Origin of the sequence: Pseudomonas mandelii (assembly GCF_006438925.1) — a bacterium.
GTDB classification, from domain to species: Bacteria; Pseudomonadota; Gammaproteobacteria; order Pseudomonadales; family Pseudomonadaceae; genus Aquipseudomonas; species Aquipseudomonas mandelii_C.
This window is the reverse complement of record NZ_RCZA01000002.1, coordinates 631913-689583: the sequence shown is the minus strand read 5'-3', so window position 1 is coordinate 689583 and position 57671 is coordinate 631913. Positions and strand designations below refer to the sequence as shown.

Annotated in this window: 46 protein-coding genes and 2 tRNA genes (2 of these 48 running past the window's edge); 16 read left to right on the top strand and 32 right to left on the bottom strand. The window is 59.9% G+C overall.

All coding sequences use genetic code 11. From position 1 onward, the window contains the following. Both amaA and amaB read right to left on the bottom strand, forming a co-directional pair. Positions 1–821, bottom strand: partial view of an L-pipecolate oxidase gene (gene amaA, locus EAH74_RS06900; RefSeq protein ID WP_140677233.1) — the 5' portion only. The gene continues 463 nt to the left of window position 1, outside the view; 821 of the gene's 1284 nt are visible here — the first part of the coding sequence; its start codon is at positions 819–821; its stop codon lies off the left edge, out of view. Between the two features lie 157 nt (positions 822–978). Further along, a complete protein-coding gene (gene amaB / locus EAH74_RS06895) occupies positions 979–2469 on the bottom strand; it encodes an L-piperidine-6-carboxylate dehydrogenase (RefSeq protein WP_008153370.1) in 1491 nt (496 codons plus the stop codon). Between the two features lie 174 nt (positions 2470–2643). On the opposite strand from amaB, the gene EAH74_RS06890 reads away from it, so the two are divergent. From EAH74_RS06890 to nadE, 3 genes are all read left to right on the top strand, one after another. Continuing rightward, complete coding sequence (locus EAH74_RS06890; RefSeq protein WP_140677231.1) at positions 2644–3555, top strand: LysR family transcriptional regulator; 912 nt, start codon at positions 2644–2646, stop codon at positions 3553–3555. 230 nt (positions 3556–3785) lie between these two features. Further along, on the top strand, positions 3786–5030 hold the full coding sequence (gene pncB / locus EAH74_RS06885) for a nicotinate phosphoribosyltransferase (RefSeq protein WP_140677229.1): 1245 nt from the start codon (positions 3786–3788) through the stop codon (positions 5028–5030). Positions 5031–5034: 4 nt separating this feature from the next. Next, positions 5035–5862, top strand: coding sequence for an ammonia-dependent NAD(+) synthetase (gene nadE, locus EAH74_RS06880; protein WP_123367629.1), 828 nt, complete (start codon positions 5035–5037; stop codon positions 5860–5862). Positions 5863–6079: 217 nt separating this feature from the next. On the opposite strand, the gene azu is transcribed toward nadE, so the two are convergent. Next, positions 6080–6526, bottom strand: a complete 447-nt coding sequence (gene azu, locus EAH74_RS06875) for an azurin (RefSeq protein WP_140677227.1) — start codon at positions 6524–6526, stop codon at positions 6080–6082. Positions 6527–6869: 343 nt separating this feature from the next. Between azu and EAH74_RS06870 the strand changes: the two genes are divergently transcribed. Both EAH74_RS06870 and EAH74_RS06865 read left to right on the top strand, forming a co-directional pair. After that, complete coding sequence (locus EAH74_RS06870) at positions 6870–7457, top strand: TIGR00730 family Rossman fold protein (RefSeq protein WP_140677225.1); 588 nt, start codon at positions 6870–6872, stop codon at positions 7455–7457. A gap of 68 nt (positions 7458–7525) precedes the next feature. Continuing rightward, positions 7526–7717, top strand: a complete 192-nt coding sequence (locus tag EAH74_RS06865) for a hypothetical protein (RefSeq protein WP_008157021.1) — start codon at positions 7526–7528, stop codon at positions 7715–7717. 135 nt (positions 7718–7852) lie between these two features. Here EAH74_RS06865 and EAH74_RS06860 read toward each other — a convergent pair whose 3' ends face one another. From EAH74_RS06860 to rnr, 11 genes are all read right to left on the bottom strand, one after another. After that, on the bottom strand, positions 7853–8743 hold the full coding sequence (locus tag EAH74_RS06860; RefSeq protein ID WP_140677223.1) for a transglutaminase family protein: 891 nt from the start codon (positions 8741–8743) through the stop codon (positions 7853–7855). After that, on the bottom strand, positions 8743–11229 hold the full coding sequence (locus EAH74_RS06855; RefSeq protein ID WP_140677221.1) for a circularly permuted type 2 ATP-grasp protein: 2487 nt from the start codon (positions 11227–11229) through the stop codon (positions 8743–8745). Before EAH74_RS06855 ends, EAH74_RS06860 begins: the two co-directional genes overlap by 1 nt. An 88-nt stretch (positions 11230–11317) precedes the next feature. Further along, positions 11318–14593 carry a DUF2126 domain-containing protein gene (locus EAH74_RS06850; RefSeq protein WP_140677219.1) on the bottom strand — a complete coding sequence of 1092 codons (3276 nt, stop codon included), beginning with the start codon at positions 14591–14593 and terminating at the stop codon, positions 11318–11320. A 401-nt stretch (positions 14594–14994) separates the two neighbouring features. Then, complete coding sequence (locus EAH74_RS06845; protein ID WP_140677217.1) at positions 14995–17310, bottom strand: YgiQ family radical SAM protein; 2316 nt, start codon at positions 17308–17310, stop codon at positions 14995–14997. A gap of 182 nt (positions 17311–17492) precedes the next feature. Beyond that, complete coding sequence (dnaB, locus tag EAH74_RS06840; protein WP_140677215.1) at positions 17493–18887, bottom strand: replicative DNA helicase; 1395 nt, start codon at positions 18885–18887, stop codon at positions 17493–17495. Positions 18888–19008: 121 nt separating this feature from the next. Next, positions 19009–19455 carry a 50S ribosomal protein L9 gene (gene rplI, locus EAH74_RS06835; RefSeq protein WP_003197251.1) on the bottom strand — a complete coding sequence of 149 codons (447 nt, stop codon included), beginning with the start codon at positions 19453–19455 and terminating at the stop codon, positions 19009–19011. Between the two features lie 19 nt (positions 19456–19474). Beyond that, entirely contained in the window at positions 19475–20368 is an 894-nt protein-coding gene (locus EAH74_RS06830; protein WP_056746335.1) for a hypothetical protein, read from the bottom strand. A 36-nt stretch (positions 20369–20404) separates the two neighbouring features. After that, positions 20405–20635: a 30S ribosomal protein S18 gene (rpsR, locus tag EAH74_RS06825; RefSeq protein WP_002551829.1), complete on the bottom strand. Its 231-nt coding sequence runs from the start codon at positions 20633–20635 to the stop codon at positions 20405–20407. 28 nt (positions 20636–20663) lie between these two features. Further along, positions 20664–21086: a 30S ribosomal protein S6 gene (gene rpsF / locus EAH74_RS06820; RefSeq protein WP_054595362.1), complete on the bottom strand. Its 423-nt coding sequence runs from the start codon at positions 21084–21086 to the stop codon at positions 20664–20666. A 305-nt stretch (positions 21087–21391) separates the two neighbouring features. Further along, a complete protein-coding gene (gene rlmB, locus EAH74_RS06815; protein WP_140677213.1) occupies positions 21392–22159 on the bottom strand; it encodes a 23S rRNA (guanosine(2251)-2'-O)-methyltransferase RlmB in 768 nt (255 codons plus the stop codon). Next, positions 22156–24786 (bottom strand): ribonuclease R, encoded by a 2631-nt coding sequence (gene rnr, locus EAH74_RS06810; RefSeq protein ID WP_140677211.1) that lies wholly within the window; start codon positions 24784–24786, stop codon positions 22156–22158. Before rnr ends, rlmB begins: the two co-directional genes overlap by 4 nt. Positions 24787–25012: 226 nt before the next feature. Between rnr and EAH74_RS06805 the strand changes: the two genes are divergently transcribed. The 4 genes from EAH74_RS06805 (at position 25013) to EAH74_RS06785 (ending at position 28191) form a co-directional block, all read left to right on the top strand. Beyond that, positions 25013–25099: transfer RNA gene (locus tag EAH74_RS06805), tRNA-Leu, on the top strand. A 166-nt stretch (positions 25100–25265) separates the two neighbouring features. After that, positions 25266–25352, top strand: a tRNA-Leu gene (locus EAH74_RS06800). A gap of 263 nt (positions 25353–25615) precedes the next feature. Continuing rightward, on the top strand, positions 25616–26626 hold the full coding sequence (locus EAH74_RS06790; RefSeq protein WP_140677207.1) for an iron ABC transporter substrate-binding protein: 1011 nt from the start codon (positions 25616–25618) through the stop codon (positions 26624–26626). After that, positions 26626–28191, top strand: coding sequence for an ABC transporter permease (locus tag EAH74_RS06785; protein WP_140677205.1), 1566 nt, complete (start codon positions 26626–26628; stop codon positions 28189–28191). Before EAH74_RS06790 ends, EAH74_RS06785 begins: the two co-directional genes overlap by 1 nt. A 92-nt stretch (positions 28192–28283) precedes the next feature. Here the strand turns inward: EAH74_RS06785 and EAH74_RS06780 are convergent, their stop codons facing one another. The 12 genes from EAH74_RS06780 to EAH74_RS06725 all read right to left on the bottom strand — a co-directional run bounded on the left by EAH74_RS06780 (position 28284) and on the right by EAH74_RS06725 (position 43285). After that, positions 28284–30218 (bottom strand): methyl-accepting chemotaxis protein, encoded by a 1935-nt coding sequence (locus tag EAH74_RS06780; RefSeq protein ID WP_140677203.1) that lies wholly within the window; start codon positions 30216–30218, stop codon positions 28284–28286. A 149-nt stretch (positions 30219–30367) separates the two neighbouring features. Next, the gene (locus EAH74_RS06775) at positions 30368–31660 is read right to left on the bottom strand and encodes an adenylosuccinate synthase (protein WP_010464193.1); all 1293 of its coding nucleotides are present in this window, start codon (positions 31658–31660) and stop codon (positions 30368–30370) included. 54 nt (positions 31661–31714) lie between these two features. Continuing rightward, on the bottom strand, positions 31715–32902 hold the full coding sequence (locus tag EAH74_RS06770) for an ATP phosphoribosyltransferase regulatory subunit (protein WP_123369067.1): 1188 nt from the start codon (positions 32900–32902) through the stop codon (positions 31715–31717). A 315-nt stretch (positions 32903–33217) separates the two neighbouring features. Beyond that, positions 33218–34087, bottom strand: a complete 870-nt coding sequence (hflC, locus tag EAH74_RS06765) for a protease modulator HflC (protein WP_008156983.1) — start codon at positions 34085–34087, stop codon at positions 33218–33220. Continuing rightward, a complete protein-coding gene (gene hflK / locus EAH74_RS06760) occupies positions 34087–35256 on the bottom strand; it encodes an FtsH protease activity modulator HflK (RefSeq protein WP_123369066.1) in 1170 nt (389 codons plus the stop codon). Before hflK ends, hflC begins: the two co-directional genes overlap by 1 nt. Before the next feature lie 96 nt (positions 35257–35352). After that, the gene (gene hflX / locus EAH74_RS06755; RefSeq protein ID WP_140677201.1) at positions 35353–36654 is read right to left on the bottom strand and encodes a ribosome rescue GTPase HflX; all 1302 of its coding nucleotides are present in this window, start codon (positions 36652–36654) and stop codon (positions 35353–35355) included. A gap of 12 nt (positions 36655–36666) precedes the next feature. Continuing rightward, positions 36667–36927 (bottom strand): RNA chaperone Hfq, encoded by a 261-nt coding sequence (gene hfq, locus EAH74_RS06750; protein WP_007902656.1) that lies wholly within the window; start codon positions 36925–36927, stop codon positions 36667–36669. A gap of 94 nt (positions 36928–37021) precedes the next feature. After that, a complete protein-coding gene (gene miaA / locus EAH74_RS06745) occupies positions 37022–37993 on the bottom strand; it encodes a tRNA (adenosine(37)-N6)-dimethylallyltransferase MiaA (RefSeq protein WP_140677199.1) in 972 nt (323 codons plus the stop codon). Then, positions 37993–39903: a DNA mismatch repair endonuclease MutL gene (gene mutL, locus EAH74_RS06740; protein WP_123369065.1), complete on the bottom strand. Its 1911-nt coding sequence runs from the start codon at positions 39901–39903 to the stop codon at positions 37993–37995. Before mutL ends, miaA begins: the two co-directional genes overlap by 1 nt. Next, positions 39900–41327 carry an N-acetylmuramoyl-L-alanine amidase gene (locus EAH74_RS06735; RefSeq protein WP_140677197.1) on the bottom strand — a complete coding sequence of 476 codons (1428 nt, stop codon included), beginning with the start codon at positions 41325–41327 and terminating at the stop codon, positions 39900–39902. The genes mutL and EAH74_RS06735 overlap by 4 nt, the downstream gene beginning before the upstream one ends. After that, entirely contained in the window at positions 41328–41798 is a 471-nt protein-coding gene (gene tsaE, locus EAH74_RS06730) for a tRNA (adenosine(37)-N6)-threonylcarbamoyltransferase complex ATPase subunit type 1 TsaE (RefSeq protein ID WP_123369063.1), read from the bottom strand. Next, positions 41786–43285 (bottom strand): NAD(P)H-hydrate dehydratase, encoded by a 1500-nt coding sequence (locus EAH74_RS06725; RefSeq protein WP_140677195.1) that lies wholly within the window; start codon positions 43283–43285, stop codon positions 41786–41788. Before EAH74_RS06725 ends, tsaE begins: the two co-directional genes overlap by 13 nt. Before the next feature lie 63 nt (positions 43286–43348). On the opposite strand from EAH74_RS06725, the gene queG reads away from it, so the two are divergent. Beyond that, positions 43349–44413: a tRNA epoxyqueuosine(34) reductase QueG gene (gene queG / locus EAH74_RS06720; protein ID WP_140677193.1), complete on the top strand. Its 1065-nt coding sequence runs from the start codon at positions 43349–43351 to the stop codon at positions 44411–44413. 103 nt (positions 44414–44516) lie between these two features. On the opposite strand, the gene EAH74_RS06715 is transcribed toward queG, so the two are convergent. Together EAH74_RS06715 and orn are read right to left on the bottom strand one after the other, a co-directional pair. Beyond that, positions 44517–45128 (bottom strand): trimeric intracellular cation channel family protein, encoded by a 612-nt coding sequence (locus EAH74_RS06715; RefSeq protein WP_008153267.1) that lies wholly within the window; start codon positions 45126–45128, stop codon positions 44517–44519. 179 nt (positions 45129–45307) lie between these two features. After that, a complete protein-coding gene (gene orn, locus EAH74_RS06710) occupies positions 45308–45850 on the bottom strand; it encodes an oligoribonuclease (protein ID WP_008035288.1) in 543 nt (180 codons plus the stop codon). 107 nt (positions 45851–45957) lie between these two features. Between orn and rsgA the strand changes: the two genes are divergently transcribed. Beyond that, positions 45958–46989: a small ribosomal subunit biogenesis GTPase RsgA gene (gene rsgA / locus EAH74_RS06705; protein WP_046056847.1), complete on the top strand. Its 1032-nt coding sequence runs from the start codon at positions 45958–45960 to the stop codon at positions 46987–46989. A gap of 53 nt (positions 46990–47042) precedes the next feature. Here rsgA and motB read toward each other — a convergent pair whose 3' ends face one another. Both motB and motA read right to left on the bottom strand, forming a co-directional pair. Further along, entirely contained in the window at positions 47043–48095 is a 1053-nt protein-coding gene (gene motB, locus EAH74_RS06700) for a flagellar motor protein MotB (protein WP_140677191.1), read from the bottom strand. A gap of 3 nt (positions 48096–48098) precedes the next feature. After that, positions 48099–48950 carry a flagellar motor stator protein MotA gene (gene motA, locus EAH74_RS06695; RefSeq protein ID WP_123369056.1) on the bottom strand — a complete coding sequence of 284 codons (852 nt, stop codon included), beginning with the start codon at positions 48948–48950 and terminating at the stop codon, positions 48099–48101. A gap of 166 nt (positions 48951–49116) precedes the next feature. Here motA and EAH74_RS06690 point away from each other — a divergent pair, with 166 nt between their 5' ends. The 3 genes from EAH74_RS06690 to asd are packed head-to-tail and all read left to right on the top strand — an operon-like array spanning position 49117 to position 52392. After that, the gene (locus tag EAH74_RS06690) at positions 49117–50655 is read left to right on the top strand and encodes an HDOD domain-containing protein (RefSeq protein WP_140677189.1); all 1539 of its coding nucleotides are present in this window, start codon (positions 49117–49119) and stop codon (positions 50653–50655) included. A gap of 42 nt (positions 50656–50697) precedes the next feature. Beyond that, entirely contained in the window at positions 50698–51513 is an 816-nt protein-coding gene (locus EAH74_RS06685; RefSeq protein ID WP_140677187.1) for a rhodanese-like domain-containing protein, read from the top strand. Positions 51514–51531: 18 nt separating this feature from the next. Next, complete coding sequence (gene asd, locus EAH74_RS06680) at positions 51532–52392, top strand: archaetidylserine decarboxylase (protein WP_140677185.1); 861 nt, start codon at positions 51532–51534, stop codon at positions 52390–52392. Positions 52393–52448: 56 nt separating this feature from the next. Here asd and EAH74_RS06675 read toward each other — a convergent pair whose 3' ends face one another. After that, entirely contained in the window at positions 52449–52850 is a 402-nt protein-coding gene (locus EAH74_RS06675) for a lectin OAA family protein (RefSeq protein WP_140677183.1), read from the bottom strand. Positions 52851–53048: 198 nt separating this feature from the next. On the opposite strand from EAH74_RS06675, the gene EAH74_RS06670 reads away from it, so the two are divergent. Further along, positions 53049–54827, top strand: a complete 1779-nt coding sequence (locus tag EAH74_RS06670; protein ID WP_140677181.1) for a molecular chaperone — start codon at positions 53049–53051, stop codon at positions 54825–54827. Between the two features lie 117 nt (positions 54828–54944). On the opposite strand, the gene serB is transcribed toward EAH74_RS06670, so the two are convergent. Then, the gene (gene serB, locus EAH74_RS06665; RefSeq protein ID WP_008153333.1) at positions 54945–56159 is read right to left on the bottom strand and encodes a phosphoserine phosphatase SerB; all 1215 of its coding nucleotides are present in this window, start codon (positions 56157–56159) and stop codon (positions 54945–54947) included. Between the two features lie 135 nt (positions 56160–56294). On the opposite strand from serB, the gene EAH74_RS06660 reads away from it, so the two are divergent. After that, positions 56295–57671, top strand: the 5' portion of a protein-coding gene (locus EAH74_RS06660) for an AhpA/YtjB family protein (RefSeq protein ID WP_140677179.1). It continues 156 nt past the right edge of the window; only the first 1377 of its 1533 coding nucleotides appear in the window; it begins with the start codon at positions 56295–56297; its stop codon lies off the right edge, out of view.

Below are 57671 nucleotides of genomic sequence, written 5' to 3'. Positions count from 1 at the left end.
CCCGGGAGAATTTGCTGCGCAGCCTCTTCGGTCAGCGGGACCGACGCCACTTGATAGTAATAACCGGGGAAGAAGTTGCGCCGCAATTCCGTCCAGTCACCTTCGGTGTAAGCGTTAGAGGCAATCACGACTTGTTCCGCAAGCACCGAACCCTGAGCGGTTTGTACCGACCAGCGCTGGCCCTGACGTTCGAGTCGGGTCACCGGGGAATGATCGAACAACTGACCGCCGAGGCCGATGGCCGCTTTGGCCAGCCCCGTCGTGTAAGCCATTGGGTTGATTGTGCCGGCACGTCGATCAAGCAGCGCAGCGGCAATCTTTTTGGTGCCCGTCGCTTGTTCGCAGGCTTGACCGGTCAGCAGCTCCACCGGCGCGCCGCGACGTTTCCATTGTTCTTCACGACTGCGCAAGTCCGCTTCGCCACGGGCGTTGTGCGCCATGTGCAGCGTGCCTTCACGGCGTAACTGGCAATCGATGTTGTACTTATCCACAAGGCTGAACACCAGGGACGGTGCCGCACCGAGCATGCGATTAAGCTGACTGCCGACCGCCTCGCCAAAACCGGCTTCGATCTCGTCCGGTGGAATCCACATCCCGGCATTGACCAGCCCGACGTTGCGCCCCGATCCGCCATGACCGGCGCGATGGGCTTCCAGTACACAGACGCTTTTGCCTTTTTCCAGCAGATGCACCGCCGCCGACAGACCGGTGAAACCGGCACCGATGACGCAGACATCGACCTTTACTTCGCCCTTGAGCGCCGCGTTGTCAGGCCTTTGCGGCGTCAGTTTTTCCCACAGACACTCTTCGCGTAACGGCATTGCCAGACTCCAACAGAAACCTAACCAACACACACATTCCAATGTGGGAGCGAGCCTGCTCGCGAAGACGGCGACACATCTAACATTGATGTGACTGCCAGACCGCATTCGCGAGCAGGCTCGCTCCCACAGAGGGAATCACTGCACTACTTGCGATTTAGTCGAACGTAATGCCCTGAGCCAACGGCAACTCCAGCGAATAGTTCACGGTATTCGTCTGACGGCGCATGTAGCCGCGCCATGCATCGGAACCGGATTCACGACCGCCGCCCGTTTCTTTCTCACCGCCAAACGCCCCGCCGATTTCCGCGCCGCTCGGGCCGATGTTGACGTTGGCGATGCCGCAGTCACTGCCCACCGCCGACATGAACTGCTCGGCTTCACGCACGTCAGTGGTGAAAATGCACGACGACAAGCCTTGTGGCACAGCGTTGTTCAGGCGCAGCGCCTCGTCAAAATCCTTGTAACCGACCACGTACAGAATCGGCGCGAAGGTTTCGTGGCAAACCACATCGCTCTGTTCCGGCATTTCAACGATGGCCGGCGAGACGTAATACGCGTTAGGGAATTTGTCTTCCAGTTGGCGCTTGCCGCCGAACACCCGGCCACCTTCGCTCAAGGCCTGCTCAAGCGCGTCCTGCATGTTTTCGAAACTGTGTTTGTCGATCAGTGGACCGATCAGGTTGCCTTCCAGCGGATTGCCGATGCGCACTTTGGAGTACGCGGCTTTCAGGCGGGTGACGATTTCTTCTTTCACCGATTCATGGGCAATCAAGCGACGCAATGTAGTGCAACGCTGACCGGCAGTGCCGACGGCGCTGAACAGGATGGCTCGTACGGCCATGTCCAGGTCGGCGCTTGGGCCGAGGATCATTGCGTTGTTACCGCCCAGTTCCAGAATGCTGCGAGCGAAACGTGCGGCGATTTTCGGTGCCACTTCGCGGCCCATGCGGGTGCTGCCGGTGGCGCTGATCAGCGCGACACGCGGGTCATCGACCAAGGCTTCGCCGGCATCGCGACCGCCGATGATGACTTGGCTCAGGTGCGGCGGCGCGTCGCTGAAGTTCTTCAGTACGCGGTCGAACAGCGCCTGGCAGGCCAGGGCGGTCAGCGGGGTTTTCTCCGACGGTTTCCAGATCACCGGGTTACCACAAACCAGCGCCAGCGCAGTGTTCCAGGCCCAGACCGCAACCGGGAAGTTGAACGCACTGATGACGCCAACGACGCCCAGCGGGTGCCAGGTTTCGCGCATGTGGTGGCCAGGACGCTCGGAAGCGATGGTCAAACCGTACAGCTGACGGGACAGGCCGACGGCGAAATCGCAGATGTCGATCATTTCCTGAACTTCACCCAGACCTTCCTGAGTGATCTTGCCGGCCTCCCAGGACACCAGCTCGCCGAGGTCGGCCTTGTATTCGCGCAGGATATCGCCCAGTTGGCGAACCAGTTCGCCACGGCGCGGGGCCGGAACCTTGCGCCACAATTCGAACGCATGATCTGCACGACTGATGTGCTGCTCGACTTCAGCGGCGCCTTCCCAGTTCACGGCGGCGATCTGGCTGCCATCGATCGGCGAATGCACCGGCACTTTGCCGTTCTGGTACAGGGCCGGGTTCACACCAAGACGATCAAGCAATGCGGCAACCATGGGTCACTCCTCAAGCGAAAAACAGAAAACGTGCAGCCGGATTAATTCGGCTGGTGAGGCCTGTAGTTTTAGCGCTCCCGACGTTACCCAACAAACGACCTTTAAGAGAGATATCATTCCGTTTATTCATGCTGCGAATTGCTGGTAAGAAAGAAACAAGAAAAAGGACAACCCATGCTGAATAAACGCTACTTGCCGTCGATCACCGCGCTGCAGTGTTTTGAGGCCGTAACCCGGCATTTGAGCTTCACCCGGGCGGCGGAAGAGCTGAACCTGACCCAGAGCGCTGTCAGCAAACAGGTCGCGCAACTCGAAGAATTATTGCAGCACCTGCTGTTCCGCCGGGTGCGTCGACGCCTGCAAATGACTCCGGCCGGTGATTTGTACCTGGTGGAGGTACGAAAAATCCTCACGCAGGTCGAGATGTCGACCCACTACCTGCGCTCCTACGGCGGTGAAACCGAAGTCCTGCGCGTCTCGACGCCTCCGACCTTCGGCGCGCGCTGGCTAGTGCCACGCTTGAAAGGCTGGCGTCTGCGCCATCCCTCGATCCATCTGGACCTGTGCAGCGAACAGGAAGCCGACGATCTGTTGCAGGGTCGCAGCGACCTGGCGTTTTATTTCGGCCAGGGCTCACGACCCGGCACTGAATGCCTGAAGCTGTTCGGCGAAGAGCTGGTGCCGGTCTGCGCACCGGGCAGCCTGCCGGACACGCCGTTCACCGATCCTACGCAACTCACCGACCTGGTCCTGCTGCAAAACGCCTCCCGGCCCCAGGCCTGGCACGACTGGTTCGACAGTCAGGGCTACCACACCGAACACAGCTACCACGGCCCGCGTTTTGAAACCTTTTACATGTGCATCCGCGCAGCCCAGGTCGGCTGCGGAGTGGCGCTGTTGCCACGGTTTCTGGTGGAAGAGGAATTGGCCGACGGCAAACTGGTCATACCTTGGCAGCACGCGCAGCCCAGCACCGATGCCTATTACCTGGCGTATCCGGAGCATTCGGCGGAGGTGCCGAAAGTGCGGGATTTTGTGAAGTGGATGCTGGAGCAGATTGATAGCCCGGAGATACCGCAAATTTAGGGTTACACCACAATACCTGTGGGAGCGAGCCTGCTCGCGAAGACGGCGGCACATTCAACATAGATGTGACTGAAAGACCGCTTTCGCGAGCAGGCTCGCTCCCACAGTAAACCGTGGCGGTTTAAAAAATCGCTGGCAATACCTGCCGTTGATATGCGCCACTAGCCCCATTCATTGAAACAGCTGCAACGTCGCTGCCACGGGCCGCGGCCAGCCTGGAGAACCCCGTTATGAGCGAGAGCGTGTTTGGCGATCGCATCGTGCAGAACCTGCTCGACACCGACTTCTACAAACTGACGATGATGCAGGCGGTGCTGCACAACTACCCGAACGTGGAAGTCGAATGGGAGTTTCGTTGCCGTAACAGTGAAGATTTGCGCCCGTACCTCGCGGAAATCCGTTTCCAGATCGAGCGCCTTGCCGAATTGAGCCTGAGCGCGGACCAGTTGAGTTTCATGGAGCGCATCAGCTTCATGAAACCGGACTTCCTGCGCTTTCTCGGGTTGTTCCGCTTCAATCTGCGCTACGTCCACACCGGTATCGAAAACGGCGAACTGTTCATCCGCCTGCGCGGGCCATGGCTGCACGTAATCCTGTTCGAAGTGCCGCTGCTGTCCATCGTCAGCGAAGTGCGCAACCGGTATCGCTACCGTGAAGTCGTCCTGGAACAGGCGCGTGAGCAGCTCTACCGCAAGTTCGACTGGCTCACCGCCAACGCCAGCGCGGAGGAATTGTCCGAATTGCAGGTCGCCGATTTCGGCACTCGTCGTCGTTTCTCGTACCGCGTGCAGGAAGAAGTGGTGAACGTGCTCAAGCACGATTTCCCCGGTCGTTTTGTCGGCACCAGCAACGTGCACCTTTCACGGGAGCTGGACATGAAGCCGTTGGGCACCATGGCCCACGAATGGATCATGGCCCATCAGCAACTCGGCCCCCGGCTGATCGACAGTCAGATTGCCGCCCTCGATTGCTGGGTCCGTGAGTACCGCGGCCTGTTGGGGATTGCCCTCACCGACTGCATCACCACGGATGCCTTTCTCAACGATTTCGACCTGTACTTCGCCAAGCTGTTTGACGGCCTGCGCCATGATTCCGGTGATCCGGTGCTCTGGGCGGAAAAAGCCATCGCCCACTACCACAAGCTCGGCATCGACCCGATGAGCAAGACGCTGGTGTTCTCCGACAGCCTGACGCTGCCCAAGTCTCTGGAAATATTCCGGGCGTTGCGCGGTCGGATCAATGTCAGCTTTGGCATCGGCACCAACCTGACGTGCGATATCCCGGGTGTTGAACCGATGAGCATCGTGCTTAAAATGGCCGCCTGCAACGGCCAGCCCGTGGCAAAGATTTCCGATGAGCCTGGCAAGACTCACTGCAAAGACCCGAATTTTGTCGCCTATTTGCGACACGTTTTCAAAGTACCTGCCGCCCTTTCCAGCACATCAAGCACATCAAGCACATCAAGCAAGGAGTGAATTCATGCAAGCCGAACAGCGTGAGATTGCTGAACAGCTCAAGGTCCAGCCGCCGTTCGCCGACCAGGCCGCCCTCGAGGCTGAAGTCGCCCGGCGGATTACCTTCATCCAGGACTGCCTGGTCAATTCCGGGCTCAAGACCCTGGTGCTCGGCATCAGTGGCGGCGTCGATTCCCTGACCGCCGGCCTGCTGGCCCAGCGTGCGATGCGCGAACTGCGCACCCGCACAGGCGACAACAGCTATAAGTTCATCGCCGTGCGCTTGCCGTACGAAACCCAGTTCGACGAACACGATGCCCAGGCCTCGGTGGATTTCATCGCCCCGGACGAGCGCCACACCGTGAACATCGGCCCGGCGGTCAAAGCCCTGGCCAGTGAAGTAGCCGCCTTTGAAGGCAAGCATGCCGTCTCGGTGGATTTCGTGCTCGGCAACACCAAGGCGCGGATGCGCATGGTTGCCCAATACACCATCGCCGGCGCAGCCCACGGCCTGGTGATCGGCACTGACCACGCGGCGGAAGCGGTGATGGGTTTCTTCACCAAGTTCGGTGACGGCGCTTGCGACCTGGCGCCGCTGAGCGGCCTGGTGAAAAACCAGGTCCGGAACATCGCCCGCAGCTTCGGCGCTCCGGAATCACTGGTGGAAAAAGTCCCGACGGCCGACCTTGAAGACCTGTCGCCCGGCAAACCGGACGAAGCGTCCCACGGCGTGACCTATGCCGAGATCGACGCGTTTTTGCACGGTGAGCCGGTGCGTGAGGAAGCGTTCAAGATCATTTGTGACACGTATAAAAAAACTCATCACAAGCGAGTGATGCCGTTTGCGCCTTGATTTCACCCCCATGGGCGCCTGAAGGAGCCTGTAGGAGCTGTCGAGTGAAACGAGGCTGCGATCTTTTGATCTTGATCTTAAAAATCAAAGTCAAAAGATCGCAGCCTCGTTTCACTCGACAGCTCCTACAGGGATTGGCGTTGACGGATTTGCGTTGGCCAATAAATAAACAAAAAAAGCGTCCCATGTGGACGCTTTTTTTACGAGCTCGATTCGATTACTTCAGGACAACAGCGCCTTTCATCATCGAGATGTGGCCAGGGAACGAGCAGAAGAAGCCGTAGCTTTCGCCAGCAGCCAGTTTCGAGATGTCGAAGGTCACCGAATCCGTTTCGCCAGCACCAATGATTTTGGTATGCGCGATAATGCGGGCATCACCTTCTTTCAGGTAGTTCTTCTCGATACCTGCACTCAGACCATCGGTAGCAATTGGCTGCATATCAGCTGTTTTGCTCAGCACCCAGTTATGACCCATGACGTTTTTCGGCAGGTTGCCGGAGTGTTTCAGCTCCACGGTGAACGTCTTGCAGCTCTTGTCGATGCTGATTTCCTTGGTATCGAAGGACATCTGGTCAGTCGAGTCGACAGTGACCTTGCACTCGGCAGCCATCAATTGGCTGCTGGCCAGTGTCAGCAGGGATACTGCAACAAGTTTGGCAAACATGGTGAATCTCCAAGGCAGGGTTAACAAAAGTGCGAATGGACAGAAGACTGCCTGAAAACTTCGCAAGTTCCTATGACCTGAATCAAAAATTGTATACAACTTTCGGGCTATGACACCTATCGAAACAATCTACCAGCCAGACGTCTGGGGCGGCCCTATCATCAGGTCGTCCTCACCCATCTGGAGCGTCAGTCATGTCCCTTAACAGCCTGTTGCGCAGTCTGCTCGCCGCCTACGCCTGTGGCGCCAGCGGAACCTGTGAAACACCTGAACGCGAAGTGTAGACCTTGGAACGCCGCACGCCTGCCTTTACTCTGTGGCCATCCTGACCATGGAGTAAGGCATGTCTTTAGCGTCCGTTTGTGTATTTTGCGGTGCCAGCACTGGTACCAACCCGGCTTATCGTGAAGCGGCTGTCGCCTTGGGGCGAGCATTGGCCGAGCGTAAGCTGACTCTGGTCTATGGCGGCGGCGCCGTCGGGCTGATGGGCATCGTCGCCGATGCTGCGCTGGCGGCCGGTGGTGAAGTGATCGGGATCATCCCGCAAAGCCTCAAAGACAAAGAAATCGGTCACAGCGGCCTGACTCGTCTGGAAGTGGTCGACGGCATGCATGCGCGCAAGGCGCGGATGGCCGAGCTCAGTGACGCCTTTATCGCGCTGCCCGGCGGCCTGGGTACACTGGAAGAACTGTTCGAAGTCTGGACCTGGGGCCAGCTCGGCTACCACGGCAAACCGCTGGGGCTGCTGGAAGTGAACGGTTTCTACAGCAAATTGACGTCTTTTCTCGATCATATCGTCGGCGAAGGCTTCGTTCGCGAACCGCACCGTGACATGCTGCAAGTGAGCGAATCGCCGCAAAACCTGCTTGATGAACTGGATGCCTGGCAGCCGACAGTGGTGCCAAAGTGGATCGAGCAAAAACCCAGCTAACGGCTGGGCATCGATACAGGGCAGAATACGCGCCGCTCAACCTCACCTTCGACCCCAGAGGATCGCCCATGGCTAAACCCAATTATTCCTTCGCCAAACGTCAGAGAGACTTGGCCAAGGAGCAGAAGAAAGAGGAAAAGCTTCAGCGCAAGAAAGCTACAGCTGAAGAAGAAGCCGCCGCACTGAACCCGGATGCAGAAGGTGAAGTGGCCGCAGAAGACGCTGTTGAAGCACCGAAAGATCAGGCGCCCGACGCCTGAGACCCTCAGGGCCCGATGATCTGATCAGGCCCACCGGATCTGTGTCCAGGGTCAGCAACGATGTTGCTGACCCTCACAGGCCAATCTGAAATACCCCTCCAGAAAGCACTGCACACTACCCACATTGGATTTTCATTACTCCAGTGGCATCACTGTGACGCGGACTTCGGGATCATGACTGCCACCACCCAAAATCACCCCGCGCAACGGCGATACATCGGAAAAATCCCGGCCCCAGGCCAAGGTGATGTGTTCCAGCGCCGGCTGGACTTTGTTGGTCGGGTCGAAATCCACCCAACCGAGCACCGGGCAAAACACTGAAACCCAGGCATGGGATGCATCGGCGCCGATCAGTCGCGGCTGGCCCGGTGGTGGCTGGGTCAGCAGGTAGCCACTGATGTACCGCGCCGCCAACCCACGGGAGCGTACGCAGGCGAGCATCAGGTGAGCGAAGTCCTGACAAACACCGCGCCGGCGCTCCAGCACTTCCACGAGCGGCGTCGCCACTTGGGTCGCCTCGGCGTCGAAGGTGAATTCGCTGAAGATCTTCTCCATCAGCGCCTGAACACCCAACAGCAGCGGACGACCCGATGGAAAACAGCTTTCGGAAAACTCGACGAAGTTGCGCTTCAAATGCACGTAGGGTGATTCGAACCGGTAACGACACGCTTCCAGCAATTCGGGGGAAAGCGGCTGACTGCTGTAAGTCAGCGCGTTACAGGTTTCTTCCCACGCAGGGGATTGATTGAAATCCAGTGCAGGCCGGGCCAGCACTTCGACGGTGAGCCGGGCATTGACCAGCAATTCATCATGCGGCCGCTCGAACGCCAACCGGGTCAACGGATTACCGAACACATCCAGTTCATCGCGGCGGGTCGTCGGGTCGGGGCTGATCTGCAATTGCTGCTCGGTGCAGCGCTGCCAGGCACATGCACGCGGCCACAGGTGCGCGAGCTGCTGAGCCAGGGACACCGGGCTGTCGTAGTGATAATGGGTGTCGTGGAGAATCTGGTAATGGGCGCTCATCAGACGGACACCGTGCGCTGGCTGACGTCATCGACATGGGCGAAATGGCGCAAGGCCAGACGATCCGACACTTGCCCGCTGGCGTCGGCGATCTCTTGCAACAGATCGGCCAGCCCCTCAATGGCCGCCCGAACGCTGGCTGCGCCGAACAGCGGGTTCTCCAGGCATCCCAGATCGAACCGTGCCAAGCGTTCCACCAACTGCGGCAACCCCGCTTCGCGAGGCACGCCGAAGTCGTCATTCAAGCGTTTCAAGGTTCGAGTCACCAATTTCAACTGAAACAGCACGGCGTGGGGGTTCTGCTCGTCGAGCAGCAACAGGTCAAGCACCGGAATCAATTGCGCCACTGCCAGATACCGCGATCGGTAAGTGATGCTGCTGTTGCCCAGTTCCAGCAGCCATTCCAGTCCGGCCTGATCGAAAGCAACGGCCCCGCGCAGAAATGCCGCCAGGCTGGCGCTGAGAAATTGCAGGCGTTCGATCCGGCGGCCGATCATCAGGAAGCGCCAGCCTTCGTCCCGGGTCATGTCGTCGAGGGCGAAGCCGGATAATGCCGCCAGGGACATCACCAGACGGTTGAGGAAATCCAGCAATTCGCCGAAATCCGGCTCTTCGGCTTCCAGCTCCAAGGCCTCGCGCTGCAGCTCCACCAGCGCTTGCCAGTTTTCCCGCGAGAGCTTGCCGCGCACCTGCGAGGCCGCCCACTGCAAACGCTGCAGGTTGGAGCGCAGGCTGAACGACCAGTCGTCGCCGAGCAGTGCCGCCAGCAAACGCTCCGGCAACTCGCCTTCATCGGGTAACAACATCAACCGTTCGCCCAGATCGACCGCTGCCTCAAGGGCTTGCGGGTCATCGCCATCGACATAACGCGCCAGCATGATTCGCAGCAACCGCGCGCTGTCATCACAGCGTTCGCAATAACGGCCGAACCAGAACAGGTTTTCCACCACCCGCGACGGCAGGTACGGATCCCGTCTTACCAGATCGTGCACACCGATCGTACGCTGGGTTTTCCATTGCTCACCGCTCGGCGGGCGATCGCCCAGCACCCAGGTGTCTTTGCTCGCGCCACCGCGCTGCATCGACACCACTTCGGCGTCAGCCTCGGCGGCGACCCGGGTAAGGCCGCCGGGCAGAACCCGATAACCCTCACGACTGGCCACTGCGTACACGCGCATGCCGATAGCCCGAGGTTGCAGATGACCGTCTTCAGCCTGCCAGATCGGGGCTTGAGAGAGTTGAGCCAATTCTTGTGCGACATAGGCGTAAGGCCGGGCCTGCATGCGCTCAGCCAGTTCCTGACGCTGTTTTTCACTCAAATCGCGACCAAATACCGGAGTAAAGCTCTGTGACGGGAAAGCCGGTTTGATCAACAACTCCGGCAATTTTTCCAGGGCCTGAGCCAGCACCGGTGCTTCACCGCACCACCAGGTCGCGATGGAGGGCAGAATCAGTTCTTCGCCGAACAGGAATTGATTGATCTTCGGCAGGAAGCCCAACAATCCCGGCGACTCCAGCACGCCGCTGCCGAGGGCGTTGGCCACCAGCACTCGCCCTCGGCGTACCGCTTCCAGCAATCCCGGCACGCCAAGGGCCGAGTCAGTGCGCAGCTCCAGCGGATCGCAGAAGTCATCGTCGAGCCGCCGCATGATCGCGTGGACCCGACGCAGTCCGCTCAAGGTTTTCAGGTAAACCGTGGCATCCCGGACGGTCAGGTCGCCGCCCTCTACCAGTGGGTAACCGAGCTGACGCGCCAGATAGAGGTGCTCGAAATAGCTTTCGTTGAAACGTCCCGGTGTCAGCAGCACGATCAGCGGCGCTTCGTCATCACTCGGCGCCTGACGGGCCAGGGTTTCCTGAAGCGTGCGGAAGAACCCGGCCAGGTGCTGCACTTTCAAATCGCGGTACAACTCGGGAAAGGCCCGGGACACGATGGTGCGGTTTTCCAGCGCATAACCGGCGCCGGACGGTGCTTGCGTCCGATCCGCCGTGACCCACCAGCGACCGTCGGGTGTACGCGCCAGATCCACGGCGTACAGATGCAGAAAAGCCCCGTCGGGCGGCGTGATGCCCTGACAGGGCCAGAGGAAGTTGTTGTGGCCGAAGACCAGCTCAGCAGGCAGCAGACCCTCAGCAATCAACCGTTGCGGGCCGTACAAATCTGCCAGCACAGCATTGAGCAAGCGTGCCCGCTGGGCGATCCCGGCTGATAACTGCTGCCATTCATCCGCAGCAATCACGTGCGGCAACAGATCGAGCTCCCACGGCCGATCGGCCCCCTTAGGGTCGGCGTAGACGTTGTAAGTCACGCCGTTTTCCTGGATCTGCCGAGTCAGCAGCGCCTGACGCTGCACCAATTGCGTTGGTGTGCTGCGCTGTAATTGGTCGAACAACCGACGCCAGTGCGGGCGCACCGCGCCGCTGTCGTCGAGCAGTTCGTGATAAGTGCCCGCCGTCAGCGGGTAGCGGTCAAGCAGGTCAGGCATGGAAAGCTCGGCAGACAGCAAAGAACGGTCAGACTAACGCAGGCTCATGACGCCCGGATATACGAAAAATCCGAGCGTCGCGTACGGTTTAGAAACGTCGTAAATCGAGAGTCATCGGTAGCTCGTCGTTAATTTCCATATTGGGTATAGGAAGTTTCCCTGGCGTATGTCCGATGCGGAAGAAACGCGCCATCCGCCGGCTCTCCGCCTCATTGGCGTTCACCGGCAAGCTGTCGTAGTTGCGCCCTCCCGAATGGGCGACGTGGTACTGGCAGCCACCCAGCGAGCGCTGCATCCAGGTGTCGAGCAGGTCGAACACCAGCGGCGCGTGGACCGGGATGGTCGGCTGCAGGCAGTTGGCCGGTTGCCAGGCGCGGAAGCGCACACCAGCGACAAACTCGCCGACCCGCCCGGTGGGTTGCAATGGCACCGGGATGCCATTGCAGGTCAGAAGATAACGCTGCGGCGGCAGGCCCGTGAGTTTGACCTGCAAGCGTTCCAGCGACGAATCCACATAACGCACCGTGCCGCCGACCGCGCCCTCTTCGCCCAGCACATGCCAGGGCTCCAGCGCCTGACGTAATTCCAGCTCGATCCCGCTGACGGCGTAATCGCCGACCTTGGGAAAACGGAACTCCAGATGCGCCGCAAACCACTCTGCGCGCACGGGATAACCGGCGGCATTGAGGTCCACGATGACGTCGGCGAAATCCTGTTCGATAAAGTGCGGCAACAGGAACCGGTCGTGTAGTTCGGTGCCCCAGCGCGCCAGCTTCGGCGGTGCATAGGGCTCGCGCCAGAACCGCGCCACCAACGCCCGCAACAACAACTGCTGCGCGAGACTCATGCGCGCATGGGGCGGCATTTCAAAGGCGCGCAATTCAAGCAACCCCAGACGCCCCGTCGCGCCATCCGGTGAATAAAGCTTGTCTATGCAGAACTCGGCACGGTGCGTGTTGCCGGTCACGTCGATCAGCAAGTTACGCAGCAGCCGATCCACCAGCCACGGCGCGCACTCCTCACCCGGTTCAGGCATCTGGGCGAAGGCGATTTCCAGTTCATACAACGCATCATTGCGCGCCTCATCAACCCGTGGCGCCTGAGACGTCGGGCCGATGAATAATCCGGAAAACAGGTAGGACAAGGACGGGTGGTTATGCCAGTAGCTGATCAGGCTGCGCAGCAGATCGGGACGGCGCAGAAACGGTGAGTCAGCCGGTGTCGCGCCACCCAGTACGAAATGGTTACCGCCGCCGGTGCCGGTGTGCCGGCCGTCGATCATGAATTTCTCGGTCGTCAGTCGGGTCTGGCGTGCCTCTTCGTAAAGAAACTCGGTGCGTTCGACCAACTCATCCCACGTGGCGGACGGTTGCACATTGACCTCGATCACTCCCGGATCGGGCGTGATGCGGAAGTTGCTCAGGCGCGGATCGCTCGGCGGCTCATAGCCTTCCAGCAACACCGGGCAATGCAATTCCTCGGCGGTGGCTTCGATGGCGCTGACCAGTTCCAGATAATCCTCGACCCGCTCCAGCGGCGGCATGAACAGGTACAACCGCCCTTCTCGCGCCTCCGCACAGAACGCCGTGCGGGTCAGCCAGTCGGCGGATTCATCGAGCTTCGGCGTGCGTTCATCAGCAACCGCAGGCTCGCCTTGGCTCTGAAGTTGTGCAGTGTCGGGCAGTGCGGGGAAATCCTGATTCGGGTCCACAGGATGAATAAACGGGTACTCCGCCGCTTTCACCCAAGGCTGCGAGCCAAGCGGCAAGCGGTAGCCCAGCGGCGAGTCCCCTGGCACCAGTCGGCAATGCTCGTCGCGCAGATACCAGCGTCCGCTTTGCCACTGATCACCCTTGGCGGTGCGCGCCAGCGGCAGGACCTGGCCGATGACTTTGTCCAGCCCCTGGCTGAAGACTTTGCGCAGGCGTGCACGCTCCAGAGGCTCTTCAAGACGCGAGTCTTCGGCGCTGACGTTCTGCGGCAAAGTGCCTTCGCGCCAGAGGTAATAGAAATTGTCTTCGTAGGCCGGAAATACAAAACGTGTCGGAATTTTCAGGCGTTCGGCGACACTCGCCAGAAAGCGTCCGGCCAACTCTCCATTGGCACCGTAGTCTTCCTGCTCATCAGCAATCAGCGCGCTGTTGTGCCAGATCGGTACATCGTCGCGGCGCCAGTAACAGTTCAGCGACCAGCGCGGCAATTGCTCGCCGGGGTACCACTTGCCTTGACCGAAATGCACCAGACCATTGGGGGCGTAGTGCTTGCGCATGCGCTGGAACAGTTCGGCGGACAGACGCCGCTTGTCCGGCCCGAGCGCAGCAGTGTTCCACTCGGCGCCGTCCGGATCATCGATGGACACAAACGTCGGTTCGCCGCCCATGGTCAGGCGTACGTCACCCTCCAACAGGTCAGCATCGATCTGCCGACCCAACGCCTGGATCGCCAGCCATTGATCTTCGCTGTAGGGCTTTGTCACCCGCGGTGCTTCCCAAATCCGCTCCACCGACATTTCGTGGGTGAATTCGCACTCGCACGGTTCAACCAAGCCACTGATCGGTGCCGCAGAGCCCGGATCGGGACTACAGGCCAACGGAATGTGTCCTTCACCGGCAAACAGCCCTGACGTCGCGTCCAGGCCGATCCAGCCGGCACCGGGCAAATAGACCTCACACCAGGCGTGCAGGTCGGTGAAGTCCACGTCAGTGCCCGACGGGCCGTCGAGGCTTTTGACGTCGGCGGTCAGTTGAATCAGGTAGCCGGAGACGAAACGCGCCGCCAGACCGAGGTTGCGCAACAGCTGCACGAGTAACCACGCAGAGTCGCGGCAGGAACCGGAGGCATGTTCCAAGGTGTGTTCGGGCGTTTGCACACCTGGCTCCATGCGGATCAGGTAGCCAATGTCTTCGCTCAGACGCTGGTTGAGTGCGACGAGGAAATCGACGCTAGGCAGTGGCGTGCGGTCGATGCCATCCAGGTACGCCTTGAATTTCGGCGTCAGGGGCAAGGTTTCCAGGTACGGCGCCAGCTCTTTGCGCTCATCCGCGGCGTAGGCGAACGGAATCTTTTCCGCGTAGGGTTCAAGGAAGAAGTCGAACGGATTGAAGACCGCCATCTCTGCCAGCAGATCGACTTCGATCCGCAGCTCATCGGTTTTTTCCGGGAACACCAACCGCGCCAGGTAATTGCCCTGGGGGTCTTGCTGCCAGTTGATGAAGTGCTGCTCGGGCGACACTTTCAGCGCGTAGGACAGTATCCGCGTGCGACTGTGGGCCGCCGGGCGCAGGCGAACGATCTGTGGACCGAGCTCGACGGCGCGGTCGTAGCGGTAATGCGTGACGTGGTGCAATGCGACATGAATCGACACGGCGTGCCTCCTGCGAGCCTTAAGCGTTATCGAAAGCGCGCAAGACTTATGCCATCCAGCAGCGCTGGCGCTTTCTCCGGTTGCTTGAGGCAGTACAGCACCAAAATCGGGCGATGCGGGAATTTGGTTAGGGGGAGATGCACGGAAATGTTGCGGCCGGTGGGTTGTCAGCCAGAATGTGCTGCGGCTGTACCGGCCTCTTCGCGAGCAAGCCCGCTCCCACAGGGAATCTGCTGTGTACGCTGGATTTGGATACGACATACAAACACTGTGGGAGCGGGCTTGCCCGCGAAGAGGCCGGTTGCCCCAACCCAGCTTCCGACCCGGCGCCCCTGATTCCGTGGCGCAGAAACGCAAAACGCCAACCCGAAGGTTGGCGTTCTGTTCAGTTCAAGCGAGCCTTAGCGCGGTACAACCGGCTTGCGCGCAGGCTTCGGTCCTTTGCCTTTGGCCGCATCCTTGCGATCCTTGGCTGCCTGCTGGTTGCGGGCGAACGCCGCTGCCTTGGCCTGTTCACGCTTGTCCCACGGGTTGCCGCCATCGCTGGCGCGCGGTGGCAAGCCAGTGTGCTGGGTCAGGATCTTGGTGATCTTTTCCCCGGCCACTTTATGGCTGCCGGCCGGCGTCGAGTTCTTGCGACGGGCGCTCTGGTAGCTGTCGGTCGCCGGCTGGTGCAGCGGGATCAACTGATTCTTACCCGGCCCGATCAGGTCGGCGCGGCCCATGCGGGTCAGCGCTTCACGCAGCATCGGCCAGCCTTTGGGGTCGTGATAACGCAAGAACGCCTTGTGCAGACGACGCTGCTCTTCGCTCTTGACGATGGTCACGGCGTCACTCTTGTAAGTGACTTTGCGCAGCGGGTTCTTGCCCGAGTGGTACATCGCCGTAGCGGTGGCCATTGGCGACGGGTAGAACGCTTGCACCTGGTCGGCACGGAAGCCGTTGCCCTTGAGCCACAGGGCCAGGTTCATCATGTCTTCGTCGGTGGTGCCCGGGTGAGCGGCGATGAAGTACGGAATCAGGTACTGCTCTTTCCCGGCTTCCTTGGAGTACTTCTCGAACATGCGCTTGAACTTGTCATAGCTGCCGATGCCCGGTTTCATCATCTGATTGAGCGGACCTTCCTCGGTGTGCTCCGGGGCGATCTTCAGGTAACCACCGACGTGGTGGGTCACCAGTTCTTTGACGTATTCCGGCGACTCGACCGCGAGGTCGTAGCGCAGACCGGAAGCGATCAGGATCTTCTTCACACCCGGCAAGGCTCGGGCGCTGCGATACAGCTGAATCAGCGACGAGTGATCGGTGTTCAGGTTCGGGCAAATGCCCGGGAACACGCACGAAGGCTTGCGGCACGCGGATTCGATTTCCGGGGTCTTGCAGGCGATGCGGTACATGTTCGCGGTCGGGCCGCCGAGGTCGGAAATGACGCCGGTGAAGCCGGGGACCTTGTCGCGGATCTCTTCGATTTCGCGAATGATCGACTCTTCGGAACGGTTCTGGATGATCCGGCCTTCGTGCTCGGTGATCGAGCAGAAGGTGCAGCCACCGAAGCAGCCACGCATGATGTTCACCGAGAAGCGGATCATGTCGTAGGCAGGGATTTTTTCCTTGCCGTACGCCGGGTGCGGAACACGCGCATAGGGCATGCCGAACACGTAGTCCATTTCTTCAGTGGTCATCGGAATTGGAGGCGGGTTGAACCAGACGTCGACTTCGCCGTGCTTCTGTACCAGCGCACGGGCGTTGCCCGGGTTGGTTTCCAGGTGAAGCACGCGGTTGGCGTGAGCATAAAGAACCGCATCACCGCGGACTTTCTCAACTGAAGGCAGACGAATCACGGTCTTGTCGCGAGTCATCTTCGGACTGGCCAGAATCTGCACGACCTTGGCTTCGCTCGGGTCTTCTGCACTTGAAAAAGTCGCACCCTTTTCCTGCTCGATGGCGCAGGCCTGGGTGTCCTGGGTGTTGACGTACGGGTTGATGATCTTGTCGACCTTGCCCGGACGGTCGATGCGCGTGGAATCGACTTCGTACCAGTCTTTCGGCGTATCGCGACGAATGAACGCGGTACCGCGCACGTCGGTAATGTCTTCGATCTTGTGACCGTAGGACAGACGCTGGGCGACTTCGACAATTGCACGCTCGGCGTTGCCGTAGAGCAGGATGTCGGCGCTGGCGTCGATCAGGATCGAGTTGCGAACCCGGTCCTGCCAGTAATCGTAGTGGGCGATGCGGCGCAGGGAAGCTTCGATGCCACCGAGAACGATCGGCACGTTCTTGTAGGCTTCCTTGCAACGCTGGCTGTAAACCAGGCTCGCGCGGTCCGGACGTTTGCCCGCCAGGCCACCGGGGGTGTAGGCGTCATCGGAGCGGATTTTTTTGTCGGCGGTGTAGCGGTTGATCATCGAATCCATGTTGCCGGCCGCGACGCCGAAAAACAGGTTCGGCTCGCCGAGCTTCATGAAGTCGTCTTTGGACTGCCAGTTTGGCTGGGCAATGATCCCGACGCGGAAGCCTTGCGACTCCAGCAGCCGGCCGATGATTGCCATGCCGAACGACGGATGGTCAACGTACGCATCACCGGTGACGATGATGATGTCGCATGAATCCCAGCCAAGCTGATCCATCTCCTCCCTGCTCATCGGCAGGAATGGCGCTGGACCGAAACATTCGGCCCAGTACTTGGGATAGTCAAATAACGGCTTGGCTGTTTGCATGACGATGACCGGTGTTGAGATGAAAAATCGCGGGCGCGGAATATAGCACAAAAAATAACCAATTCCGACCGCTATGGTCGGAAATTATGTGGGAGCGAGCTTGCTCGCGATAGCGGTGTGTCAGTCGACATTGACGTTGACTGATCCACCACCATCGCGAGCAAGCTCGCTCCCACAGGTTGTTACTCGTCGTCGAAGTTGTAGCTGCCCGGCGCCAGGTTTTCGAAGCGGGTGTACTTACCGATGAACGCCAGTCGTGACGTACCGATCGGGCCGTTCCGCTGCTTGCCGATGATGATCTCGGCGATGCCTTTGTGCTCGGTTTCCGGGTGATACACCTCGTCCCGGTACACGAACATGATCACGTCAGCATCCTGCTCGATCGCTCCGGATTCCCGGAGGTCGGAGTTGATCGGGCGTTTGTTCGGTCGCTGCTCCAGGGAACGGTTGAGCTGTGACAGCGCCACCACCGGGCAGTTGAATTCCTTGGCCAGAGCCTTCAAGGAACGGGAGATCTCGGAAATCTCATTGGTCCGGTTGTCGCCACTGGAACCTGGAATCTGCATCAGTTGCAGGTAGTCGATCATGATCAGGCCAACCTCGCCATGCTCACGCACCAGACGCCGGGTCCGTGCGCGCATTTCCGACGGGCTGATACCGGCCGTATCGTCAATGAACAGCTTGCGATCGTTGAGCAAGTTGACCGCCGATGTCAGGCGCGGCCAATCGTCGTCTTCCAGGCGACCGGCACGAACCTTGGTCTGATCGATCCGGCCGAGGGACGACAACATACGCATGATCAGCGATTCGCCTGGCATCTCCAGCGAGTAAACCAATACGCACTTGTCGCTGCGCAGCACGGCGTTTTCCACCAGGTTCATCGCAAAGGTGGTTTTACCCATGGATGGACGACCGGCGACGATGATCAGGTCAGACGGTTGCAGGCCGCTGGTCATACCGTCGAGATCGGTATAACCGGTGGACAGGCCGGTAATGGCGTTGTCAGTGTTGAACAAGGTGTCGATGCGGTCGATGGCCTTGGTCAACAGGTCATTCACGCTCACCGGGCCGCCGGTTTTTGGCCGGGCCTCGGCGATCTGAAAAATCTGCCGTTCGGCTTCGTCGAGAATTTCTTCAGCCGAGCGACCTTCCGGGTTGAAGGCGCTGTCGGCGATTTCGGTGGCGATGCCGATCAACTGCCGCAAGGTTGCTCGTGCGCGGACGATCTGCGCATAGGCCTTGATGTTGGCGACAGACGGCGTGTTTTTCGCCAGTTCGCCAAGGTATCCGAGGCCGCCGACTTGCGAGGTCTGACCTTCCTTGTCCAATTGCTCGGCAAGGGTCACGACGTCGATCGGCGAGTTCTGGTCGGCGAGCTTGGCGATCGCACGGAAGATCAGGCGGTGGTCATGTCGATAGAAATCGCCGTCCGAAACTTGATCGAGCACGCGTTCCCAGGCGTTGTTGTCCAGCATCAAACCACCGAGCACGGCCTGTTCGGCCTCGATGGAATGCGGCGGCACCTTCAGGGCAGCGGTTTGCAGATCGTATTGCTCAGGAGCGGAGATATCGTTCATAGCCACTTGAATAGTTTTGTGAAAATCAGGAACTGCAGAAAGACAAAGGGCACGACCTGTAAACAGGATCGTGCCCGATGTTACCGGCAAGCACCCGAGGGTGCCAGCCGACAAGTGCTGCTTAAGCTGCTACCACGACAACGCGTACGGTGGCTTCAACTTCGGCGTGCAGGTGCACGGCTACGTCGAATTCGCCTACGTTGCGGATAGTGCCGTTCGGCAGACGAACTTCGCTTTTTGCAACTTCAACGCCAGAGGCGGTCAGTGCATCAGCGATGTCGTGAGTACCGATCGAACCGAACAGCTTGCCTTCGTCGCCAGCGGTGGCAGTGATAGTCACTTCCAGCTCAGCCAGTTGGGCAGCGCGGCTTTCAGCCGAAGTTTTACGATCTGCTGCGGCTTTTTCCAGCTCAGCGCGACGCTCTTCGAACGCAGCCAGGTTGGCAGCGGTCGCAGCGGTAGCTTTGCCGTAAGGCAGCAGGTAGTTACGACCGTAACCAGCCTTAACGTTCACTTTGTCACCCAGGTTGCCCAGGTTGGTGACTTTTTCCAGAAGGATCAGTTGCATGTGAAAATCCTCTTAACTTTTAACCTTCACCGTTCGCGCTATCGACGTCTTTCGGCGTCGAACGACCGCGAAAATCAATCAGGCTGTCGACGATGGCCAAGACCACCAGCAACGGATAGATCAGCTGCATGAACAGCAACAGCGTGACGTACAACCCCACCAGCCAAAACCTGGCCAGTCGCTTTTGCGCCACCAGCCCGTGAATCAGGGCCAGCCCGGCGAACACCAGCGGTACACTGCACAACGGCGTCAACATGGCCATCTGCGGACCGATGTTCGGCCCCAGAAGCATGAACGCCAGCAGTAACATCGCCAGACCCAGCGGGAATCGGATGGCGCGAAACTCGCGACCAAAACCACCCGGGTTGTACAACAACGCCTGCCAGTAGCGCCCGACAAGCAGGCTCAGCACACTGACGATTTGCAACAAGGCCGCAATCAGGCCGGTCAGGACCGGTGCGATCAGGGACGCAAAATGCGCTTGCTCGTCTACCGACAACTTCTGGTAGACATCACCGAGTAGCGACGGCATGACTTTTATCAAAGCCTGCGCCAGCATCTCGATTTGGGGACCAAAAGCCGTCCCCAGCACCACTGAAAACACCACTCCCATCGCTATGCTGACCAGCAGCACGCGGTTCCAGGATTCGCTTGCGCGCAAAACCAACGCAAGGCTCCAAGACCCCAGCAGCACCAGAAGTGCCCGTGGGTCATCGGAGTAAAGCCACCAGATCAACGCCGGCAGCAGTCCCAGAGCAAGAACGCCCAGGGCGTCCTTCAATCCGCGCCGCAGGAGCACAAGGCAACCCGCGGCAGCACCCAACCAATACAACAACGGCAATGTTGCGCATCCAGCCACTACCAGAGTGGCCTGCATACGGCCGCGCATGATGAACTCAGCTATGGCACGCATGCTTTCAATCCTTTGCTACGTGTCGACTGCCCGGTCTCAGCGGCCGTGGCTGTCGGTGTAGGCCAGCAGGGCCAGGAAGCGGGCGCGCTTGATAGCGGTGGCCAGCTGACGCTGATAACGTGCTTTGGTACCGGTGATGCGGCTTGGAACGATTTTGCCGGTCTCGGATACATAAGCTTTCAGAGTGTTGAGATCTTTGTAATCGATCTCTTTCACGTCTTCAGCGGTGAAGCGGCAGAATTTACGACGACGGAAGAAACGTGCCATGTAATAGGCTCCTCAAAAGGTCCGTGGATTACTCGTCAGCGTTATCGCTGTTGTCGCTGTCATCACTATCAACGCTTTCAGCGCCTTCGTGCTCAGGACGGTCGCGACGCTCACGGCGCTCACTGCGGTTTTCTTCAGCCTTGAGCATCTCGGATTGGCCAGTAACGGCTTCTTCGCGACGGATGACCAGGTTACGGATCACTGCATCGTTGTAGCGGAAGTTGTCTTCCAGCTCGGCCAGGGCCTTGCCAGTGCACTCAACGTTCAGCATCACGTAGTGAGCCTTGTGAACATTGTTGATTGCGTAGGCCAGTTGACGACGGCCCCAATCTTCCAGACGGTGGATTTTGCCGCCGTCTTCTTCGATCAGCTTGGTGTAACGCTCTACCATGCCGCCGACTTGCTCGCTTTGATCCGGGTGGACCAAAAAGATGATTTCGTAATGACGCATGAATGCTCCTTACGGGTTGTAGCCTGCCGCTCAAAAGCGGTCAGACAAGGAGTGAATGACACTTATGGACTTGCTTGCGATAGACACATGCGTGCCTGCCGTCACAGCAAGGGGCGCAATTGTAGAGAAGGGACAGAAGAGGTGCAAGGCAATTGGTGATTATTTGAACAACCACCAATCTTCACTCAAACACAAAACACTGTGGGAGCGAGCCTGCTCGCGAAGAGGGCATGACATTCGACATTGATGCTGAATGTAAAGCCGCTTTCGCGAGCAGGCTCGCTCCCACAGGGATTGCGTACGGATCAGGACTTTTTGGCGGTTCCGGCAGCCTTGACGCTGCGCTGGCGCCGGGCTTCAAACAGGCACACGCCGGTCGCCACGGAAACGTTGAGACTGCTGACGCTGCCGGCCATCGGCAGGTGCACCAGGTAGTCGCACAGATCGCGGGTCAGGCGACGCATGCCGCTGCCTTCAGCGCCCATGATCAGGATGGTCGGGCCGGTCATGTCTTGCTGATACAGACTCTGCTCAGCCTCGCCCGCCGTACCGACGACCCACAAGCCGCGCTGCTTGAGTTTTTCCAGCGTGCGCGCCAGGTTGGTCACGGCTACCAGCGGAATTACTTCCGCCGCGCCGCAAGCCACTTTTCGTACCGTCGGGGTCAGCGTGGCTGACTTGTCCTTCGGAACGATCACCGCCAGTGCGCCCGCCGCATCGGCCGAACGCAGGCAAGCACCGAGGTTGTGCGGGTCGGTCACGCCGTCGAGCACCAGCAGCAGCGGTGCGCCTTCGGTGCGATCGAGCAGCTCGTCGAGCATTGCTTCGCCCCAGACCTGGCTCGGACTCACTTCCGCCACCACGCCCTGGTGCACGCCTTCAACCCAGGCATCCAGCTCACGACGCTCGGCGTTGCCGACGGCCACGCGATTTTCGTTAGCCAGCTCGATCAGCGTCTGAACGCGCGGATCACTGCGGCCTTCGGCCAGCCAGATCTGCTTGACGCGTTTTGGGTGGTGACGCAGCAACGCTTCTACAGCGTGCACGCCGTAGATCTTTTCCAACTGACTCATGACTTGGCCTTCGGTTTACGCGACCCGCCGCTTTTGGCGGCTGGAGCAGAACCCGCTTTTGGCGGGCCTTTACGGTGTTTGCTCGGTTTGGCTGGCTTGCCGCCGGGAACCTTGTCAGGCGCCGACCGTCCGGTCTTTCCCCCAGACGCCGCTTTACCGCCGCTCTTCGCTTCAGACAGTAGCGCCTGCTTCATTTCGCGGCTTTTGCGCAATTCGGCATTTTTCGCCGCGGCATCGCTCGGGCGATAGGCTTCTACGGCTTTTTCCTTGGCAGGACGACGACCGGTTTTCGCCGGGGCCGGCTCTGCAGCCGTTTTGGTGGCTGGTGCAGCGGTTTCAGCCCCACGCTTCTTGCGGCCAATCGGCGCGCTGATGGTTTTTTCAGCCATCTCGAAATCGATCTTGCGCTCGTCGAGGTCAACACGCATGACGCGCACTTCAACAGTGTCGCCAAGGCGGAAGCTGCGACCGGTACGTTCACCGGCCAGGCGGTGGTGCACAGGATCGAAGTGATAGTAATCACCCGGCAGCGCGGTGACGTGCACCAGGCCTTCGACGTAGATATCGGTCAGCTCGACGAACAGGCCGAAACCGGTCACGGCAGTGATCACACCCGGGAACGACTCGCCCACGCGGTCTTTCATGAACTCGCACTTGAGCCAGTTCACGACGTCGCGGGTCGCTTCATCGGCACGGCGCTCGCTCATCGAGCACTGTTCGCCGAGCTGCTCCAGGATCGCTTCGTCGTACGGGTAGATGCGCGCTTTCGGAATGGTCATCGCGCCAGCACGGCGAACGTGCGGCGTATCCATTTTCGAATGGATGACACTGCGAATCGCCCGGTGCGTGAGCAAGTCCGGGTAGCGGCGGATCGGCGAGGTGAAGTGGGTATAGGCTTCGTAATTCAGGCCGAAGTGGCCCTGGTTATCGGCGCTGTACACCGCCTGGCTCAACGAACGCAGCATAACGGTCTGGATCAGATGGAAATCCGGACGGTCCTTGATGCTCGCCAGCAATGCCTGGTAATCCTTCGGCGACGGGCCGTCCTTGCCTTTGTGCAGGGACAGGCCGAGCTCGCCAAGGAAGGCGCGCAGTTTTTCCAGACGCTCCGGTGGCGGACCATCGTGGACGCGGTACAGCGCAGGGATTTCGTGCTTTTTCAGGAATTCAGCGGTGGCCACGTTGGCCGCCAGCATGCATTCCTCGATCAGCTTGTGGGCGTCGTTACGAACGGTTGGACGGATTTCGGCAATCTTGCGCTCGGTCCCGAAGATGATCCGGGTTTCCTGCGTTTCGAAATCGATCGCGCCACGCACGTGACGAGCGGCCAGCAGCACTTTGTACAGTGCGTAAAGCTGCTTGAGGTGCGGCAGAACGTCGTTGTACTCGCCACGGAGCTGACGCGCCTCGGTGAGTTTCGGCGTTTCCAGCATCGAGCTGACTTTGTTGTAGGTCAGGCGAGCGTGGGAGTGAATCACCGCTTCGTAGAAGCAGTAGTCGGTCATCTCGCCGGATTTGGAGATGGTCATCTCGCAAACCATGGCCAGACGATCGACGTGCGGATTCAACGAGCACAGGCCGTTGGACAGCTGCTCTGGCAGCATCGGCACGACGCGCTCGGGGAAATACACCGAGTTGCCGCGAACCTGGGACTCGTTGTCCAGCGCCGAACCGATTTTCACGTAGCTGGAAACGTCGGCGATCGCCACGTACAACTTCCAGCCACCGGAGAACAGGCGCAGCTTGCCCGGCTTGGCTTCGCAATAGACCGCATCATCGAAGTCGCGCGCATCTTCACCGTCGATGGTCACGAACGGCAGATGACGCAGGTCGATTCGCTTCTCTTTGTCTTTCTCTTCGACTTCCGGCTTGAGCTTGGCGGCTTCTTTCAGCACAGCCTCAGGCCAGACGTGAGGAATGTCGTACGTGCGCAGGGCGACATCGATTTCCATGCCCGGCGCCATGTAGTTACCCACCACTTCAACCACGTCGCCTTGCGGCTGGAAGCGTGGCGTCGGCCAGTGAGTGATCTTCACTTCGACGAACTGACCGATCTGGGCGTTGGCGTTGCGACCCGGGGTGACCAGCACTTCTTGCTGGATCTTCGGGTTATCCGCGACGACGAAACCAATACCGCCCTCTTCGAAGTAACGGCCGACGATGGTCTCGTGGGCACGGGATACCACTTCGACGATCATGCCTTCGCGGCGACCGCGACGGTCAAGGCCGGAAACACGGGCCAGGGCACGGTCGCCATCGAACACCAGACGCATTTGCGCCGGACTCATGAACAGGTCGTCACTGCCGTCATCCGGGACCAGGAAGCCGAAGCCGTCACGGTGACCGCTGATGCGGCCCAGGATCAGGTCGAGCTTGTCCACCGGCGCATAGGTGCCGCGACGGGTATAGATGAGTTGAGCGTCGCGCTCCATGGCGCGCAGGCGGCGGCGCAGGGCTTCGATCTGGTCTTCTGTGGTCAGACCAAACTCTTCGACCAGCTGCTCGCGGTTAGCAGGCGAACCCCGATCAGCAAGGTGCTGAAGGATCAGTTCACGGCTAGGGATAGGGTTTTCATATTTTTCCGCTTCACGAGCGGCCTCGGGATCGAGGGACTGCCAATCGGCCATTAGAGAGTTTTCACCTTGTCTATATGCGGGCTAGTTTGGCATAGGCGTAATGAAACGGGAAATTTCAGGCTATGACAGCCCATCTAAAGCCCTTTATCGACAGCGCGAAGCTGAATTAAATGCCACTGGTAAAATTTTCCAGGTTTTTTCGACTTCAGGGGTTTACAGTTAAAAAGACGCTCCGTATAGTGCGCGCCATCGACGACGCAGACGCATTGTCGATAATGCCCAGATGGTGAAATTGGTAGACACGCCAGCTTCAGGTGCTGGTGACCGCAAGGTCGTGGAAGTTCGAGTCTTCTTCTGGGCACCAATTTCGAGCTTGAGATTAGATCAATTTCAAGGCTCACACAAAAACCCGCGAAAGCGGGTTTTTTGCATTCTAAGCCCCTGATTTATTAAAACCAAATCAGGGGTTTACAGATCAAAAAGCTCTCCGTATAGTGCGCCACATCAACAGCGGCAACGCTTGCGATAATGCCCAGATGGTGAAATTGGTAGACACGCCAGCTTCAGGTGCTGGTGACCGCAAGGTCGTGGAAGTTCGAGTCTTCTTCTGGGCACCAATTCAAATTCAAGGTCACGATCTTGAATTTCACAGAAACCCGCGAAAGCGGGTTTTTGCGTTTCCGGGGTTTGTGTAGGAGCTGCCGAAGGCTGCGATCTTTTGATCTTCAGCAATTTCAGCTCCACCAACAATCAAGATCAAAAGATCGCAGCCTTCGGCAGCTCCTACCAACCCCTCACCCGCTGCAAAGGCGCACTTGAGAAACAATATCGTTTATCATTGTTTCAAGTTTTTGCAATGCGACAGTGAGGAACCCTGCGAATGATGTTTCGAAATACCCTGCGCCGCGGCCTGACCTTTACCCTCCTCGGCCTGGCACTCGCCACTCCCCTCACCCAAGCCGCCGACCCAGTTTCCCTGACACTCTATAACGGTCAGCACAAGGAAGTCGGCGACGCTATCGCCAAAGCCTTCGAAGCCAAGACCGGGATTCACGTCAATGTGCGCAAAGGCAGCAGCAACCAGCTCGCCAGCCAGGTCGTCGAAGAGGGTGATCGCTCCCCTGCCGATGTGATCTACACCGAAGAATCGCCCCCACTGAACAAACTCGGTGAACAGGGCCTGCTGGCACAGACCGACACCACTACCCTGGCCGTTCTGCCGAAAGACTACGTCGCCGGCAATGGCACCTGGATCGGCGTCACCGCGCGAGTCCGCGTCGTCGCCTACAACCCCAAACTGATTGACGAAAAAGACCTGCCCAAGTCGGTCATGGAGTTCTCCGATCCGAAATGGCAAGGCAAGGTCGGCTTTGTGCCTACCAGCGGCGCGTTCCAGGAACAGGCCGTAGCAATCATCAAAGTGCACGGAATGGACGCGGCCGAAGAATGGCTGACCGGTTTGCGTGCTTTCGGCAAGACCTACAGCAACAACATGGTTGCATTGAAGGCGGTGGAAAACGGCGAAGTCGCCACCGTGCTGGTGAACAACTATTACTGGTTCGCCTTGCAGCGCGAAAAAGGCCAGCTCGATTCGAAACTGCATTATTTCACCGGCGGCGACGTCGGCGGGCTGATCACTGTTTCCAGTGCGGCCGTGCTGAAATCCAGCAAGCATCCAAAAGAAGCCCAGCAATTCCTCGCTTACATGGCCAGCGAAGAAGGTCAGCGCGTGATCACCCAGACCACCGCCGAATACCCGCTGCACAAAGGCATGGAATCGGATCGCGGGCTCAAGCCGTTCAGCGAACTGCAAGCACCGAAAGTCACCCCAGCCGACCTCGGCAATGCCGAAGAAGCCCTGGACCTGGAACGTGACGTTGGCTTGAACTGATGAGCGCATCGTTATCCGCCCCCGCCGTGCACGGGGGTTATGTGCCACGGCGCAAGCGGCCATCGATCTGGCTGCTGCTACCGGTTTTGCTGCTGGTGGTGCTCAGCCTGTTGCCGCTGGCGTATGTAGGGCTCAAGACTTGGCAGGCCGGCTGGGCTGAGGCGCTGCATTTGTTGTGGCGACCCTATGTGTTTGGCCTGCTGCGCAACACATTGGCGCTGATGGTCGGTGTGACGCTCGCCTGTGGCGTGATCGGCCTCTCGCTGGCCTGGCTGCTTGAACGCAGTAATCTGCCGGGGCGACGTTTGTGGGGCGTTATCCTGTGTTTACCGTTCGCGGTGCCGGCATTTGTCAGCAGCTTCACCTGGGTCTCGCTGAGCGCTCATTTCGAAGGCTTGGGCGGGGCGATCCTGGTGATGACCCTGTCCAAGTATCCGCTGATCTTTCTGCCGGTCGCGGCGACCCTGCGCAATCTCGATCCCTCCCTCGAAGAGTCCGCCCGCACACTGGGGCAGAATCGATGGGGCGTGTTTTTCAGAATCACTCTGCCGCTGCTCTGGCCGTCACTGCTCGCCGGTTCGCTGCTGATCGCGCTGCACATGCTGGTGGAATTCGGTGCGCTGTCGATCATCGGCTTGCAGACGTTCACCACCGCGATTTATCAACAGTTCGAACTGGAATTCAGTAACGCGAATGCTGCGATGCTTTCCGCCGTGTTGCTAGCGCTGTGTCTGATGCTGCTTTGGCTGGAACTGCGCATACGCGGCAAGGGCCGACACGTGCGCACCGGCCAGGGCGCGGCCCGGCATGCGGAACAGGTTCGGCTGGGGCCTTGGGCTGCTGCCGGACAACTTTATTGCCTGGCGCTGGCGATCATCGGCAGCGGTATTCCGCTCGGGATGCTGGCGTACTGGCTGGCAGTGGGTTCGTCGGCAGCATTCCCGGTGGCGGCGATTAGCGAGGCGCTGCTCTCCTCCCTGGCGCTGTCACTGGGCGGCGCCGCGCTGTGCCTGGTGCTGGCAGTGCCGGTGGGATTGCTGGTGGTGCGCTACAAAGGCCAATTGGCGATCTGGGCCGAACGCTTGCCGTATCTGCTGCATGCGCTGCCAGGACTGGTGATAGCGCTGACGCTGGTGTATTTCGCCCTGCACTACGTGCCTGCGCTGTACCAGACTTCGGCATTGTTGCTGATCGCTTATGCATTGCTGTTTCTGCCGCTTGCGCAGGCGCCGATTCGTACGGCGCTGAACAAGGCTGCGCCGCAACTGGAAGAGGCTGCACGCACACTGGGCGCATCGTCTTTCAGTGCGTTTTGTCGGGTGACGTTGCCGATCATTTTCCCGGCGCTGGGCGCAGCGTTTGCGCTGGTGTTTCTGGATGCGATGAAGGAGCTGACGGCGACGCTGCTGCTGAGTCCAACCGGGCTCAATACGCTGGCGACGGAGGTGTGGGCGCATACCGCGAATGTGGAGTTTGCGGCGGCGGCGCCTTATGCGGCGTTGTTGATATTAGTGTCGGGGTTGCCGGTTTACTTGCTTACAACTCGGATGTATCTGAGCCGCTGATATTGCCTTCGCGAGCAGGCTCGCTCCCACATTGAAATGCATTCCTCTGTGGGAGCGAGCCTGCTCGCGAAGGGGCCAGCCCTGACAAACTATTACGCCCTGAACTGCCCCAGGCTGGCCTTCAACTGCGCCGCCAATCCATCCAGCACCTTGCCGCTGGCCGTGGTTTCCACCACCGCTTGAGCCGCTTTCTCAGCCTGTGCATGAATGGTTTCAACTCGACCGCGCACCGCGTGCGCGCCTTGCGCCTGATGCGCTGCTGCCTGGGTTGCCAGACCTATTGCCGCATGCACTTGCTCGACCGACGCCTGCACCGATTGCTGCAACCGCGCACTGTCGCGCAACACCAGCAAACCTTCGCTGGCCTGACGCCCAGCCTGACCGATCGCTGCCACCGCCTCACGCGCACCTTGTTGCAAGGCAACGATGTGCGCCTGAATGTCGCCAGTGGAGCTCTGCGTCTTGCTCGCCAGCGCCCGCACCTCGTCAGCGACCACGGCAAACCCGCGACCGGTCTCGCCCGCACGCGCCGCTTCGATGGCCGCGTTCAGCGCCAGCAGGTTGGTTTGCTCGGCGATCCCGTGAATCACCGTCAACACCACTTCAATCTGCTCACTCTGCTGCGCCAGCCGCTCGATGACTTTCGCACCGGTGTCGACCTGCCCGGCCAACGCCTCGATCAGGCTGCTGACTTTCGCCGACGTGCGCGTGTTTTCATCCGTGGCCGAACGAATATCCACCACTTGCTGCAAGGCCGCCTGCATGGCATGACTTTCAGACTGGGCTTCGTCAGCCATTTGTGACAACGCACGCAGGCTCTCGGCCACTTCATCGCGTTGCATGCCCGCCGCTTTATCGGCTCCGGCATTGCGCAAGGTCATGGCGCCGATTTCCACACCGGTACGCTGGGCGACATCGCCCGCTTCGCGCACGATCGGCTGCAACTTATCCACAAAGCGATTGACCGCCGAGGCCATGTCGCCGATTTCGTCCTTGCTGTTGATCTGCACGCGCTTGGTCAGGTCGCCCTCACCCGCAGCCAGATCGTCCATGGCAGCGATGAGCATTTTCAAGCGATTGACCACCCGACGCCCCAGCACCACTGCCAACAACAGCAACACGCCGAAGCCCACCACCGCCAGACCCATGCCGATGCGCCAGCGCAAGGTGCCCGCCGCTTCCTGCACGGTGCTGGTGGTGTTGGCCTGCATCTCTGAAGCCGTGGACTGCGCCGACGTCAGGCGTGCGCCCATCGCTGCCGCACTATCAGCCGCCGCGCCTTTGAGGCTGTCGCCGACCAGTTGATCACTGCTGGCGATCAGCGCCGAGAAACGCTTGTCGAGGGCTGCCAGATCGACTTCCACGGAAGCAGTGGAGACGCCCATCAAGACCTTGCCGATTTCCACGCCATTGGGGCTGATTGAGGCTTCAAGGTAGTAGACCGATGGATCGTTCTTCGCCGCATCCAGCACTTTGTCCAATGCGCGCTCGCCCTGGCCTTTTTCCAGCAGCGCTTTGTTGATCGGGTTCTCGCGGTTCAGATAGCGCGTCAGGTGCTGGCCGGTAGCGTCGTCGTAGATCACGAACAGCACGTTTGGATTGCGCTGGGCCCGGCGGGCGAATTCGGACAGGGTTGGAACGTCGCTGTCCCACATGGCGCGAGGTGCGACTGAAGCCAGAAGCTGCGCCATATCATTGGCAGAGTCCTTCAGGTCTTTTTCCAATGTCCCACGCAGTTGTGCCTGCTCGTCCTTCAATCGCGAGGACAAACCTGCCGTAAGACGCTGACGCGTGCTGGTAGAGAGGCTGTCGAGGCTCGACGTGACTTCACGCCCTGCCTGCTCAAGTTCCCCGGAGAGTTTTTGACTGTCGGCACCCAGGCGCACACCCAGATCGGCTTCCAGTGCGGTCACTGTGCTCCGGGTCAGGGCGACGGCTACCAACACTTGCACCAAAAGGGCGATACCGAGGGTAACGAATACAGGCCGCAATAGACGGCTTTGTAACAGTGAGAGAATGGCTGACACTTAAAATCCCTCTGCTTGGCGCCATTAAATTGATGGCGCACTGGAAGCGATGCTTTTAATCAACATCACAGCAAAGGTCGTGCCGCCCGACAGGCAGAAACGACAAAGGCCCCAATTAAGGGGCCTTTGTGTTTTACATCAACGACTTATTAGGCGAACGGGTGACGCAGAACGATGGTTTCGTTGCGGTCCGGGCCCGTCGAAATAATGTCGATCGGCGCGCCGACCAACTCTTCGACGCGCTTGATGTAGTTGCGTGCAGCCTGTGGCAGCTCTTCCAGGGTCTTGGCACCGACAGTGGATTCGGTCCAGCCCGGCATCTCTTCGTACACCGGCTCCAGACCGATGTAGCTGTCGGCGTCAGTCGGTGCGTCGATCACTGCACCATCCTGGTTCTTGTAGCCAACGCAGATGTTGATGGTTTCCAGACCGTCCAGCACGTCCAGCTTGGTCAGGCACAGGCCCGAGATGCTGTTGACGTCGATAGCGCGACGCAGGATGACGGCATCGAACCAGCCGCAACGACGGGCACGGCCGGTGGTAGCGCCGAACTCGTGACCACGCTTGGCCAGAAAAGCACCCACGTCGTCGAACAGCTCAGTCGGGAACGGACCCGAACCGACGCGAGTGGTGTAAGCCTTGGTGATGCCCAGGATGTAATCCAGGTACATCGGACCAAAACCCGAACCGGTGGCAATGCCGCCCGCGGTGGTGTTGGAGCTGGTGACGTACGGGTAGGTACCGTGGTCGATGTCCAGCAGGGAGCCTTGGGCGCCTTCGAACATGATGTCTTTGCCAGCGCGACGCAGTTCGTGCAGCTCAGCGGTGACGTCGAGCATCATCGGCTTCAGCAGCTCGGCGTATTCCATGCACTCGTCGAGTGTTTTCTGGAAGTCGATCGCAGGCTCTTTGTAGTAATTGACCAGGACGAAGTTGTGGTAATCCAGCAACTCACCCAGCTTGGCGGCGAAACGCTCACGGTGGAACAGGTCACCGATGCGCAGGCCACGACGTGCAACCTTGTCTTCGTATGCCGGGCCGATGCCGCGACCGGTAGTACCGATCTTCAGCTCGCCACGGGCCTTTTCACGAGCCTGGTCCAGCGCTACGTGGTAGGACAGGATCAGCGGGCAGGACGGGCTGATACGCAGGCGCTCACGCACCGGTACGCCTTTCTCTTCCAACTTGATGATTTCCCGCAGCAGAGCGTCGGGTGCAACCACCACGCCGTTGCCGATCAGGCACTGCACGCCTTCGCGCAGCACGCCCGACGGAATCAGGTGCAAGACGGTTTTTTCGCCATCGATCACCAGGGTGTGACCAGCGTTGTGGCCACCCTGGTAGCGCACTACGGCGGCAGCATGTTCGGTCAGCAGATCAACGATCTTGCCTTTGCCCTCATCACCCCATTGGGTGCCCAGGACTACGACATTCTTACCCATAACACTTGTCCTCATTCGCGCAAACTTGGTGCCGGCCGCGGCCGGCAGGAAAACTCAAGAAGCCAGTGGCGATACTTGCCAAAGCCCGTTCTGCTGAATCAATTGCCGGTCGCAGTCCGCTTCACGGGCGGCGGCCAAAGGTTGCCCAGGCAACGCCTGAACGACACGCTGACCCTCACTGCGCAACTGGCAAACCTGCTGCCAGAGTGCCGCATCCGTACTGTCAGGCATCCAGATACCGCCAGACGGTAACTCGATCTCAGCACGCCCCAGGGTCACCAGGGTTTTCAAATCGGTAGAGAAGCCGGTTGCCGGACGAGCCCGACCGAAGTCGGCACCGATGTCGTCGTAACGACCGCCCTGAGCAATGGACTGGCCAACACCCGGTACGAACACCGCGAACACCACACCGGTGTGGTAGTGGTAGCCGCGCAACTCGCCCAGGTCGAAATACAACGGCAACTCAGGGAAACGCGCGGACAGACGCTCGGCAATCGCCAGCAAGTCGCCCAGAGCTGCCAGCACCGGCGCCGGCGCATCCGCCAGACGCTCGCGGGCAGCGCTCAATACTTCACGGCCGCCACACAGGTCAACCAGCGCCCGCAACATGCCCGACAGATCGGCAGGCAGGCCTTCGGTCAAGGTAATGACCTCGTCGATAGCTTTACGTTGCAATGCGTCGAACAACTGTTGCTCGACTTCACCGGACAAACCGGCGGCGCGAGCCAGGCCGCGGTAGATACCCACATGACCGAGATCCATGTGCACATCCGGCACATCGGCCAGTTGCAGCATAGCCAACATCAGGCTGATGACTTCCACGTCGCTGCTCGGGCTGGCATCGCCGTATAGCTCGGCACCCAGCTGGATCGGGCTGCGCGAGGACGACAAGGCGCGCGGTTGAGCGTGCAGCACGCTACCGGCATAGCACAGACGGCTCGGACCTTCGCGACGCAAGGTGTGCGCATCGATGCGCGCCACTTGCGGCGTGATGTCGGCACGGAAACCCATCTGCCGGCCCGATTGCGGGTCGATGACCTTGAAGGTACGCAGATCAAGGTCCTGGCCCGCGCCGGTCAGCAGGGATTCCAGGTACTCGATATGGGGAGTCACGACAAACTCGTAACCCCAGCTCTGGAACAGATCCAACACCTGACGACGCGCGACTTCAATGCGCGCCGCTTCTGGTGGCAGTACTTCTTCGATGCCATCTGGCAGCAGCCAGCGGTCTACCGTTGCCATTACGCCATTCCCCTATGATCCGGGCGGCAAGCCTTTGGGCGAGCCTTGAGTGAAGCAGAAAATGATTGGCTCATGCGCAAACCACGCGCATGAACAACGAGGCGAAAAGCCTGAAATCGGCTTCGCCAACCACTTTCCTCGAAAAACCTGTCGAGTCATTCAACTCGGACGCCTGCATAAAAACAGCAATCAAACGTGCAGACGCAAAAAAGCCGGGAATTTCCCGGCTGCCGCATCATACACACGTTTTCCCAAAGGATCACCCCGCCCGAGGCGTTAGCCGCCAGGCGGGGGATGATTCAGGTCAACGTCGTATCAAGGCTTGGCTTTTTCCAGGTAACGGAAGAAGTCGCTGCTTGGGTCCAGGACCATGACGTCGGATTTGTTCGCGAAGCTTTCACGGTAGGCACGCAGGCTACGGTAGAAACCGTAGAACTCCTGATCCTGGCCGTAGGCCTTGGAGTAGATCGCAGCCGCCTGGGCATCACCATCACCACGAACCTCTTCAGATTCACGATAGGCTTCAGCCAGCAACACGCGGCGTTGACGATCAGCGTCGGCACGAATGCCTTCTGACAGTTCGTTACCCTTGGCGCGGTGCTCGCGAGCTTCACGCTCACGCTCGGAACTCATGCGCTCGAACACGCTGCGGTTCACTTCTTTCGGCAGATCGATGGCCTTGACCCGAACATCGACAACTTCGATGCCCAGCTCTTTTTCCGCCATCTTGTTCAGCGAAGCCGTGATATCGGTCATCAGCGCATCGCGCTCACCGGAAACCACTTCATGCAGCGTGCGCTTACCGAACTGGTCACGCAGGCCCGACTCCAGACGACGGGAAAGACGCTCGTCAGCAATCTGCTTGAGGCCGGAAGTCGCGGTGTAGAAGCGCTCGGCATCTTTCACGCGCCACTTGGCGTAGGCATCGACCATGACGGCTTTCTTTTCCAGCGTCAGGAAGCGTTGCGTCGGTGCATCCAGCGTCATCAGGCGTGCGTCGAATTTGCGCACCTGGTTAACGTAAGGCACTTTCACATGCAGGCCCGGCTGAACATCAGTCTGGACCACACGACCGAACTGCAGCAGCACCGCACGCTCGGTCTGAGCCACGATGTAGAAGCAGTTCCAGGCAGCGATCGCCACGACGACGCCGACAATAAGGGCGATCAGCGATTTATTGCTCATCAGCGACTCTCCCTGGTACGTGCTTGCTGTTGCTGCAGATCGGCTGCACGCACATTCGCTTCATTGCTGGTGGCTGCCGCGCCGGTCACCGGAGTGCTGGTGTTGCGACCGCCTTCGACCATCTTGTCCAGCGGCAAGTACAGCAGATTGCTCTGGCCATTCTTGTTGCCGGTCACGAGAACCTTGCTGGTATTGCTGAAGACTTCCTGCATGGTGTCCAGGTACAGACGCTGACGGGTCACTTCAGGTGCCTTGCGATACTCGCTCACCAGCTTGGTGAAGCGATCAGCTTCACCCTTGGCGCGCGAGACGGTTTCGTCACGGTAACCATTGGCATCTTCGATGATGCGCTGGGCCTGACCACGGGCTTCCGGCACGACGCCGTTGGCGTAGGTTTCAGCCTGGTTACGCGAACGCTGCTCGTCTTCACGGGCGCGGATCACGTCATCGAAGGCTTCCTGCACTTCACGCGGTGCGGCTGCGCTCTGTACGTTGACCTGAGTGACGGTGATACCGGTGCGATAAGTATCCATGAAGCGTTGCAGACGCTCCTTGATTTCGCTGGCCATCAATTCACGACCTTCGGTCAGCACCTGGTCCATAGCAGTGGAACCCACCACGTGGCGCAAGGCACTTTCGGTCGCGTGCTGCAGGCTGATTTCCGGCTGATCAACGCTCAGCACGAAGTCCTGCAGGTTGCTGATCTTGTACTGCACGGTCAGAGGCACTTCGACGATGTTCTCGTCTTCAGTCAGCATTTGACCCTGCTTGGTATAGGCACGCTCACGCGTGACGTTTTCCAGGTACTTGCGATCGATCGGCGGGAAATAGATGTTCAGGCCCGGGCCAACGGTTTCGTAGTACTTGCCGAAGCGCAGCACCACTGCTTGCTCCTGCTCGTCGACTACATAGACCGCGCTGTACAGCCACACGGCCGCCAACACGACCAGGCCGATGCCGAGCAGACCGCCGAAGCCGCCACTCCTGCCCGAACCGCCACCGTCATCACCGCGTTTCTTACCACCACCGAACAACCCGTTCAGGCTTTCCTGCAGCTTTCGGAAGGCCTCGTCGAGATCCGGTGGTCCCTTGCGGTCGCCGTTATTGCGGCGTTTGCCACCCCAAGGATCCTGATTATTCGAGTTGCCACCCGGCTCATTCCAAGCCATAGCGCTCTCCATCTGATAAAGCAAAGACGCACCCACGGCGCGCCGACCAATGCTACAGAATGCCTGTCACCGCGGCACAACCGCTTTTCCAGGCTTTTATTGCAAAGTGTGTTGCTCGATGAATTCCATCGGCTGCAGACCTTCGCGGCTCACCAGTCGATTCAACTCGACCCGCGGCAAGCGAACGGCCAGCAGGCTGATGCCTTCTTCGTCATGTTCTTCTTTCTGCACCGCACCGAGTTCGAAAAACTGCGCACGCAGTCGAGCAAAACGTTGCGGCAAGCGCAAGGTGCCAACAAACAAATCACCGCCCAGCAACTCGGCAATGGCTTGCTCAAGCAATTCCAGACCACTGCCATCACGCGCCGACAGCCAGACCCGCTGGGGCTTGCCGTTTTCGTCGCGCTGGATTTGTGGCTCAACGCCTTCAAGCAAATCGAGTTTGTTATAGACCTCGAGGATCGGCAAGTCCTGGGCACCGATCTCGCCCAGCACCACCATCACCTGCTCGATCTGCAACATGCGATCCGGTTCGGCCGCATCAATCACGTGCAACAGCAGGTCTGAGTTGCTCGACTCTTCGAGCGTAGACCGAAATGCCTCGACCAGTTTGTGGGGCAAGTGGCGTATGAAACCCACCGTATCGGCCAGGACAATCGGCCCCAGGTCGTCGAGTTCCAAACGGCGCAAGGTCGGGTCCAGCGTGGCAAACAACTGGTCAGCCGCGTACACGTCGGATTTCGTCACGTTATTGAAGAGCGTGGATTTGCCGGCGTTTGTATAGCCCACAAGGGACACGGTAGGGATATCCGCACGCGAACGGCCGCGTCGCGACTGCTCGCGCTGACTGCGCACTTTTTCCAGTCGGCCCTTGATCTGTCGCAGGCGTACCCGCAGCAAACGGCGGTCGGTTTCCAGCTGGGTTTCACCCGGGCCACGCATACCGATACCGCCACCCTGACGCTCAAGGTGGGTCCAGCCACGAACCAGCCGGGTGCTCATGTGGTCAAGCTGGGCCAGTTCTACCTGGAGCTTGCCTTCATGGGTACGGGCGCGTTGGGCGAAAATATCGAGAATCAGACCGGTACGGTCGATCACGCGACACTCGAAAACACGTTCGAGGTTACGTTCCTGACTGGGCGTGAGGATGTGATTGAAGATGACCAGATCTGCATTTTCGGCATGGACCAGGTCGCGCAACTCCTCGACCTTGCCGCTGCCAATCAGGAATTTGGCGGTTGGCCGATGACGCGGCACGTTAAAAAACGCAACGGTCTCGGCGCCGGCCGAATTAGCCAATTCCTGAAACTCCTGCGGATCTTCGCGCGCCTCAGGGTCCTGTCCATCCAAGTGAACGAGGATCACTCGCTCACCACCACCGTGGCGCTCAAAGAACAAAGGAGACTCCTATCAGGCGTTACCTGGCTCAGCGTCACCTGCTTCGGATTCGGTTGCGCTAGGCAGACGAATTGGACGAACCGGCACCACTGTAGAGATAGCGTGTTTGTAAACCATCTGGCTGACGGTGTTTTTCAGCAGGATAACGAACTGGTCGAAAGACTCGATCGTGCCTTGCAGTTTGATCCCGTTCACCAGGTAGATGGACACCCCAACTTTCTCTTTACGTAAAGTATTCAAGTAAGGGTCTTGTAGCGAATGCCCTTTTGACATGTGCCGCACTCCTTTAAGGATTCAATATAAAAAATAGGTAAACAGATGGCTTGTGGCCGTCACACCCCCAAGGATAGACGGCAATTGCAAGGACTCAGCTCAATATGGAGATGGTCCCAAGGTATTTCAAGGCGCGCGGCAGATTGTCGCAATCGAGGCTGTCCAACCAGTGTAAATCAGCCCAACTGCGCAGCCAGGTGAACTGGCGCTTCGCCAATTGGCGCGTGGCAATGATTCCACGCTCCTGCATCTCGGCTTGCGTCAGCTTGCCATCCAGGTAGTCCCAGACTTGTCGGTAGCCTACTGCACGTATAGACGGCAACCCGGTATGCAGGTCACTTCGCTTACGCAGGGCTACGACCTCGTCAATGAATCCCTGTTCCAACATATTCGTGAATCTTTGTTTAATTCGCTCGTGCAATACCTGGCGATTTGCCGGAGCAATGGCCAAGTTCGCGACAGTATAGGGCAATTGTTGCAGTCCCGAGGCGGCTGCTTCAGTACTTTGCGCAGATTGTTGCAACCTTAGTGCAGTCATGCTCTGACCACTGACGCGATAAACTTCCAGCGCTCGACTGAGTCGCTGTGGATCGTTTGGATGAATGCGGGCTGCGGATTCCGGATCGATGACTGCCAGTTGATCGTGCAGGGCTTGCCAGCCAAGGCGTGCAGCTTCTTCTTCGATCTGCGCGCGGACGTCCGGATCGGCCGCCGGCATGTCTGCCAGACCTTCAACCAAAGCCTTGTAATAGAGCATTGTGCCGCCCACCAGCAGCGGAATTTTGCCCCGCGCGGTGATCTCGGCCATGGCTTCGAGGGCATCACGACGGAAATCAGCGGCCGAATAGCTCTCTGCCGGATCAAGAATATCGATCAAACGGTGTGGAAATTCAGCCAGAAGCTCTTTTGAAGGCTTGGCGGTGCCGATGTCCATGCCACGGTAGACCAGCGCCGAATCGACGCTGATCAGCTCGCAAGGCAAGACTTTGGTGAGTTCGATGGCCAGGTCGGTCTTGCCGGCGGCGGTCGGCCCCATCAGGAAAATCGCAGGAGGGAGCTGGTTCATCAACGACCGCGCAAGAACAGTTTGTCCAGATCGTCCAGGCCCAGCTGGGTCCAGGTCGGTCGGCCATGGTTGCATTGACCGCTGCGCTCGGTGTTTTCCATGTCGCGCAGCAGACCGTTCATTTCCGGCAGGGCCAGGCGTCGATTCGCCCGAATCGCGCCATGGCAGGCCATGGTCCCGAGCAGCTCGTTCAGGTGCGCCTGAATCCGGTCGCTGGTGCCGTATTCCATCAGGTCCGCGAGGACGTCACTGACCAATCGATTGGCTTCTGCCTGCTTGAGCAGTGCCGGGATCTGCCGGATGGCCAGGGATTCCGGGCCCAGACGCTGCAATTCAAAGCCCAGGCGCTGGAACCACGCGACGTGTTCTTCGGCGCAATCGGCTTCACGCTGACTGACCGCCAGGGACTCCGGCACCAGCAGCGGCTGACCGCTCAGGCCTTCGCTGGCCATGGCGATTTTCAGGCGTTCGTACATGATCCGCTCGTGAGCGGCATGCATGTCCACCAGCACCAGGCCCTGGGCGTTTTCCGAAAGAATATAGATGCCTTTGAGCTGCGCCAGTGCATAACCCAGCGGCGGAATATCATCCTGCCCGGCCGGCAGCGCGACCGCGTTCGCTTCTGGTAACGGCGCGAAAAACTCACGGTAGGCGGCCTGAGCTTCAGCCACAGGCACACCCGATTGAGGCCGCGGCGAGTACTGATATTGATAACCGGCACCAGCGCCCGAGCCTGCCGGCGTATTGAGCGACGGCTGGGCCTGAGGCTGTTCCAGCAAGGCATTGGCCGCCAGACGCATTTCGCCCTGTGGACCGAACTCGCCAGCATCAATGCCAGTGGGTCGAACGATGGCCGTCGCGACAGGCGCGGCCAGATGGTCTTCCGGCCGCACATCGCCCAAGGCGCGGTGCAGGGTGCCATAGAGGAAATCGTGAACCATGCGCCCGTCACGGAAGCGCACTTCGTGCTTGGTCGGGTGCACGTTGACATCAACGCCTGCCGGATCGACTTCGAAAAACAGCACGAACGTCGGGTGCCGACCGTTGAACAGCACGTCGCGATAGGCCTGGCGCACCGCGTGGGCCACCAGTTTGTCGCGTACGGCACGGCCGTTCACAAAGAAATACTGCAAGTCTGCCTGGCTGCGGTTGAACGTCGGCAAGCCGACCCAGCCCCACAAATGCAGGCCATTGCGCTCGATCTCGATCGGCAGCGCCTGCTCGAGGAAACCCGAACCGCAAATCGCCGCCACACGCCGGGCACGGGCCGCGTCGTCATGGGCTTCATGCAGGCTGAGGATGGTCTTGCCGTTGTGGCGCAGATGGAACGCCACGTCAAAACGCGCCAGGGCCAGACGCTTGATCACTTCTTGCAGGTGATCGAATTCGGTTTTTTCGGTCTTGAGAAACTTGCGTCGTGCCGGGGTATTGAAAAACAAGTCACGCACTTCCACCGAAGTGCCCACCGGATGGGCCGCCGGCTGCACGCGAGGCGCCATGTCTCGGCCTTCGGTTTCGACCTGCCAGGCCTGATCAGCCTCTTTGGTGCGGGACGTCAGGGTCAGGCGTGCCACGGAGCTGATCGACGCGAGGGCTTCACCGCGAAAGCCCAGGCTCATGACCTGCTCGAGGTCTTCCAGATTGCGGATTTTGCTGGTGGCGTGTCGCGCCAGGGCCAGCGGCAGGTCATCGGCAGAAATGCCGCTGCCATCGTCGCGCACCCGCAGCAGCTTGACGCCGCCCTGCTCCACATCGACATCGATGCGCTTGGCGCCGGAGTCGAGGCTGTTTTCCAGCAACTCCTTGATCACCGAAGCCGGACGCTCAACCACCTCGCCGGCGGCAATCTGGTTCGCCAGTCGCGGGCTGAGCAGCTCGATGCGAGCCGTATTGGTCAGCACCTGGTTCATTCTTTGGCCGCCAGTTCAGTGCCGGGAATGGTCAGGGTCTGACCGATTTTCAGCTCGTCACTCTGCAGGTTGTTGGCGCTGCGCAGGGTGGCCGGAGACACCTGATAACGCACAGCGATCATCGCCAACGTCTCGCCCGGGCTCACCCGATGGTCACGTGGACCTTGAGCGATTTTGCCGGAATCACGTAGCCAGGCGATGTAGGTGCCCGGTGGCGGATTCTGCTGGAAGAACTGGCGAACACCGGCGCTGATCGAGCGTGCCAGCGCCTGCTGGTGGCTCGCCGCCGACAGTTTCGAGGCTTCGTTGGAGTTGGAGATGAAGCCGGTTTCCACCAGGATCGACGGAATGTCCGGCGATTTCAGCACCATGAACCCGGCCTGCTCCACCCGTTGTTTGTGCAACGGCGTGACCCGGCTGATGTTGCTCAAGACCTTTTGGCCAACGTCCAGGCTCGAAGTCAGGGAAGCGGTCATCGACAGGTCGAGCAGCACACCGGCCAGCATGCGGTCCTTGTCGTCGAGGCTGACGCTGCCAGCACCACCGATCAAGTCGGAGCGGTTTTCGCTGTCGGCCAGCCAACGGGCGGTTTCCGAGGTGGCGCCGCGATCGGACAAAGCGAACACCGACGCACCGAAGGCTGCCGCAGACGGCGCGGCGTCGGCATGGATCGAGACGAACAGGTCGGCGCCCTTCTTGCGGGCGATTTCGGTACGGCCACGCAATGGGATGAAGTAGTCGCCGGTGCGGGTCAGTTCGGCGCGGAAGCCTTTCATGCCGCTGACCTGACGCTGCAATTCGCGGGCGATGGCCAGCACCACGTCTTTCTCGCGCTGACCGCGAGAGCCGGAGGCGCCCGGGTCTTCGCCGCCGTGGCCAGCGTCGATCACCACAACAATGTCGCGCTTGCCGGCCGGGGCTGGCGGCAGCTTCACCGCGGGTTCCACTGGAGTGACCGGTACCGGCGCCACCGTCGCGACATTGGTCGGCGTCGGTATTGGCGCGGCGTCGGCGGCGTTATCGAACAAGTCGACCACCAGGCGATTGCCATACTGGGCATTTGGCGCCAGGGTAAAACTTTTCGGCGTCACGGCTTTTTTCAGGTCGATAACAACCCGCAGGTCGGTTGGCGTACGTTGAGCCGAGCGCATGGCGGTGATCGGAGTGTTCGAGCTGTTGACGTTCAGCGGCGCCCCCAGTGACGCGCCATTGATGTCGATGACCAGCCGATCCGGGGCGGTCAGGGTAAAGACACTGTGCTGGACAGGACCGCTCAGGTCGAACACCAGTCGTGTGTTGTCCGGAGCCCGCCACAGGCGAACGCTGTTGACCTTTGTCTCGGCCACAGCGTCGACGGTCACCGCCAAAAACAACAATCCTACGGCAGCTACCATCGCGCGAAAGCGCATACCTAACCCCATCATTTAATTGGTTTCCAATGCCAAAGCGGCACACCACAACTCGCCACGCGAGCCCTGGGGCAAAATTTTCAGCGAACGCCCGCTGTCTTGCGGGCTAATGGTAATGGTCAGGTCGGGCTTTGGCAAAAAGCCTGCACCCTTTTCGGGCCATTCGATCAGGCACAACGCATCGTCGTCGAAATAGTCGCGGATACCGAGGTACTCCAGCTCTTCAGGGTCGACCAGGCGATAGAGGTCGAAATGGAAGGCCCGGATTTCGCCAATCTCGTAGGGCTCGACCAGAGTGAAGGTCGGACTTTTTACCGCGCCTACATGCCCCAAGCCACGGATGATGCCCCGAGACAGCGTGGTTTTCCCCGCCCCCAGGTCCCCTTCCAGAAAAATCAGACCGTGCCCTTGAGTGGTTTTTGCGATGCACCCGCCAAATGCGGTCATCGCCTCTTCATCAGCCAGGTACAGGGTTACTTCAGACACGGTGCTTGCTCCTCCAACAACTGACGAATGGCTGGAATCAGATCACTGGCCGCCAGCCCACGGCCCGATTTACCTTCTTGCGCGCCAGCATTGGCGTGCAGCCAGACGGCCAGGCAGGCGGCGTCGAACGCCTCCATGCCTTGCGCCAGCAACGCGCCGACCAGACCGGCCAGCACATCACCCAAACCGGCGGTGGCCATGGCCGGGTGTCCCTGATGACACACCGCCAGGCGTCCGTCGGGGCTGGCAATCAGGCTGCCGACGCCTTTCAGCACCACGACAGCTGTGTATTTTTTGCTCAATGCGTGAGCCGCCGCTGGACGATCGGCCTGCACTTCGGCGGTGCTCATCCCCAACAAGCGCGCCGCCTCGCCCGGATGCGGCGTGATCACACAATCCTTGGGCAAACTCACGTGCTCGGTGGCCAGCAGATTCAATGCATCAGCGTCCCAGACTTGCGGCAGCGGCGCATTGGCAGCCGCCGACAAAAGACTGCGCCCCCAGGAAGCCTGACCTAAGCCTGGGCCAACAACCAGCACGGAAACCTTTTGAAGCAGTCCCATCAGCTGATTGGCCGACGAAGTGCCCAACACCATGGCTTCAGGAATTCTCGCCAGCGCGGCCGGAACATGTTCACTGCGCGTCGCCACCGACACCATGCCCGCACCGCTGCGCAGGGCACTTTGCGCGCTCAGCAGGATGGCGCCGCCAAAGCCGCGATCACCGCCGATCAGCAGGACGTGGCCGTATCTGCCTTTATGGGAGGTTGGCGCCCGGCCCGTCAGACGCGGCAAGGAACTGGCCGTCAGGCGACGTGCACTGATGGCGACTCCGTTAAACGACTCGGCGGAGGCCTGCAGATCGTTGAACACCAACTCACCGACCACGTCTGCAGCATCGCCGGTGAACAGACCCAGTTTCAGGCCGATGAACGTCACCGTCAGGTCAGCCCGCACCGCAGCGCCGAGTATTCGGCCGGTATCAGCGCACAACCCAGAAGGGATATCCACCGCTGCAACCGGCAGCCCGCTGCCGTTGATCGCCGCGATGGCGCCCGCGTAGGGTGCTCGCACCTCTCCCGTCAAACCAGTGCCAAGCAAGGCATCCAGCACGACGCCGCGCAACTCGGACTGTGCGCCCCAGGCTTGAATTGCGACACCTTCGGACACGGCCTCAGCATGGGCCAATGCCGCGTCACCCTGCAAACGCTGGGGATCACCGACCGCCAACACCCGCACATGCCAGCCGGCACGTCGGGCCAGCACGGCCACCAGATAACCGTCGCCGGCGTTATTGCCATGACCGGCCACGACACTCAATTCATTCGCCGACGGCCAATGGCGGACCAGCGCACGCCAGGTCGCCCGCGCCGCGCGCTGCATCAATTCGAAGCCCGGTGTGCCGCCCGCGATCAGGCTCGCATCAAGGGCTCGAACTTGCGCGGCGCTATACAGCGCGTCGGGTAAATCATCTTTAGTGTGCGGCATGCGTCTTCGGGCTCCGATGTCTGGCAGAATTATACGCACCTCAGCTCCGGTTTCTCTCGCCTCATGCCCGCAATTACCACAGACCTGCCCGCCCTCGCCCAATCCATCAAGGACTGGGGCCGCGAGCTGGGCTTTCAGCAAGTCGGCATCAGCGGCCTCGACCTGGCCGAGCATGAGCAGCACCTGGAGCGCTGGCTTGCGGCGGGCTACCACGGCGAAATGGACTACATGGGCGCCCACGGCAGCAAACGCTCACACCCGGAAGAGCTGGTGCCCGGCACACTTCGGGTCGTTTCCCTACGCATGGACTACCTGCCGGGCGACACCGAAATGGCCAAACGCTTGGCACAACCTGCAAAAGCCTACGTCTCGCGTTATGCCTTGGGCCGCGATTACCACAAATTGATCCGTAAACGCGTGCAACAACTGGCCGATAAAATTCAGGCCGAGATCGGCCCGTTTGGTTTCCGCGCCTTCGTCGACAGCGCGCCGGTGCTGGAAAAGGCCATTGCTGAAAAGGCCGGGCTGGGCTGGATCGGCAAAAACACCCTGGTCCTGAATCGCAAGGCGGGCAGTTACTTCTTTCTCAGCGAACTGTTCGTCGACCTGCCGCTGCCCGTCGACCCACCTCACGCTACCGAACATTGCGGCCGCTGCACGGCGTGCCTCGACATCTGCCCGACCAACGCCTTCGTCGGCCCGTACGTACTGGATGCCCGACGCTGTATTTCCTACCTGACCATCGAACTGAAAAGCGCGATCCCGGAAGATTTGCGGCCACTGATCGGCAATCGGGTATTTGGCTGTGATGACTGCCAGATCGTCTGCCCGTGGAACCGCTTCGCCCGTCCGTCCGGCGAAAGCGACTTCAAGCCACGGCACAATCTGGACAACGCGGAGTTGGCAGAGCTGTTCATGTGGGATGAGGAGAAGTTTCTCAGCAGTACTGAAGGTTCGCCGTTACGCCGGGCGGGTTACGAACGCTGGCTGCGAAACCTGGCGGTTGGCCTGGGGAACGCTCCATCGAGCATTCCGGTGCTGGAAGCGTTGAAGGCTCGCAGGGATTACCCCTCGGAGTTGGTCCGCGAACACGTGCAATGGGCTCTGAAACAACACGGACTCCTGTAGGAGCTGCCGCAGGCTGCGATCTTTTGATCTTGCTTCTAAAAAACAAAGTCAAAAGATCGCAGCCTCGTTTCACTCGGCAGCTCCTACGGGGGACCGTGTCGTCTCAGGCTTCGTCGTTGTAGACGAACTTCGGCATTTCCCAATGAAACCGGATTGCCAGCAAACGCAGCAGGAAGCCGCCAAACAAGGTGATGAGAATCGCCTGTTCACCCGGCAATTGCAGGTAAATGCAGAGCATGTAGCACCACGCCGCAGCGAACGAGACACTGGCGTAGAGTTCGCGGCGGAAGATCAGCGGGATGTCGTTGCAGAAGATGTCGCGCAGGATGCCGCCGAAAACCCCGGTGATTACGCCGCTGACCGAAGCCACCAGCATGCCGTGGCCCATTTCCAGCGCGGTCATGCAGCCGATCAGGGTAAATGCCACCAGACCTACGGCATCGAGCACCAGAAACAGCGAGCGCAGGTGGCGCATCCAGCGTGCAGCGAAAACCGTGAACATCGCCGCCACCGAGGTCAGCACCAGGTATTCCGGGTGTTTGACCCACGTCAGCGGGTAGTGCCCGAGCAGCACGTCACGCACCGAACCCCCACCCAACGCCGTGACGCAGGCAATCAGCACCACGCCAAACCAGTCCATTCCGCGACGGCCGGCAGACAGGGCACCGGTCATGGCTTCGGCGGTAATGGCGATCAGGTAAAGCATCAGCAACATGGTGGCGGTCCTTGCAGGAAGGCGCGCAGTCTACTCACTTCGCTGAAGCACCAAAAGAGGGCAAGTGCGGCGCAATCCCCTGTAGGAGCTGCCGCAGGCTGCGATCTCTTGATCTTAAAAAAACAAAGTCAAAAGATCGCAGCCTTCGGCAGCTCCTACACAGGGGACGTAGTCCGCAATCAGAACTTGATGAAATGCTTGCGGTAATGCTGCAGCTCGGCGATCGATTCGCGAATGTCGTCCAGGGCCAGGTGGGTGCTGCCCTTTTTGAAGCTGTCGCGCACGTCCGGCGCCCAGCGTGCGGCCAACTCTTTAAGGGTCGACACGTCGAGGTTGCGGTAGTGGAAGAAGCTTTCCAGGGATTTCATGTGGGTATAAAGGAAGCGACGGTCCTGGCAGATGCTGTTGCCACAGATCGGTGACTTGCCCTTTGGCACCCATTTTTCCAGGAAGGCAATGGTCTCGGCTTCGGCTTCGGCCATGCTGATGCGGCTGTCGCGAACGCGCTGGGTCAGCCCGGAGCCGCCGTGTTGACGGGTATTCCACTCGTCCATGCCGGCGAGAATTTCGTCGCTGTGGTGGATGGCGATCACCGGACCTTCGGCCAAGGTGTTCAGGTCACTGTCGGTGACGATGGTGGCCATTTCGATGATGACGTCGGTATCAGGGTTCAGACCGGTCATTTCCAGGTCGATCCAGATCAGATTCTGCGGGTTTTGCATGTGTCGGCTCCTAGGCAATGCTGCGCAGTTTAGCCTAGGGCGGCGGCCGGGCGTGCTAAACTCGCGGCCGTTTTACCTAATCGCTGCATTCTTGATACGGAACACCCATGGCCAAACGCCAACTCAATCGTCGTCAAAACTGGCGCATCGAAAAGATTCAGGGCGAACGCGCTGCCCGCGCCGCCAAACGCGAGTCCTCGGCTGTCGAGGCACTTGAGGGTGGCGACCTGGGTCCGGAACAGACCGGCTTGGTGATCGCGCACTTCGGTGTGCAGGTCGAAGTCGAAGCCCTCGATGGCGATTTGGCCGGCCAGGTGTTCCGCTGTCACTTGCGCGCCAACCTGCCGGCGCTGGTGACCGGCGATCAGGTGGTCTGGCGTGCCGGCAACCAGGGCATCGGTGTGATCGTGGCGCAACTGCCGCGTAAAACCGAACTCTGCCGTCCGGACAGCCGTGGTCAGCTCAAGCCTGTAGCGGCCAACGTGGATATGATCGTCATCGTCTTCGCGCCGCTGCCCGAGCCCCATGCCAACTTGATCGACCGTTATCTGGTCGCTGCTGAGCACGCCGGCATCCGGCCGCTGCTGCTGCTCAACAAGTTCGACTTGATCGACGAGCAAAACGCCCCTGCGTTGAATGCCTTGCTGGCGGTTTACCGCACGCTGGGTTATCCGGTGCTGGAAGTGTCGGCGCATCACGGCAACGGCATGGAGCAACTTCAAAAACAATTGGACGGACGCATCAGCGTGTTCGTCGGCCAGTCCGGCGTCGGCAAATCCTCGTTGGTCAACAGCCTGTTGCCTGAAGTCGAAGCCCGTGTCGGCCCGCTGTCCGAGCTGTCCGGCCAGGGCACTCACACCACCACTACCGCGCGGTTGTTCCACTTCCCCGGTGGCGGTGAGTTGATCGACTCCCCGGGTATCCGCGAATTCGGCCTGGGCCACGTCAGCCGTGCCGACGTCGAAGCCGGTTTCATCGAGTTCAACGACTTGATCGGCACTTGCCGCTTCCGCGATTGCAAGCACGACCGCGAGCCGGGTTGCGCCCTGCTCAAGGCCCTGGAAGAGGGTCGCGTGCAGCAGCAACGGATGAACAGCTATCGCTCGATCATCGCTAGCCTGCCGGAGACCAGCTATTAAGTAGCCTCCCGCAGAGACAAAAAAGCCGCGATCATCTCGCGGCTTTTTTGTGGTCACTGCTTGGGTGATTCAGCCGGCCTGGCTGGCTCACCCGGTTTCGGTGCCGGATTATCAAACAGATTCAACCGCTCGCGAAGCTCATGTGCCGGCAACGGCTCTTTATCTGCCGGCAACGCGTTCGGGTCGGCTGGCGTGGCGGGCACTTCGCCCGGGCCGCCCTGCCCTTGCGTCGGCATTGGTTCTGGAGCCGGTTCCGCACCTTGCGAACCTTCGATGGCACGCTGGGCTTTCTTGGTCAGCACCACGATGTCGATACGGCGATTGACCGGATTGAACGGTTTCTCGCGATCGAACAGTGCTGACGAGGCATAACCGACGACCCGCGCCACCTGAGTATCCGGATAACTACCCGCGACCAGCGCACGACGTGCCGCGTTGGCACGGTTGGCCGAGAGCTCCCAGTTACCGAAATCACCCGTGCCCGAATACGGCTTGGCATCGGTGTGGCCGCTGATGCTGATCTTGTTCGGCACCGCTTTGATGGTGTCGGCCATGGCCAGCAGGATGTCTTCGAAGTACGGCTTCAGACGTGCACTGCCAGAGTCGAACATCGGCCGGTTTTCGGCGTCCACGATCTGGATGCGCAAACCGTCCGGCGTGATTTCGAACAGGATCTGGTCTTTGAATTTCTTCAGTTGCGGATTCTCTTCGACCTTGTTCTGCAATTCTTGCAGCAACAGCTCGAGACGTTCCTTCTCGACCTGCTCGGCCATGCCTTCAACCTGCTCGGCGTCGATGGTCACCTTGTCTGGCTGCGGCTGGGATTTCACCTCGGGGTTGAGGGTGTTCTCCGGCGCCAGGGTCGGTGTGCCGCCCAGGTCGATGATGTACGGCGTGCCGCTTTCGGAAAAGCCGACCGGGTCCTTGAAGTAACCGGCGATGGCGATCTTCTGTTCAGGCGTTGCGGTGGACAGCAGCCACAGCACCAGGAAGAACGCCATCATCGCCGTCGCGAAGTCCGCGAAGGCGATTTTCCAGGCGCCCCCGTGATGCCCACCGGCGATGCGCTTGACGCGCTTGATGATTATCGGCTGGTTATTTTCCATGACTTAGCGACCGCGAACCGCTTGTTCCAGCTCAGCGAAGCTAGGACGGTGCGCCGGGTACAGAACTTTACGACCGAACTCTACCGCCAGCGATGGAGGCATACCGGAAGCCGAAGCGACCAGCGAGGCCTTGATGGCTTCGTAGACGTTGAGTTCTTCCTTGGCATCGTGGGCCAGGGAATGGGCCAGCGGACCGAAGAAACCGTACGCCGCGAGAATACCGAAGAAGGTACCGACGAGTGCCGCACCGACGTGCAGGCCGATGGACTTCTGATCGCCTTCACCCAGGGAAGCCATGGTCACCACGATACCGAGCACCGCCGCGACGATACCGAAACCAGGCATGGCGTCGGCAATACCGTTCACCGCGTGGGATGGATGCTCGAGGTCTTCCTTGAGGCTGTAAAGCTCCATGTCGAACAGGCCTTCAAGCTCATGGGGAGCCATGTTGCCGGAGGACATGATGCGCAGGTAATCGCAGATGAACGCGGTCATGCGTTCGTCTTTGAGCACGGCCGGGTATTTGGCGAAGATCGGGCTCGCGGCGGCGTCTTCGATGTCGCCCTCGATAGCCATCATGCCTTCGCGGCGGCTCTTGTTGAGGATCTCGTAGATCAGGCCCAGCACTTCCAGATAGAACGTGTGGTTGAAACGCGAACTGAACATGCCCAAGGATTTCTTGAGCACGTGCATGGTCATGTAACCGGGGTTGGCCTGCAGGAATGCACCGAGGGCCGCACCACCAATAATCATCACCTCGAAGGGCTGAATCAGGGCGGCAATTTTGCCGTGGGAGAGCACGTATCCGCCGAGCACGCTCGCGAATACGACGATGATGCCGATTAATTTAGCCATAGGTAGGAGAGCACTTACTGAGTCGGGTTCAAGGTCATATTCGGAAGTTAAAAAATCTCTTCTTCTACTTATCGGCAAAACTGCGCCAGACTATAGCCAGTTCAGGCGAAAAGCCAATTTGGCCCGTTCCGGGCATAGGTAATGCAGACGATGATCGCGTCCAGACATGGCTAACGAAACGAACGTACCGACTCCAAAACCGACCACTCTCGAAGGCTGGGTCAAGCTTCTCGACGGCGTGCGCCTGCCGGTTCCGCAAGCCAGTCATGACCGAGTCTGCAAAGCCATCGCCAACAGTCGCAGCTCCTTGCGCGATATCGCCGAACTGATACAGGACAGCCCGGCGCTGGCCTTGAGCGTGATTCGCGAAGCCAATCGCCACACCCATGGCAGCATGACCGAGCCTGCGGAAAACCTTGAGGTGGCGATCAATCGCCTCGGTTTGAAGCGCACCGAAGAACTGCTCGCCCGGTTGCCTGCCCAGCCGCAATCGGAGATCCCGATCGCCCTGCGTCAGCTGCAGTTGATCAGCCAGCACGCGACCCAACAGGCCAACGGTTTTTTCGCCAGTCGCCTGGCGCGACTGTGGCAAGACATCCACTGGGGCAGCCTGCTGTTTCTCTCGCCGCTCTGGCCGATGGCATTGACTCATCCGCAGTTGCTCGAAGAGTGGGAGCTGCGGGTCATCCACAAAGGTGAGTCGGCGCGCAAAGTCGAAATGCAGTTGTTCGGCGCTCGCCTGCTGGAAATCTGCCGGGCGCTCGTGGACATCTGGCGCCTGCCGATCTGGGTGCAGCAAGGTTATCGGCTGCTGCTCAACGAGCAGCGTGAGCTGGTGAAAGTGCTGCGCATCGCTCGCGACAGCGATCATCCATTACGCCAGCAGAACCGTCTCGATGACGATCCGACCCTGCGTCGCTGGCTCAATCAACCGGCCAATACAGTGCTGCTGGCCAACGGTCTGGCGCTGTCGGCGCAACAGGCCTGGGACAGTCCGCACAGTGAACGCTGGCAGTACCTGACCAGCCTTTACCTGCAAATGCCGATGGACGAAGTGCAGCAGCAGTTGCACCAACAGGCCGCCAACAGCGCCCGCCATCACGCCATGCCAGACCTTTGGCACCCGGCCGTTTCACTGATCTGGCCGTGGGGCATGAACCGCGCGCACGCAGGCTTGCTGCCGGCCCCGGCGCCGACTGCCGAAGACCTGGCGAAATGGCGCAGACAGTGTGCCGAGTTGCTGGTCGAGCCCAGCCGCTTCACCAATGCCATGCACTTGACCACGTCTGCCCGGGACGCTTTGGTCGCGTGCGGCATGCGTCGGGTGATGATCCTGATGGCCGACCGCACTCACGCCAATCTGCGGGTGCACCAGACGGCCGGGCTGCCAAAAGAAGTGGCCGGCCTGAACTTCGTCGTCAGCCAGAGCACCGTGCTGCAACGCCTGCTCTCGCAACAAGCCCAGGTGCGCCTGACACCGGACAACAACGCACAATTTTCCGCCCTGTTGCCCACCAGCTTGCGCTCACAGTTCGGCGGCGAACACCTGCTGTTGCGCTCACTGGTCAATAATGGTCGGGTCATCATGATTGTGGTGGCGGATCAGGGCGGAGGGCCGTTCTCGGAAATCACTGTGCAAGCCTTCGGCAAAACCGCGCAGTGCATCGAGAAAGCCCTGCACAGCTTTAGTCACCGCGGCCAATGACGCTGCTATACAATCCTCCCTTTTGTGCTCTGGAGACCTCACATGTCTGACTTCTCTGGCTTGCCGCTGGTGATCGAGCCGAGCGACTTGCTCACCCGTCTCGACGCCCGCGAACTGATTCTGGTGGACCTGACCAGCAGCGCCCGCTATGCCGAAGGGCATATCCCCGGTGCGCGCTTTGTCGATCCGAAACGCACGCAACTCGGTCACGCACCAGCGCCGGGACTGATGCCGCCGCAAGCGGCACTCGAAGCGTTGTTCGGTGAGCTGGGACACAACCCTGATGCGGTCTATGTCGTCTATGACGACGAAGGCGGTGGTTGGGCCGGGCGCTTTATCTGGCTGCTGGATGTCATCGGCCACAGCAAGTACCACTATATCGACGGCGGCCTGAAGGCCTGGCTGGCAGAAGGCTTGCCCATGTCGATCCAGATCCCGGCAGCGGTTGGCGGCCCGGTTGCGTTGACCCTGCACGACGAACCCACTGCCACCCGCGAGTACCTGCAAAGCCGTCTCGGTGCCGCCGACCTGGCGATCTGGGACGCGCGCGGGCCGCTGGAGTACTCCGGCGAGAAAGTCCTGGCAGCCAAGGCCGGGCACATTCCCGGCGCGGTCAATTTCGAATGGACCGCGGGCATGGATCAGGCGCGCAACCTGCGCATCCGCACCGACATGCCGCAGATCCTGGAGAAACTCGGGATCAGCAAAGACAAAGAAGTGATTACCCACTGCCAGACTCACCATCGTTCTGGCTTCACCTATCTGGTGGCCAAATCCCTCGGTTATCCGCGGGTCAAAGGCTACGCCGGTTCCTGGGGCGAATGGGGCAACCACCCCGATACGCCCGTAGAGATTTAAGGTTTTTAAGGACAGTTAATGAATAAGCGTCTGTTTATCCTCAGCCAATACCTGCTGCCCCATCACCTGCTGTCGCGACTGGCCGGCTGCATTGCCGAATGCCGCGTGCGCTGGTTCAAGAACGCCTTCACCGCCTGGTTCGCCAAGCGTTATCAGGTGGACATGTCCCAGGCGCTGGTCGAAGACCTGACCGCCTACGAACACTTCAATGCGTTCTTCACTCGCGCCTTGAAGGACGGCGCTCGCCCACTGGACGAGACGCCTGGCGCGATCCTCAGCCCGGCAGACGGTGCGGTCAGCCAACTCGGCCCGATCGAACACGGTCGCGTGTTCCAGGCCAAGGGCCACAGCTTCAGCGTGCTGGAATTGCTGGGCGGCGACGCTGCCAACGCAGCGCCGTTCATGGGCGGTGATTTCGCGACTATTTATCTGTCGCCGAAGGACTACCACCGCGTGCACATGCCGTTGGCCGGCACCCTGCGCGAGATGGTCTACATCCCTGGCCGGATCTTCTCGGTCAACCAGACCACCGCCGAAAACGTTCCGGAACTGTTCGCCCGCAATGAGCGTGTGGCGTGCATTTTCGACACCGAACGCGGGCCGATGGCCGTGGTGTTGGTGGGCGCGATGATCGTTGCGTCGATCGAAACCGTCTGGGCCGGGTTGGTCACGCCGCCGAAACGCGAGCTGAAAACCTTCCGCTACGACGAAGCTGCCCGTGCGCCGATCCATTTGGAGAAAGGTGCAGAACTGGGTCGCTTCAAGCTGGGTTCGACCGCTGTCGTGCTGTTCGGGCCTGATCAAGTGCAGTGGGCTGAAGAGCTGGCGGCCGGCTCCCCGGTGCAGATGGGCCAGGGCATGGGCCTGGCAAAAGCCTGATCACTGATCCGAACCCCGCGAACGTCTTCGCGGGGTCGGACATTTCGGTGGTGCCGTTACTCTATCTGTCCACGGAAGCCGATCGGCCCTTCGTTGGCGTAGGTATTGGTGCCACTGAGGTTTTTCCCTCCATCACTGGAGGTCACGCTCAACGCCACAACGTTCTGATTGTCCCGACCTCCGATGACCCATTTGCCACCCGGATGCCAGGGGGCATCGTTGCCGCCCCACTGATTTTCAACGTTGTACTGGTTCTGGCCCGTGCGCTGAGCCTTGAAGCCAATGGGACCTTCACCCGCATACGTCATGGTGCCGGTGAAACTCTTCCCGCCATCGCCCGACTTGATCTCGATCGCGACAACGTTCTGGTTGTCCCGCGCGCCTAGTGTCCAGTCTCCGCCCGGATGCCAGGGTGCCGAACTACCGCCCCATTGATTTGCCACTATATATCTAGACATAAACTTCATCTCCTTGAAGTTACAAAGAGACCTGCCCTGCGTAGGCAGCAGGCCGTACGACTGTGCGTATCCAGTCGCACGTGTGTCAGATTAGTAGTACGCCCGGATGGCACTCGACTGACAGACAAACGGTAAAAATCCATAGCTGCTACAGTCAGATCATTCACTGCCCATTTACCGGTTGGAGTTTTTCACGGCATGAATGAGACCAGCCCCCATCTTCTGCTACGCGCGCCCGTTCCGCTGCAGGTGCGTCTGTCGTTCTGTGAAGCCACCCCGCGCGATCTCAAGCGCTGGATCGCAAATCTGCCCAAAGCCAACATCGGCGAAACCGCTCGTCAGCTGTATCAAGGCTTGAGCGAACTCAATCAGCTGTTCACGCCCAGCGACAATCGCCTGCAATTGCTCGAACTGCTGCGGCCCGAGGTGTATTACGTCTGCAAACACCTTGAGCAGCATTTCCTGCATCAGTCGATTGTCCTCGACGAGCGCTCCCGCAAGATCGCCAACCTCTGCCAGGCGCTGCAAAGTCACTTGGCCATTGGTTATAAACAGATCGTGGTGAGCATCACACCGAAGTTCAGCAAGGACCGAGCGCCGCTGCTGACCCAAGCGCTGCAACGGGCGATCCATTGCCTGAACGGGCCGCTGATTCGTGCTACCAAACTCTATTGCCCCGTGCCGGAAGGCCTGTGGCTGGAGCTGCATCAGCTCTACCGGATCGCCTGCGCGCACCGGCTCCAGCACACGAGCCTGCGCGATGAGCTGGCCAGCCAGACGCAAACCTTGAGCATCGAACAGACGTACGTGGTCGCCTTGCTGCTGGGCGCCTCACGCTGCAACCAACTGCGCCAGCACCAGATTGCCCGGGTGGCCGAGGTACTGGAACCCTGGAGCCAATGGATCAAGCTGCAACCCGGCAAGCCGGCCACCGGGTTGTTTGCCGTCGCGCAAGACCTCGATACCGGACCGCGTTACCGCACCAAGTTCCGAGCCGAGCAGCAGGAGAGTTTGCTGGGGATCGATCCGCAGCCTCTGGTTGCGGCCATCGAAGGGTATTTGCAAAAACCCGACAGTTCATCGCCACTGCCCGTGCCGGCAGGGTTAAGCCTGGACACGTTGCAACATCTTCATGCCGCCTGGGGCCAGACTGCCGAGCGCAGCTTCCAGCGCACCGTTGGCCAAGGCACGTTGACCCTGTGCGTGGGCATGAGCGCGCTGCACTTTTATCTGGGTGGGCAACGCTCATTCAGCGACATCCTGAAAAACCATGGCGCCCGGCCTGCACAATTTTCGGTAACGTCAGCGACCGGCCGGGAAAAGGACCAATGGCACCAGGCCTTCGACGCCGCCCCCCAAGGCAATGCAGACGCTCTATTGCCCTACGAAGAGATCGAATACCCACAGCTTCAGAATGACGACGGCCACGATGCATCCGACCGCAATCAGCACTTCCCGACCCATGTCCTGTCAGTGATCAATCACAGCCCCGGCGGTTACTGCCTGGCCTGGCCCGCCGCTGTGCCGACCGAGTTACAGGCGGGTGAGATGGTCGGTATCGAGGATTCTGCCGGTCAGGGCTGGAGCATCGCGGTGGTGCGCTGGATCCGCCAGGTGCGCGGCGGTGGCACGCAGATGGGCATCGAGCAGGTTGCGCCCTACGCCGAGCCTTGCGGCCTGCAACTGGTGCGCACCCGTGATGACCACAGCCAATACCTGCGCGGTCTGTTGCTGCCGCAAATCAGTGCCATCGACCAGCCGGCCACTTTGCTCGCGCCGCGCCTGCCCTTTCAGGAGGGCAACAAGGTCATGATCAATACCCACGGCGAGGAACGCCGGGTCGGGCTGGAGCAGCGGGTGGCGAGCACCAACAGTTTCAATCAGTTCGCCTACCGTCCACTGGAGGTCGCCAAAAACGACAACGCCGCGGTGAGCGGCGCTGAGGACGATTTTGATTCGTTGTGGAAAACACTTTAACCGGGTGCCACAAAAGCAAAAGATCGCAGCCTGCGGCAGCTCCTACAGGGAAATACATATTCCTTAGTAGGAGCTGCCGAAGGTTCGGGCCGCGTTCGGACGATCTTTTGATCTTCCTTAGAGTTGCCCGTCGCGATCCCGGAACCCCAGCAGATACAGCACGCCATCCAGCCCAAGGGTGGAAATCGCCTGCTTCGCCGACTGCTTGACCAGCGGCTTGGCACGGAACGCCACGCCCAACCCGGCAATCGCCAGCATTGGCAAATCGTTGGCGCCGTCGCCGACCGCAATGGTCTGCTCCAGGCGCAAACCTTCCTTGTGCGCCAGTTCCTTCAGCAGATCCGCCTTGCGTTGCGCATCAACAATCGGCTCGACCGCCACGCCAGTCACTTTGCCGTCTACTACTTCCAGTTCGTTGGCGAACACGTAGTCGATGCCCAGCTTGGCCTGCAATTGCTTGGCGAAGTAGGTAAAGCCGCCCGACAGGATGGCGGTCTTGTAGCCCAGACGCTTGAGTTCGGCGAACAGTGTTTCGGCACCTTCGGTCAGACGCAGGGAGGCGCCGATGGAATCCAGCACGCTGACGTCCAGCCCTTTCAACAAGGCCAGGCGCTCCTTGAAGCTGGCGCGAAAGTCCAATTCGCCGGCCATCGCCCGCTCGGTGATCGCAGATACCTGATCGCCCACTCCGGCAGCCTTGGCCAGTTCGTCGATCACTTCGGCTTCGATCAGCGTCGAATCCATGTCGAACACCGCCAGGCGGCGGTTACGACGGAACAGCGAATCTTCCTGGAAGGCGATGTCGACGTTCAGTTCCTGCGCGACGCTGAGGAACTCGGCCCGCAGCGCTTGCGGATCAGCCGCTTCACCACGAACGGAAAACTCGATGCAGCCCTTGCCCTGATCGGCCGGGGTGTCCAGCGGCATACGCCCGGACAGACGATCGATGTGGTCGATGTTCAGGCCATATTTGGCGGTGATCGAACTCACGGCCTGCAATTGCCCGGCGGTCACTTTGCGGGTCAGCAGGGTCACGATGTGGCGTTTCTTGCCCTGATTGCCAACCCACTGCTGGTAATCCTCTTCGGACACCGGCGTGAAACGCACCTGCTGATCGAGCTTGTAAGCCGTGAACAGGATGTCCTTGAGCACCGACTTGCCTTGCTCGGTGTCAGGAATTTCAACCAGGATGCCGAACGACAGGGTGTCGTGAATCACTGCCTGACCGATGTCGAGAATGTTCACACCACCTTGGGCCAGAACGCCGGTAATGGCTGCAGTCAGACCCGGACGGTCGACTCCCGTGATGTTTATCAGGACGATTTCGCGCAAGGCGCACCCCCGCAGGTGGAAAAAAACCGCATTCTACCCACTTTCAGTGACCATCGGGCACCGTGAGCGCTTTGACGGTCTAGGGCCTGTCGCTATACTGCGCGTCAACTTCACGGACAAAAGAGCCGAGCTCAAGTGAACCGGCCCACGCCAGTAAAAACCGATAACTTCTTTCTGCTGATCTTCCGTGCACTGCGCCACCGCCGTGTACCGATTGCATTGCGCATTGCCAGCCATAACGTGATCCTGGTCGCTCTGGCCCTGGTGATTTATGCCTGTGTGATGGGTTTGCAGTTCAAGCAGGCCATGCACGAGCAGGCGGATGCGCTGGGCGAAAGCCTGACCACGCAAACTGCCACGTCCGCCACGGAGCTGTTGGTGTCCAACGACATCCTCAGCCTCAACGTGCTGCTCAACAACCTGACCAAAAACAAGCTGGTGGCTCACGCTGCCATCTACAGCGTGGATAACCGCATCCTCGCCGAAGCCGGTCAGCGCCCCAAGCACAGCCTGCTGGGCGAAGCCGAAGGCATGTACCAGAGCAAGATCACGTTCCAGGACGTGACCGCCGGGCAGCTGCGCATCAGCCTGGACATGGATCAGTTCCAGCAGCCGATGACCATCAGCCTGCAAAGCATGGGCATTTTGAGCGCGATTCTGCTGGCGCTGTCCCTGGCCTTGAGTCTGCGCCTGGGTCGGCACATCTCCACGCCGTTGCTGCAATTGCGGGTGTGGCTGCGCCATATCGACGAATACACCCCGGCCACCGAGCGTCAGGATGAGATCGGCGATCTGGCCCGCCAGCTGCACGCCGACTTCGCGCCAGAGCCCGCCGAGCCGGAACCCGCTCCTGAGCCTGAATACGACGAAAGCGACTACGAAGACGCGGACGATAACGAGCCGACCTTCGAAATGCGCAATCTGCGTGACCCGAGTTTCGATGAATCCAAGCCTGTGGCCGGCCTCAAACCTGCGCCACGGCGCATTGTCAGTACCGTTGAAGACGATGATGACGACGATGCATTTGCCGACCTGCGTGATGAATCAGCTTCGACCGCGCCGAAACCGGTAGCCAAACTGCAACTATCGAACGTGCCGCAGCACAGCGCGGTGCTGGCCGTGCAACTGGGCGCTCAGGATCAGCTGCGTCGTCTGCCCCGCACACGCCTGGAAGAACTGCTCAAACGCTATCGTGACTGCCTCGATCAGGCCGCCTCGCTCTACCAGAGCGAACTGCACACTCTGAACGATGGCAGCACGCTGATGCTGTTCCATACCGAAGACAGCGGCGATGACTACCTGACCAATGCCATCTGTTGCGGTGAGCTGTTGCGGGCTCTGGGCCATCAGTTGCAGATCGAAGTCGCCGACAGCGGCATCACCTTGCAATTGCAACTGGGCCTGACCCTGGGTGACGAGCTGTTCGGCCTGAGCCAGATAGATCTGCTGCTGACCGAAACCGCTCAGGATGCGCTGGCCCTGTCGCAACACAGCCGCAACCTGTTGCTGGTG

Bases quoted from the DNA above. Each gene is read 5' to 3' on its own strand.
- amaB (WP_008153370.1), bottom strand. From the start codon at position 2,469: ATGGTTGCCGCATTGCTTGATCGTCTTGGTGTGAACCCGGCCCTGTAC.
- EAH74_RS06890 (WP_140677231.1), top strand. From the start codon at position 2,644: ATGCTGAATAAACGCTACTTGCCGTCGATCACCGCGCTGCAGTGTTTT.
- pncB (WP_140677229.1), top strand. From the start codon at position 3,786: ATGAGCGAGAGCGTGTTTGGCGATCGCATCGTGCAGAACCTGCTCGAC.
- nadE (WP_123367629.1), top strand. From the start codon at position 5,035: ATGCAAGCCGAACAGCGTGAGATTGCTGAACAGCTCAAGGTCCAGCCG.
- azu (WP_140677227.1), bottom strand. From the start codon at position 6,526: ATGTTTGCCAAACTTGTTGCAGTATCCCTGCTGACACTGGCCAGCAGC.
- EAH74_RS06870 (WP_140677225.1), top strand. From the start codon at position 6,870: ATGTCTTTAGCGTCCGTTTGTGTATTTTGCGGTGCCAGCACTGGTACC.
- EAH74_RS06865 (WP_008157021.1), top strand. From the start codon at position 7,526: ATGGCTAAACCCAATTATTCCTTCGCCAAACGTCAGAGAGACTTGGCC.
- EAH74_RS06860 (WP_140677223.1), bottom strand. From the start codon at position 8,743: ATGAGCGCCCATTACCAGATTCTCCACGACACCCATTATCACTACGAC.
- EAH74_RS06855 (WP_140677221.1), bottom strand. From the start codon at position 11,229: ATGCCTGACCTGCTTGACCGCTACCCGCTGACGGCGGGCACTTATCAC.
- EAH74_RS06845 (WP_140677217.1), bottom strand. From the start codon at position 17,310: ATGCAAACAGCCAAGCCGTTATTTGACTATCCCAAGTACTGGGCCGAA.
- dnaB (WP_140677215.1), bottom strand. From the start codon at position 18,887: ATGAACGATATCTCCGCTCCTGAGCAATACGATCTGCAAACCGCTGCC.
- rplI (WP_003197251.1), bottom strand. From the start codon at position 19,455: ATGCAACTGATCCTTCTGGAAAAAGTCACCAACCTGGGCAACCTGGGT.
- EAH74_RS06830 (WP_056746335.1), bottom strand. From the start codon at position 20,368: ATGCGTGCCATAGCTGAGTTCATCATGCGCGGCCGTATGCAGGCCACT.
- rpsR (WP_002551829.1), bottom strand. From the start codon at position 20,635: ATGGCACGTTTCTTCCGTCGTCGTAAATTCTGCCGCTTCACCGCTGAA.
- rpsF (WP_054595362.1), bottom strand. From the start codon at position 21,086: ATGCGTCATTACGAAATCATCTTTTTGGTCCACCCGGATCAAAGCGAG.
- rlmB (WP_140677213.1), bottom strand. From the start codon at position 22,159: ATGAGTCAGTTGGAAAAGATCTACGGCGTGCACGCTGTAGAAGCGTTG.
- rnr (WP_140677211.1), bottom strand. From the start codon at position 24,786: ATGGCCGATTGGCAGTCCCTCGATCCCGAGGCCGCTCGTGAAGCGGAA.
- EAH74_RS06790 (WP_140677207.1), top strand. From the start codon at position 25,616: ATGATGTTTCGAAATACCCTGCGCCGCGGCCTGACCTTTACCCTCCTC.
- EAH74_RS06785 (WP_140677205.1), top strand. From the start codon at position 26,626: ATGAGCGCATCGTTATCCGCCCCCGCCGTGCACGGGGGTTATGTGCCA.
- EAH74_RS06775 (WP_010464193.1), bottom strand. From the start codon at position 31,660: ATGGGTAAGAATGTCGTAGTCCTGGGCACCCAATGGGGTGATGAGGGC.
- EAH74_RS06770 (WP_123369067.1), bottom strand. From the start codon at position 32,902: ATGGCAACGGTAGACCGCTGGCTGCTGCCAGATGGCATCGAAGAAGTA.
- hflC (WP_008156983.1), bottom strand. From the start codon at position 34,087: ATGAGCAATAAATCGCTGATCGCCCTTATTGTCGGCGTCGTCGTGGCG.
- hflK (WP_123369066.1), bottom strand. From the start codon at position 35,256: ATGGCTTGGAATGAGCCGGGTGGCAACTCGAATAATCAGGATCCTTGG.
- hfq (WP_007902656.1), bottom strand. From the start codon at position 36,927: ATGTCAAAAGGGCATTCGCTACAAGACCCTTACTTGAATACTTTACGT.
- miaA (WP_140677199.1), bottom strand. From the start codon at position 37,993: ATGAACCAGCTCCCTCCTGCGATTTTCCTGATGGGGCCGACCGCCGCC.
- mutL (WP_123369065.1), bottom strand. From the start codon at position 39,903: ATGAACCAGGTGCTGACCAATACGGCTCGCATCGAGCTGCTCAGCCCG.
- EAH74_RS06735 (WP_140677197.1), bottom strand. From the start codon at position 41,327: ATGATGGGGTTAGGTATGCGCTTTCGCGCGATGGTAGCTGCCGTAGGA.
- EAH74_RS06725 (WP_140677195.1), bottom strand. From the start codon at position 43,285: ATGCCGCACACTAAAGATGATTTACCCGACGCGCTGTATAGCGCCGCG.
- queG (WP_140677193.1), top strand. From the start codon at position 43,349: ATGCCCGCAATTACCACAGACCTGCCCGCCCTCGCCCAATCCATCAAG.
- EAH74_RS06715 (WP_008153267.1), bottom strand. From the start codon at position 45,128: ATGTTGCTGATGCTTTACCTGATCGCCATTACCGCCGAAGCCATGACC.
- orn (WP_008035288.1), bottom strand. From the start codon at position 45,850: ATGCAAAACCCGCAGAATCTGATCTGGATCGACCTGGAAATGACCGGT.
- rsgA (WP_046056847.1), top strand. From the start codon at position 45,958: ATGGCCAAACGCCAACTCAATCGTCGTCAAAACTGGCGCATCGAAAAG.
- motB (WP_140677191.1), bottom strand. From the start codon at position 48,095: ATGGAAAATAACCAGCCGATAATCATCAAGCGCGTCAAGCGCATCGCC.
- motA (WP_123369056.1), bottom strand. From the start codon at position 48,950: ATGGCTAAATTAATCGGCATCATCGTCGTATTCGCGAGCGTGCTCGGC.
- EAH74_RS06690 (WP_140677189.1), top strand. From the start codon at position 49,117: ATGGCTAACGAAACGAACGTACCGACTCCAAAACCGACCACTCTCGAA.
- EAH74_RS06685 (WP_140677187.1), top strand. From the start codon at position 50,698: ATGTCTGACTTCTCTGGCTTGCCGCTGGTGATCGAGCCGAGCGACTTG.
- asd (WP_140677185.1), top strand. From the start codon at position 51,532: ATGAATAAGCGTCTGTTTATCCTCAGCCAATACCTGCTGCCCCATCAC.
- EAH74_RS06675 (WP_140677183.1), bottom strand. From the start codon at position 52,850: ATGTCTAGATATATAGTGGCAAATCAATGGGGCGGTAGTTCGGCACCC.
- EAH74_RS06670 (WP_140677181.1), top strand. From the start codon at position 53,049: ATGAATGAGACCAGCCCCCATCTTCTGCTACGCGCGCCCGTTCCGCTG.